Here is a 56,364-nt window from a genome sequence, read left to right as displayed (position 1 = left end):
CCCGGCCGGGTCGTCGGACCCTCGTCCCGGGCGGATGCCGCGGTTCATGTCGTCGTCGTGGGCTGCCACGGTCCTCACCTCCTCCAAGGGGAGCTGGACGCTTCCAGACCCTACCTGGGTGGGTGTCGATTGAAACCCCTAGATCACCAAGACTGTCAAGGTGTGTCGTCGGTCACCCGTTGCGTTCTTGCTCGTGCGGGGTGGATACCCACTCAACGCGATTCAGAAGCGGCGTGTTCCAGGCTCGGAGCGGTCAAAACCCTTCGTGACTGACCGGAGTTGTCCGATCCGATGCCGGTTCAGGTGTTGTGCCCCGGCGGGAGGTTCCTTACACAGAGCGACCGGACGGATGGGGTGGGTGATCGGAAACGAGGACGGTGGGTTGGCTCAACTCGATCGGTCGGGTGGCCGAGCGCCGCTCCCCGCGCGGCGGCGCACGCCGGGTGCGGGGCGCCGGTGGGGGTGGTGGGTACGGAGGTAGGGTCGAAGTCGTTCAACACCCGCCGGGGCGGGTCGGGGTGGTTCCCGGTCCCGCCGGCCGGCGCTTTTCGACGGCAGGAGAGATGACCGTGCAGCAGGAGGCCCCGGCCGGCGGCGAGGCGCTGGAGGTCTGGATCGACCAGGATCTGTGTACGGGTGACGGGATCTGTGCCCAGTACGCCCCCGAGGTGTTCGAGCTGGACATCGACGGCCTGGCCTACGTGAAGGGCCCGGACGAGGAGCTGCTGCAGGCGAAGGGCGCCACGGTGCCGGTGCCGCTGCCGCTGCTCACCGATGTGGTGGACTCGGCGAAGGAGTGCCCGGGCGAGTGCATTCACGTACGCCGGGTCGCGGACCGGGTCGAGGTGTTCGGGCCGGACGCGGAGTGACTTTCCGGCCACCCCGCGTGGCCCGGGCCGGCGCCGGGGCGGCCGTCAGACGTTGTCGCTGGCGGCGGGGGTGGAGCGGAGGAAGGCGTGACCGTTCCACCGCCACTTGGCGTCGGTCTTCACGTCCGGGCAGCAACTGGGCACGTCGTCCGTGGAGTAGCCGAGCAGCGTCGCGGTGACGGTCCTGGCGGCCACGGCGAAGTCGGTCACCGTGTACCGGTCCTTCGGGTCGACGAGGGTGGCGACGACGCGTGGCCGGGTGGTCCCGGCGGCCTGGGTGAGGACGTAGACGCCGTCGGGCGGGGTGCCCATGGCCGAGTCGCAGTGGACCACCGCCACGGTTTCCGGTCTGCCGTCGCCGTCGAGGTCGCCGGTGGCCTTCTTGACGACCACCTCCTTCACGGGGCCGCAGTCGAGGGGGAAGTCCACGCCGACGGTGCTGGGCGGCGCGGCGGCCGCGGCGGTGGGTCTCGGCTGGGTCGCCGGGGCGGGCTGGGCGGCTCTGGCCGAACCCGGCTGGAAGAGGGACGACAGGGCCACCACGCCGGCCACCGCGGCGGCGGTGGCGAGCCAGTGCATGGGGCGGGTGTCGGTGTGAGCGAGCTCCGGGACCACGGATTGCTGCACTAGGAGTGTCTCCTGTGAGGCCTGTGCCGGTGGGGGATGGCTCGCATGGTGCCACACGTCACAGTGGGTGGGAACGGCGGGGTGGGGTTCGTGGTCTCGCGGTCTCTGTCGCCGGGGCAATGCGTGAGCGCCGCCGCCGAGTTCCGGGGCGTTCCGGGGAACTCGGTGGCGGCGCTCGTGCGTTGACGGGTCAGCGGCCGGCGCCGCCGTCGGCGTTGGGGCCGTCGTAGTCCTCGCCGTAGGCACCCTTGGCGGGGCGGCGGCGGCGCATGGGCGGTTCGACGCCGTCGGCGAGGCGGCGGGCGGTGAGCAGGAAGCCGGTGTGGCCGATCATCCGGTGGTCCGGGCGGACGGCGAGGCCTTCCACGTGCCAGTTCCGGATCATGGTCTCCCAGGAGGTCGGCTCGTTGAAGCAGCCGATCTCGCGGATGGACTCGACGGTCCGGGCGAGCTGGGTGGTGGTGGCCACGTAGCAGCAGAGGATGCCGCCGGGGACGAGCGCCTTGGAGACGGCTTCGAGGCACTCCCAGGGGGCGAGCATGTCGAGGATGACGCGGTCGACGTCGGTGTCCGACAGGTTGTCCTGGAGGTCCCCGACGGTGAGCTGCCAGGCGGGGTGCGGGCCGCCGAAGTAGCGCTCCACGTTCTGCTGGGCGATCTCGGCGAAGTCCGCGCGGCGTTCGTAGCTGTGCAGCATGCCCTGGTCGCCGATGGCGCGCAGCAGGAAGCTGCTGAGCGATCCGGAGCCGACACCGGCTTCGACGACGCGGGCGCCGGGAAAGATGTCGGCGAAGGAGAGGATCTGCCCCGCGTCCTTCGGGTAGACGACGGCTGCCCCGCGGGGCATGGACAGGACGTAGTCGGGGAGCAGGGGGCGCAGCGCGAGGTAGGCGACGTTGCCGGTGGTGCGGACAACGCTGCCCTCGGGAGCGCCGATCAGTTCGTCGTGCGGGAAGGAGCCCTTGTGGGTGTGGAAGTTCTTCCCGGCTTCGAGCGTGAACGTGTAGTGGCGACCCTTGGGGTCGGTCAGCTGAACCTGGTCCCCGACCTTGAAGGGCCCGCGCCTGCGGGCGGCACCGGTCGGTTCGGACATGTGAACAGCGTACCGGGCCCCGCGGGCGGTGCGGACCAGCGGAGGGGGTCCTCGGTCAGGACGGCCGTGCCATGGCCTTGACGAAGGCGCGCTCGACGTCCGCCGCCGACAGGACGCCGTAGATCTCGCCGGTCTCCTCCACCACCAGGTACTCGGTGGCCGGGGTGGCGCGCAGGACGTCGAGGAGGTCCTCGCCGGCCAGTTCCGCGGAGACGCGCATGCCGTCGGTGAGTTCCTGGGCCACGCCGCTGACCGCGACCCAGGGGCGGCGGTGTTCGGGCACGCCGACGATGGCGGCCTCGCGGACCAGGGACAGGGGGGTGCCGTCGGCGTCGACGACCACCAGGGCGCGGGCGCCGGCGGCGTTGGCGCGGCGCAGGGCCTCGGAGAGGGGGGTGTCGGTCTCGACGGGTACGGCGCGCCGGGTGAGGGTGCGGGCGCGCAGTTCCGGGAGGTGTTCGCGCAGCCGGGCCATGCGCAGGCTGTTGCCGGCGCCGGTCCAGATGATGGCGGCGAGGATGGCGGCGAGCAGGGCGTCGGTGAGGGAGTCCATGCCGCCGGCGTCCTCGCCGCCGCCTCCGAAGGCGCCGAAGTAGTTGAGCAGGGGGAGGCCGATGAGGACGGAGACGGCGAGGGCGCGGCCGACCCAGGCGGCGGCGACGGTGCCGCTCATGGGCCTGCCGGTGATCTTCCAGACGACGGCGCGGAGCATCCGGCCGCCGTCCAGGGGCAGGCCGGGCAGCAGGTTGAAGGCGGCGACGATGAGGTTGGAGACCATGAGGCCGGCCAGCAGGACGCCGGGGACGGTGCCGGGTTCGACGGGCTGCATGGCGAGGTAGAAGACGCCGGCGAGGACGAGGGAGAGCAACGGGCCGACGAAGGCGAGCACGAACTCGCGCCCGGGGGTCTCGGCTTCCTTCTCGATCTCGGAGACCCCGCCGAAGAACTGGAGCTGGATGCGGCGGACGGGGAGTTTGAAGCGGATCGCGGCGACGGTGTGGGCGAGTTCGTGGATCAGGACGGAGGCGTAGAAGGCGACGGCGAAGAAGAGGGAGACGAGGTACCGGGCGGCGCCGAGTTCAGGCAGGACGCGGTCGAGCTGGCCGCCGAAGACCCAGGTGATCAGGGCGGCGACGAGGAACCAGCTGGGGGCGACGTAGACCGGGACACCGAAGGGGCGGCCCATGAGGAGCCCGCCGCCGGGTTCCTTGGGGCGCCGGGGTGGCCGCCCGTGGGCTGCCGGGCCGGAGTGCGCGAGGCTTCGCTCGTCGGACTCGTCGTCGGACTTCTCGCCGGTCTCCTCACCGGGCTGCTCGCCCGCCCGCCGGCCGGTGTGACCGGGGTCGCCGCCGGGAGAGTCCGCGCGGATCTCGGGGGCCGGGGCGGGCCGGGCGGCCGGTGCCGGACGGGACTCGGGGGCCTCGGGGGCCTCAGGACCGTCGGAGGCGGGCGAGGCGGGTTCGTCGGTGCCGGCGACGGGGGGCTCGGCGGCGGGCCGGGGAGCCCTCTCCTCGCTGCCGTCCGCTCTTTCGTCCGCGCTCTCGGACGCTGCCCGGCCGGTGGGCGGTTCGGCCCCGGTGGGGATCGTGGGGGCGTCGGTGGGGGCCGGGCCTCCGTCGTTGGTCGGGGCCGTAGGGCCTGCGGGGTGCTCGGCCGGTTCGGCGTCGTCCGACCGGGGCTGCCCGCTCCCGCCGCTCACGTCCACGGTGTCCCCTCGTTAGATGCGGTCCGTCTCAGGCTCGATGGTATGCGGCCGTCGTGACGCGTTCCGCCCCGGCACCCCCTGTGTTGGCCCGGCCGTCGCGCGGGTTGGGTGACTGTCAGTGGCGGGCCGTATGGTCTGTGGTCATGGACAGCAGCATGGAGGACGCCGCGCGGGCACGGGGCGGGGACGTGACGCGGGGGGAAGAGCCGGTCTCGGCGGCCGAGGTGACGGTCGCGGAGGTGCCGGGTGCCGAGGAGCCGGTCGCGGAGGTGCCGGTCGCGGCCCCGCCCGCCTCGCTCTCGCCGTCGCGGGCCAGTGACTTCATGCAGTGCCCGTTGCTGTACCGGTTCCGGGTGATCGACCGGCTGCCGGAGAAGCCGAGCGAGGCGGCGACCCGGGGGACCCTGGTGCACGCGGTCCTGGAACGGCTCTTCGACGCGCCGGCGGCCGAGCGGACGGCGCCGCGGGCCAAGTCGCTGATCCCCGGGCAGTGGGACCGGCTGCGGGAGAGCCGTCCGGAGGTGGGTGAGCTGTTCGCGGAGGATCCGGAGGGCGAGCGGCTGGCGCGCTGGCTGGGTGAGGCGGAGCGGCTCGTGGAGCGCTGGTTCACGCTGGAGGACCCGTCCCGGCTGGAGCCGGTGGAGCGGGAGCTGTTCGTGGAGACCGAGCTGGAGTCGGGGCTGCGGCTGCGCGGGATCATCGACCGGGTCGATGTGGCGGCGACGGGCGAGGTGCGGATCGTCGACTACAAGACCGGCAAGGCGCCCAGGCCGGAGTACGCGGAGGGCGCGCTGTTCCAGATGAAGTTCTACGCGCTGGTGGTGTGGCGGCTGAAGAACGTGGTGCCGAGGCGGCTCCAGCTGGTCTATCTGGGCAGCGGTGACGTGCTGACGTACGACCCGGTCCGCGCCGATCTGGAGCGGGTCGAGCGCAAGCTGCTGGCGTTGTGGGAGGCGATCCGGCAGGCGACGGAGTCGGGTGAGTGGCGGCCGCGGCCGACGAAGCTGTGCGGCTGGTGCGACCACCAGGCGCACTGCCCGGAGTTCGGGGGCACTCCCCCGCCGTATCCGCTGCCGGTGAGGTCGGCGGGATCCGGGGACGCGGCGCAGGGCAGAATGGGCGCGGACTAGCAGAAGGAGACTCACCGTGGCCATCCGTGTCCTACTGGTCGACGACCAGCCGCTGCTGCGTACCGGGTTCCGGATGATCCTGGAGGCGGAGCAGGACATCGCGGTCGTGGGCGAGGCCGGGGACGGCCTGCAGGCTCTCGACCAGGTGCGGGCCCTCCAGCCGGACGTCGTGCTGATGGACATCCGGATGCCGCGGATGGACGGGGTGGAGGCGACCCGGCAGATCACCGGGCCGGGGCGGGACGGTCCGGCGAAGGTGCTGGTGCTGACCACGTTCGATCTGGACGAGTACGTGGTGGAGGCGCTGCGCGCGGGCGCCAGTGGCTTCCTGCTGAAGGACGCCCCGGCGAACGAGCTGGTGCAGGCGATCCGGGTGGTGGCCAACGGTGAGGCGATGCTGGCGCCGAGCATCACGCGCCGGCTGCTGGACAAGTACGCGACGCATCTGCCGTCCGGTGAGGAGCCGGTGCCGGACACCCTGCACACGCTCACCGACCGTGAGGTGGAGGTGCTGAAGCTGGTGGCGCGGGGGTTGTCGAACGCGGAGATCGCCGCGGACCTGTTCGTCAGCGAGACGACGGTGAAGACGCATGTGGGGCATGTGCTGACCAAGCTGGGGCTGCGGGACCGGGTGCAGGCCGCGGTGTACGCGTACGAGAGCGGGCTGGTGCGTCCCGGCGCTCAGTAGCAGCGGCAGCGGGCGTACGACGCGAAGGGCGCCCCTCTCCGAGTGGAGAGGGGCGCCCTTCGCGTCGTACCGGGCCCGGGGTCAGCTGCTGGAGCCGCGGCCGAGCTCCCACAGCTGGAGGCTGGCGGAGGAGTTGAGGGCGTAGGCGACGCCCGTGATGTCGCCACGGGCGGCGACGTACTGCTTGCCCTGCCACAGCGGGAGCAGCGGGACGTCCTCGGCGACGGCGTCCTGGATCTGGGTCAGGCTGCCGGCGGCGCTGGCCCGGTCGGCCTCGCGGCGGGACTCGGGGAGCAGCGTCTTGATGATCTTGTTGTTGACGTACGGCGACTGGAGGAAGTTGTCCTTGTCGAGGAACGGCGCCAGGAAGTTGTCGGCGTCCGGGAAGTCGGGGAACCAGCCCATGCCGTAGACGTCGTACTCGCCCTTGCGCTCGGCGACCTGGTACGTCTTCCAGAGGGTGCCCTGGATGCTGACGTCGAACAGGCCGCTGTCGTTGAGCTGCTTCTGGAGGACCTCGAACTCCTGCTTGGTGGCCGAGCCGTAGTGGTCGGTCGTGTAGTGCAGGGTGAGCTTCACCGGGGTGGTGATGTTCGCGGCGGCGAGCGTGTTCCTGGCCTTGGAGACGCTGGGGTCGCCGTACTTGTTGAAGAAGGAGTTCGAGTGCCCGGTCACGGAGGCCGGGACCAGCGAGTACAGCGGTTCGGCCTGGGAGCCGTAGACCTTGGCGACGAGGGAGGCGCGGTCGATGATCTGGGCCATCGCCTCGCGGACGGCCTTGGACTTGACCGTGGGGGCGTCGGTGTTGAAGCCGAGGTAGCGGATCTCCAGGCCGGGCATCTCGACGAGGTCGACGTTGGCGTCGTCGCCGGCGTCGAGCTTGTTGATCTGCGCGGGCGACATGGTGCGGGTCATCACGTCGATGTCGCCCTTGTCGATCGCCTTGCCCATGGCGTCGGCGTCGTCGTAGGAGCGCAGGACGACCTGCTGGTTGTTGACCTTCACGCTGCCCTTGTAGTTGGGGTTCTTGGTGAAGGTGGCGGAGACGATCGCGTCGTCCTTGACGTCGGCCTTGAAGGTGTACGGGCCGGAGCCGTCGATGTCGAAGCCGTCGCGGAGCTTGTTCTCGTCGTAGTCCTTCGGGTTCACGATGCCCGCGACCGGGGTGGACAGCTTGTACGGGAAGGTGGCGTCGGCCGACCTGAGGTGGAAGACGACCTCGCGGTCACCCTGGGTCTCGATGGTGTCGATGTTCGTGAGCAGTCCGTAGGGACCACCGACGGCCTTGATGCGCAGGGCCCGTTCGATGGACCACTTGACGTCCTTGGCGGTGACGGAGGTGCCGTCGGAGAACTTCAGGCCCTCGCGCAGCTTGCAGGCGTAGCGCTCGCTCTGGCTGTCGGTGAAGGAGCAGCTCTCGGCCGCGTCGGGGACCGGCTCGCCCTCGCCCTTGGGCTGGGACATGAGGGTCTGCACGGTCTGCCGCAGGATGTTCCAGCCGCCGACGTCGTAGGAGTAGGCGGGGTCCAGGGGCGCCGGGGCGTCCTTCGTGGCGGTGAACCTGTCCGTGGTGCCGACGACGATCGCGTCGCCACTATTGCTCCCACTGCCGGATCCCCCGCACGCGGCGAGAACCGGAGTGAGCAGGCCGACCACGGCCGGCAGCACCAAAGTCTTGCGGTTCATGCTCGAAGTTCTCCAGAGCTGTTCGTGTCCGTGTATCCGGCATCCATGGGGTGTCGACGCAAGATCACGGGGATAGCGGCGATGTTCTCGCGACGAGGTTAGTCGGCGACCGCAGGGGGGTTGGCAGGAGCGTGAGTTGAGGCCTCATCACGCAGTGGAACCGGGCGCGGACAGACCGAAAACCCGACAGCGGCAGGATTAGTGCAGCCTCTCCCCAATCGGGACACAAGGTCACCGGTTTTCCCCCCGTTCGGGGGTGGACGGCACACGTCGGCAACGTTGTCGACCCTCGTGCACGTGGGGAACGTCACACATGAAACGGGGCGGCCGGGTATCGGAATTCAGCCCGTCGAACAGGTGCGAATTCCGTTGAGTGATCTCCGCGGAGTTTTCCGCAATGGTCATTGCACGCTGGGTGAACGGCTAGGGCAGATGCGTCATCAGTCCGTGCAGAAATGCCAGGTCGACCTCTTCCAGGGAAGTGACCACGGTGCGTCGTTCGGCGGGGGTGATCGGGGCGACGGACGGTACGGCGACCACCTGGCAGCCGGCGGCCTCGGCGGCGGCGACGCCGGTCGCGGTGTCCTCGACGACCGCGCACCTGGCGGGATCCGCCCCGAGGCCGGCGGCGGCGAGGAGGTAGGGGTCCGGGTAGGGCTTGGTGCGCGAGACCTCGTCTCCGGCGATGGACAGGGTGAAGTGCTGGGGGCCGAGGACCGTCAGGACGCGGTCGATGATGCGCCGGTGCGAGGCGGAGACCAGGGCGGTCGGGATCTGCTGTTCGTACAGCTCGGCGAGGAGTCGCCGGGCGCCCGGCATCAGCGGCAGCGCGGCACCGATGCGCTCCTCGAAGCCGTCGTTGAGCAGCACGCTGAGCTCGGCGAGCGTGATGGCCGCGCCGGTGGCCTCGATGAGGAACCCGGCACTGCGGGTCATGGGACCGCCGACCACGACATGGCGCCAGGAGTCGTCGAGGGCGTGACCGAGGCGGGCGAAGACCTCCACCTCGACGTCCCACCAGAAGCCCTCGGTGTCCACCAGGGTGCCGTCCATGTCGAGGAGGACCGCTTGCAAGGCCGATCCTTCGGCCGTACGGGTTCCGAGCGCGGGGACCGTGCTGGTCATCCGGGCGCACCTCCTTGAGGGACGAGCAGGCCGGTTCCCGCGCGGGGAACCGGCCTGCTGTGGACCGACCAGTGTACGACTTATCCGATCAGTGTGCTGTGTGTGACACGTCTCGGTCTCCGTGTACCGCTCAGCGTGCGTTGAAGTACTTCGCCTCCGGGTGGTGGATCACGATCGCGTCCGTGGACTGCTCGGGGTGCAGCTGGAACTCCTCGGACAGGTGGACACCGATGCGCTCCGGCTGGAGCAGGTCGGCGATCTTGGCGCGGTCCTCCAGGTCGGGGCAGGCGCCGTAGCCGAGGGAGAAGCGGGCACCCCGGTACTTCAGGGCGAACATGTCCTCGACGTCGGCCGGGTCCTCGCCGGCGAAGCCGAGTTCGGAGCGCACGCGCGCGTGCCAGTACTCGGCGAGGGCCTCGGCGAGCTGGACGGACAGGCCGTGCAGCTCGAGGTAGTCGCGGTAGGCGTTGGCCTCGAACAGCTTGGCGGTCTGCTCGCCGATGCGGGAGCCGACGGTGACGACCTGGAGGCCGACCACGTCCGTCTCCCCCGACTCCTCCGGGCGGAAGAAGTCGGCGAGGCACAGGCGGCGGCCGCGGCGCTGGCGGGGGAAGGTGAACCGGGTGCGTTCGTTGCCGCGGTCGTCCAGGATGATCAGGTCGTCGTCCTTGGAGACGCACGGGAAGTAGCCGTAGACCACGGCCGCCTCCAGCAGGTTCTCGGTCTGGAGCCGGTCGAGGAGCCCGCGCAGCCGGGGCCGCCCTTCCGTCTCGACGAGTTCCTCGTACGACGGTCCCTCGCCGGTGCGGGCCTGCTTGAGGCCCCACTGGCCCTTGAACAGGGCGCCCTCGTCGAGCCAGCCGGCGTACTCCTTGAGCTGGATGCCCTTGATGACGCGGCTGTCCCAGAACGGCGGGGTGGGCACCGGGTTGTCGACGGCGACGTCGGAGCGGACATGGCCCTCCTCGGGCCGCTCCTCGACCTCGACGGTGGCGGCCTGCCGGACCCGGCGCTGCTTCAGCTCCGGCAGGACGGCGCCGGGCACGCCGCGCTTGACGCCGATGAGGGCGTCCATCAGGCGCAGGCCCTCGAAGGCGTCGCGGGCGTAGCGGACCTCGCCCTCGTAGAGCTCGTGCAGGTCCTGTTCGACGTAGGCGCGGGTGAGGGCGGCGCCGCCGAGGATGACCGGGTAGGTGGCGGCGAGGCCGCGCTGGTTGAGCTCCTCCAGGTTCTCCTTCATGATCACCGTGGACTTGACCAGCAGGCCGGACATGCCGATGACGTCGGCGCGGTGCTCGTCGGCGGCCTCCAGGATCGCGGAGACGGGCTGCTTGATGCCGAGGTTGACGACGTTGTAGCCGTTGTTGGAGAGGATGATGTCGACGAGGTTCTTGCCGATGTCGTGGACGTCACCGCGGACGGTGGCCAGCACGATGGTGCCCTTGCCCTCGGTGTCCGACTTCTCCATGTGCGGTTCGAGGTGGGCGACGGCGGCCTTCATGACCTCGGCGGACTGCAGGACGAACGGCAGCTGCATCTGGCCGGAGCCGAACAGCTCGCCGACGACCTTCATGCCGTCGAGCAGGGTCTCGTTGACGATGTCGAGGGCGGCGCGGGTCTCCAGGGCCTCGTCGAGGTCGGCCTCCAGGCCGTTGCGCTCGCCGTCGATGATGCGGCGCTTGAGGCGCTCCTCCAGCGGGAGGGCGGCCAGTTCCTCGGCCTTGCCCGCCTTGAGGGACTTGGCGGTGGCGCCCTCGAAGAGCTGCATCAGCTTCTGCAGGGGGTCGTAGCCCTCGGTGCGGCGGTCGTGGATGAGGTCGAGGGCGGTCCCCACCTCCTCCTCGCTGAAGCGGGCGATCGGGAGGATCTTGCTGGCGTGCACGATCGCCGAGTCCAGGCCCGCCTTGACGCACTCGTCGAGGAAGACGGAGTTCAGCAGGATGCGGGCGGCCGGGTTGAGGCCGAAGGAGATGTTGGACAGGCCCAGGGTGGTCTGGACGTCGGGGTGGCGGCGCTTGAGTTCGCGGATCGCCTCGATGGTGGCGATGCCGTCCTTGCGGGACTCCTCCTGACCGGTACAGATGGTGAAGGTCAGGGTGTCGATGAGGATGTCGGACTCGTGGATGCCCCAGTTCCCGGTGAGGTCCTCGATCAGCCGTTCGGCGATCTCGACCTTCTTCTCGGGGGTGCGGGCCTGGCCCTCCTCGTCGATGGTCAGCGCGATCAGGGCGGCGCCGTGCTCGCGGGCGAGCCTGGTGACCTTCGCGAACCGGGAGTCGGGGCCGTCGCCGTCCTCGTAGTTGACGGAGTTGATGACCGCGCGGCCGCCGAGCTTCTCCAGGCCGGCCTGGATGACGTCGACCTCGGTGGAGTCGAGGACGATGGGGAGGGTGGAGGCGGTGGCGAAGCGGCCGGCCAGTTCCTCCATGTCGGCGACGCCGTCACGGCCGACGTAGTCCACGCAGAGGTCCAGCATGTGGGCGCCCTCGCGGATCTGCTCGCGTGCCATCTCCACGCAGTCGTCCCAGCGGGCCGCGAGCATGGCCTCGCGGAACTTCTTGGAGCCGTTGGCGTTGGTGCGCTCGCCGATGGCCAGGTAGGAGGTGTCCTGGCGGAACGGCACGGTCTGGTACAGGGAGGCGGCGCCGGGCTCGGGGCGCGGGCTGCGCTCGGGCGGGGTGACGCCCCGGACGCGTTCGACGACCTGGCGCAGGTGCTCGGGGGTGGTGCCGCAGCAGCCGCCGATGAGCGAGAGGCCGTAGTCGCGGACGAAGTTCTCCTGGGCGTCGGCCAGGCCCTCGGGGCCGAGCGGGAAGTGCGCGCCGTCCTTGGTGAGGACCGGCAGACCGGCGTTCGGCATGCACAGCAGCGGGATGCGGGAGTGCCGGGTGAGGTAGCGCAGGTGTTCGCTCATCTCGGCGGGGCCGGTCGAGCAGTTCAGGCCGATCATGTCGATGCCGAGCGGCTCCAGCGCGGTCAGCGCGGCGCCGATCTCGGAGCCGAGCAGCATGGTGCCGGTGGTCTCGAAGGCCATGGAGACCAGGAGCGGGACCTCCACACCGAGCGCGTCCATGGCACGGCGGGCGCCGAGCACGGAGGACTTGGTCTGCAGCAGGTCCTGGGTGGTCTCGACGATCAGCGCGTCGGCGCCGCCGGTGAGCAGGCCCTCGGCGTTCTGCTGGAAGCCGTCGCGGAGGGTGACGTAGGGGACGTGGCCGAGGGTGGGCAGCTTGGTGCCGGGGCCGATGGAGCCGAGGACCCAGCGCGGCCGGCCGTCCCGGGCGGTGAAGTCGTCGGCGGTCTCGCGGGCGATGCGGGCACCGGCCTCGGACAGCTCGTGGACGCGCTCGGGGATGTCGTACTCGGCCATGGCCGAGTGGTTGGCCCCGAAGGTGTTGGTCTCGACGCAGTCGACGCCCACGGAGAAGTACGCCTCGTGGACCGAGCGGACGATGTCGGGGCGGGTCAGGTTCAGGATCTCGTTGCAGCCTTCGAGCTGCTGGAAGTCCTCGAGGGTGGGGTCCTGCGCCTGGAGCATGGTGCCCATGGCGCCGTCGGCGACCACCACACGGCTGGCGAGTGCCTCTCGGAGCGCGGACACCCGGGTCCGGCTGTCGGCGGAAGGGGACGGTGGCGACGAGGCCATGAAGGGGCTCCCTTGGATGCGACGGCTGTCGGCTATGCGGTTTCCCCGGGCTCACCCGGGCACGGACGCACGGCGCCAGCGTAACCGGGAGTGGGCCTGGATGGGCAGGGCGTCCATGTGGCGGACGAGTGAGGCGAGGGCCGATCAGGGACGTATGGCCTGGTGATGGCGGATCATGCGACGGTCCGGGCGATCTGCCCGGACCCGTCACGGAGTGGTCACGGGTGCCCGGCCGAGGTGGCCGGTCCGTCACCTGTGATGTAACAGGTGTCGACCGACCATTGGCGGGGAGTCGGCATGGACCGGTAGTGTTCGACATTGCCGAACACCGGTTTACGGCGGTCGTGACGGAGAGTTCCACAGGGGACGGAGGCAGGACGGCGATGGCACGGAACATCCAGTCGCTCGAACGGGCGGCCGCGATGCTGCGGCTGCTCGCGGGCGGCGAGCGGCGGCTCGGCCTGTCGGACATCGCCTCGTCCCTGGGTCTCGCCAAGGGCACCGCCCACGGGATACTGCGCACCCTCCAGCTGGAGGGGTTCGTGGAGCAGGACGAGGCGTCGGGGCGCTACCAGCTGGGCGCGGAACTGCTCCGGCTCGGCACCACCTACCTGGACGTGCACGAGTTGCGGGCGCGGGCGCTGGTGTGGACGGACGACCTGGCCCGCTCCAGCGGGGAGAGCGTCTATCTGGGCGTTCTCCACCAGCAGGGCGTGCTGATCGTGCACCACGTGTTCCGGCCGGACGACAGCCGGCAGGTGCTGGAGATCGGGGCGATGCAGCCGCTGCACTCCACGGCCCTGGGCAAGGTGCTGTCGGCCTACGACCCGGTCGCGCACAGCGAGGCCCTGGAGGCCGACCGCAAACCCTTCACGGACCGTACGACGTGCGAGCTGGACGCGTTCGAGCACATCCTCGACATCACGCGCGCGCGTGGGTACGCGGCCGACGTGGAGGAGACCTGGGAGGGCGTGGCGTCGGTGGCGGCGCCGATCCACGACCGGCGGCGGATGCCGGTGGGGGCGGTGGGCATCACGGGGGCGGTGGAAAGACTGTGCCGGGACGGGGAGTTGTCACCGGAGCTGATCGCCGCGGTGCGGGACTGCGCCCGCGCGGTGTCGCGGGACCTGGGGGCGGGGCGGTTCTGACCGTCCGCCACTGATCGTCGTTCGAGGCCGGTTCGCCTGTCGGTGGACCGGCCTCGGTCGTACCCTGAAGTGGACAAAGCAGGGCATAACCGCAGTTCAGTGAGCCGTTTAGAGCATTTCCGGCCCCGTCAGCCCGACAAAGATCGACAACTCACAGCAATCAATAACGATCGTGCTTTCGATAACAGAACTCTTGACGCACATGTGACGCCGGGGCGAGACTCCCGTCCATCGGTCGGCATTGTCGAACACCTACCGGCAATACGCGCTAGAGTGTGACAACGCCAAGGGCCGGATTCGCTCTCACCCCCGAGGGCGCCAACACCCCGAAGGGACTCGGGGTTCGGCTTCCCTGGACGAAGGACAAAGGAGTCGCGGGTGTCCAGCTCCGACATCTTCATCGGCGAGACCATCGGTACCGCCATACTCATCCTGCTCGGCGGTGGCGTGTGCGCCGCCGTCACGCTCAAGGCCTCCAAGGCCCGTAACGCCGGCTGGCTCGCCATCGCCTTCGGTTGGGGCTTCGCCGTCCTCACGGCGGTCTACATCTCCGGACCGCTGTCCGGTGCCCACCTCAACCCGGCCGTCACGGTCGCTCTCGCGATCAAGAACAGCGACTGGAGCAACGTCCCGGTCTACTTCGCCGGACAGCTGCTCGGCGCGATGATCGGCGCGGCCCTGGTGTGGGTCGCCTACTACGGCCAGTTCCAGGCGCACCTCACCGACAAGGAGATCGTCGGCGGTCCGGGCGCGCAGGCCACCTCGGCCAAGGCCGTCGAGGCCCAGGAGAAGGGCGCGGGACCGGTCCTCGGCATCTTCTCCACCGGTCCCGAGATCCGGAACGCGGTGCAGAACCTCGCCACGGAGATCATCGGCACCGTGGTGCTCATCCTCGCGGTCCTCACCCAGGGCCTCAACGACAAGGGCAACGGCCTCGGTGTGCTGGGCGGCCTGATCACCGCCCTGGTGGTCGTCTCGATCGGCCTGTCGCTCGGCGGCCCGACGGGGTACGCCATCAACCCCGCCCGTGACCTCGGCCCGCGCATCGTGCACGCGCTCCTCCCGCTGCCCAACAAGGGCGGTTCCGACTGGAGCTACGCCTGGATCCCGGTGGTCGGTCCGCTGATCGGCGGAGCCATCGCGGCAGGCATCTACAACGTCGCCTTCGCTTAAGACACAGGCTCGCGCCGTACCGCCAGTCCACCACGGATCTTCGAGGAGCACACAGTGACCGACGCCCACACCGCAGGCCCTTTCATCGCCGCGATCGACCAGGGCACGACCTCCAGCCGCTGCATCGTCTTCGACAAGGACGGCCGTATCGTCTCGGTCGACCAGAAGGAGCACGAGCAGATCTTCCCCAAGCCGGGCTGGGTCGAACACAACGCCAACGAAATCTGGACCAACGTCCAGGAAGTCGTCGCCGGGGCCATCCAGAAGGCCGGCATCACCCGCGACGACATCAAGGCCATCGGCATCACCAACCAGCGCGAGACCACCGTGCTGTGGGACAAGAACACCGGTGAGCCCGTCCACAACGCCATCGTCTGGCAGGACACCCGCACCGACGCCCTCTGCCGCGAGCTGGGCCGCAACGTCGGCCAGGACCGCTTCCGCCGCGAGACCGGCCTCCCGCTGGCGTCCTACTTCGCCGGCCCGAAGGCCCGCTGGCTGCTCGACCACGTCGACGGCCTCAAGGAGCGCGCCGAGGCGGGCGACATCCTCTTCGGCACCATGGACACCTGGGTCATCTGGAACCTGACCGGTGGTGTCAACGGCGGCAAGCACGTCACCGACGTGACCAACGCCTCCCGCACCCTTCTCATGAACCTGCACACCACGCAGTGGGACGAGAAGATCGCCGAATCCATCGGCGTGCCGCTGCAGATCCTCCCCGAGATCCGCTCTTCCGCCGAGGTCTACGGCGAGGTGACCGGCGGCAAGCTCGGCGACCTGCTCGGCGGCATCCCGGTCGCCTCCGCGCTCGGCGACCAGCAGGCGGCCCTGTTCGGCCAGACCTGCTTCTCCGAGGGCGAGACCAAGTCCACCTACGGCACCGGCACCTTCATGGTGATGAACACCGGCGACAAGATCATCAACTCCTACGCGGGCCTGCTGACCACGGTCGGCTACAAGATCGGCGACCAGCCGACCGTGTACGCGCTGGAGGGCTCGATCGCCGTCACCGGCTCGCTGGTGCAGTGGATGCGCGACCAGATGGGCCTGATCTCCACCGCGGCCGAGATCGAGACGCTGGCGCTCTCGGTCGAGGACAACGGCGGTGCCTACTTCGTACCGGCCTTCTCCGGTCTGTTCGCCCCGCACTGGCGTTCCGACGCCCGCGGTGTGATCGCCGGCCTGACCCGGTACGTCACCAAGGCGCACCTGGCCCGTGCGGTCCTGGAGGCCACCGCCTGGCAGACCCGCGAGATCGCGGACGCCATGACCAAGGACTCCGGCGACGAGCTGGTGACCCTGAAGGTCGACGGTGGCATGACCGCCAACAACCTGCTGATGCAGCAGCTCGCCGACGTCCTGGACGCGCCCGTGGTGCGCCCGATGGTCGCGGAGACCACCTGCCTCGGCGCCGCCTACGCCGCCGGCCTCGCCGTCGGCTTCTGGTCCAGCACCGACGAACTGCGCGCCAACTGGCGCCGGGCCGCCGAATGGACCCCCCGCATGGACGCGGCGACCCGCGACCGTGAGTACAAGAACTGGCTCAAGGCCGTCGACCGGACCATGGGCTGGATCGACGACGACGAGAGCTGAGCCGACGAGAGCCCACCAGCTCTGACGAGGAGTAAGAACCCGACATGACCAGTCAGTCCACCCTGCAGTCCGTGCCTGCCCTGGGGACGCACCCGGCCTCCGGCTCGCTTCCGAGCCGGGCCGAGACCAGGGAGCAGCTCTCCAAGGCGTCGTACGACCTTCTTGTGATCGGCGGCGGCATCCTGGGCATCTCCACCGCCTGGCACGCCGCGCAGTCCGGGCTCAGGGTGGCACTGGTCGACGCCGGCGACTTCGCCGGCGCCACCTCCTCCGCCTCCTCCAAGCTCCTCCACGGCGGTCTGCGCTACCTGCAGACCGGCGCGGTGAAGCTGGTCGCGGAGAACCACTTCGAACGCCGTGCGGTCTCCCGCCAGGTGGCCCCCCACCTGGCGAACCCGCTCACGTTCTACCTCCCCGTGTACAAGGGCGGTCCGCACGGCGCGGCGAAGCTCGGGGCGGGCGTCTTCGCCTACTCCGCGCTCTCCGCCTTCGGCGACGGCGTCGGCCACCTGCTCTCCCCCGCCCGGGCCCAGCAGGACGTGCCGGAGCTGCGCACCGAGAACCTCAAGGCCGTGGCCGTGTACGGCGACGACCAGATGAACGACGCCCGCATGGCGCTGATGACGGTCCGCGCGGCCGTCGAGGCGGGCGCGGTCGTCCTCAACCACGCCCAGGTCACCGGCCTGCGCTTCACCAAGGGCCGGGTCACGGGCGCCGACCTCAGGGACGCCGTCTCCGGCGAGGAGTTCGGCGTCAACGCCCGCCTGGTGCTGAACGCGACCGGCCCCTGGGTCGACCACCTGCGCCGGATGGAGGACCCGAACGCGGCCCCGTCCATCCGTCTGTCCAAGGGCGCGCACCTGGTGCTGAAGCGGACCTCCCCCTGGAAGGCCGCGCTCGCCACCCCCATCGACAAGTACCGGATCACCTTCGCCCTCCCCTGGGAGGACATGCTGCTGCTCGGCACCACCGACGAGGAGTACGAGGGCGACCCGGCGGACGTCGCCGTCACCGAGAAGGACATAGCCCAGATCCTGGACGAGGCCGCGTTCTCGGTCCGGGACCAGCAGTTGCGGCGTGACCTGATCACCTACTCCTTCGCCGGTCTGCGGGTGCTGCCCGGCGGCCCCGGCAGCACCGCGAAGGCCAAGCGCGAGACCGTGGTCACCGAGGGCAGGGGCGGCATGCTGTCCGTCGCGGGCGGCAAGTGGACCACCTTCCGGCACATCGGCCGCACCGTGATGCAGAAGCTGGAGGCGCTGCCGGGCCACCCGCTCGGCGACGACTTCGAGCCGATCTCCTCGCTGCCGAAGAAGCTGCCGCTGCCCGGTGTCGCCAACCCCCGCGCCGTCGCCCACCGGCTCCTGGTGGACCACCCGGCGCCCGGTCCGCGGATGGCCGCCGACACGGCCAAGCACCTGGCCACCCACTACGGTTCGCTGGCCTTCGACATCGCCCGCATCGCCAACGAGCACCCGGAGCTGGCCGAGCGCGTCCACCCGGACGCGCCGGAGATCTGGGCGCAGGTCGTCTGGGCCCGCGACCACGAGTGGGCCGAGACCGCCGACGACGTGCTGCGCCGCCGCACCACCCTGACGATCCGCGGCCTGGCCACGGACGACGTCAGGGCCAAGGTCCAGGACCTGCTCGACAAGAAGTAGCCGGTCCTCGGCAGCGGCCGGTCCTCCGCAGGGCGGCTCCCCTCCCCTGGGAGCCGCCCTTTCGCGTACCCGCCGCCGGAGCACCGGGCCCTGACCGGCCTGGGCGTGCACACCTGGCCGGACCGCATAATGTGGCCAGAGACATCGGATGTCTGGACTACAGGGAGGCCGGTATGGCAGTCACCGATGAGGCGATCGAGAAGATCAAGGACATGATCGTCTCCGGTGCGCTGCGCCCCGGTGACCGGTTGCCCAAGGAGAGCGAACTCGCCGCCGAGCTCGGCCTGTCCCGCAACTCGCTCCGGGAGGCGGTGCGCGCCCTGTCGCTGATCCGGATCCTCGACGTGCGGCAGGGCGACGGCACCTACGTCACCAGCCTCGACCCGCAGTTGCTCCTGGAGGCGATGAGCTTCGTCGTCGACTTCCACCGCGACGACACGGTCCTGGAGTTCCTCGCGGTGCGCCGGATCCTGGAGCCGGCCGCGACCGCGATGGCCGCCTCCCGGATCAGCGAGCAGCAACTGGACGCGCTGGCGTCCCGGTTGGACGCGCTCGGCGGCGCGCCCTCGGTGGAGGAGCTGGTCGCCAGCGACCTGGAGTTCCACCGGGGCATCGTGCAGAGCTCGGGAAACTCGGTGCTCTGCTCGCTTCTTGACGGCCTGTCCGGGCCGACCACCAGGGCGCGGATCTGGCGCGGGCTGACCCAGGAGGACGCGGTGGCGCGCACCCTGCACGAGCACCGGGCGATCCTGGCCGCGCTGCGCGACCGGGACGCGGAGGCGGCCCGTTCCTGGGCGACCGTGCACATCGCGAGCGTGGAGCAGTGGCTGCGCAGCAGCCTGTGAAGCGCTTGCTGTCCATGGCCGGTTGCTCGCCGAAACGAAGTGTTCGAGGCGGGCGAACGGGGCAGTGATCCGTTCACTCCCCCGTGCAAGGGGGCTGCGGGCGCCCCCGCTCGACGCCGTAAGGTTGGGGCGTACGCGAGGGCACGTCGGAAGGAGGCACTGGGTGATCGAGCTGGAGGGGGTTCCCGAGCTGATCGACCCAGTCATGGTGGCCGCGTTCGAAGGCTGGAACGATGCCGGTGACGCCGCCTCCACCGCGGTCGCGCACCTGGAGCGGGAGTGGAAGGGCGAGGTGTTCGCGGCGCTGGACGCCGAGGACTACTACGACTTCCAGGTGAACCGCCCCACGGTGTGGATGGACGCCGGCGTGCGCAAGATCACCTGGCCGACGACGCGGTTGTCGGTGGTCCGGGTCGGCGGGGACAAGCCGCGGGACCTGGTGCTGGTCAGAGGCATCGAGCCGTCCATGCGCTGGCGGTCGTTCTGCAACGAGCTGCTCGGTTTCGCCCACGAGCTGGGCGTGGAGCTGGTGGTCGTGCTGGGCGCGCTGCTCGGCGACACCCCGCACACACGTCCGGTGCCGGTCAGCGGGGTCACGTCCGACTCCGACCTGGCCCAGCGGATGGACCTGGAGGAGACCAAGTACGAGGGTCCGACGGGCATCGTCGGGGTTCTCCAGGAGGCCTGCACGCACGCGGGCGTCCCGGCGGTCTCGCTGTGGGCGGCGGTGCCGCACTACGTCTCCCAGCCGCCCAACCCGAAGGCCACCCTGGCCCTCCTGAACCGTCTGGAGGACCTGCTCGACCTTCGGATCCCGCTGGGCGAGCTGGCCGAGGACGCGCGCGCGTGGCAGGTGGGCGTGGACCAGCTGGCCGCGGAGGACAGCGAGGTCGCCGAGTACGTGCAGACGCTGGAGGAGGCCCGGGACACCGCGGAGCTGCCGGAGGCGTCCGGTGAGGCGATCGCCCGGGAGTTCGAGCGCTATCTGAGGCGCCGGGACGTGAGCCCGCCCGGCGGCCACGCCACGGCGGACGGCACCGACAGCGGGTCGTACCTGCGGGACAGCCCGGGGGGTCCGGGCGGCAAGGGGCGGCCGCCCCGGGCACCGAAGCCCGACGCGCCCGGGAACGCCGGGGACGGCGGGGACGCCGGCGGCGATGCCGGGCCGGACGGCGAGGATTCTTCCGAGGACTGAGCGCGCCCACGCGGCGCAGCCGCGTGGTGCGACAGCCCCGCTCCCCCTCAGGGCGCGGGGCTGTCGGCGTCGGCTTTACAGGGCCACGCCCAGCAGGGCGTCGACCGCTCGGGACACGACACCCGGTGCACCCGCGTCCGTACCGCCCTGCTCCTGCTGGAGTGCCGCCCAGCGGTCCACCGCCGCCAGTGCGGCGGGCGCGTCCAGGTCGTTGCTGAGGGCCTCGCGGATCTCCTCCACCAGGGCCTCGGCGGGCGGGCCGTCGGGGCGGGAGACCGCCGCGCGCCAGCGGGCGAGGCGTTCCTCGGCGTCCCGCAGCACCTGGTCGGTCCACTCCCAGTCGGCGCGGTAGTGGTGCGAGTGCAGCGCCAGCCGGATCGCGGCCGGGTCGACGCCGTCCTGGCGGAGCCGGGAGACGAAGACCAGGTTGCCCTTGGACTTGGACATCTTCTCGCCGTCGAGCCCGACCATGCCGGCGTGCACGTAGGCCTTGGCCATCGGGAACTCGCCGGTGAGCACCTGGGCGTGCGAGGCACCCATCTCGTGGTGCGGGAAGGCCAGGTCGGAGCCGCCGCCCTGGACGTCGAAGGTCATGCCGAGGTGGTCGAGGGCGATGGCCACGCACTCGATGTGCCAGCCCGGTCGGCCACGACCGAGGGAGCCGCCGTCCCAGCTGGGTTCGCCCTCGCGGGCGGCCATCCACAGCATCGGGTCGAGGGGGTTCTTCTTGCCGGGGCGGTCCGGGTCGCCGCCGCGCTCGGCGGACAGCAGCCGCATCGCGGCCGCGTCGAGGCCGGAGACCTTGCCGAAGTGGGGGTCGGAGCCGACCGAGAAGTAGATGTCGCCTTCGAGTTCGTAGGCGGCGCCGAGGTCGCGCAGTCGCTCGACGAGCGGCACGATGCCGGGTATCGCCTCGACCGCGCCTATGTAGTGCTGCGGCGGCAGCATCCTGAGGGCGGTCATGTCCTCGCGGAAGAGGGCCGTCTCCTGCTCGGCGAGGGCGACCCAGTCGACACCGTCGCGCTGCGCGCGCTCCAGCAGCGGGTCGTCGACGTCCGTCACGTTCTGGACGTAGTGCACCTGCCGCTTGGTGTCCAGCCACACGCGCTGGACCAGGTCGAACGCGTTGTAGGTCGCCGCGTGCCCCATGTGGGTCGCGTCGTACGGCGTGATGCCGCAGACGTAGATACGGGCGACAGGACCGGGGTCGAGGGTGACCGAACCGCCGGTCGCGGTGTCGTGGATCCTCAGGTCGCGGCCCTGACCAGGCAGGGCGGGGACCTCGGAAGCGGGCCAGGCATGCATGTACATGAGCGTAACCGGACCCGAGTTCGGTATACGAACCGGACCGGGCCGGATGACGAAGAAGGCACTCTTGATCTTGCGGCCGGGATGTGCTGTCCGGGCGCGGGGCGTGCGGGCGTGGCATTCCTACACGGGCGGCCAGGGGATGGCGGGCCACTCGCCGCTGGGCTCCGGGTGCGTCCCGGCGCTGAGCAGCGCGTCGACACGCGCGCGTGTGGCGTCGAGTTCGGCGGCGGTGATCAGCTCGGCCAGCCGGGCCCCCAGGGCCCCGTCGAGGGCCTCCCGGAGCGTCGTGAGGGCCTCGACGGCCTCACCGGTGAGGGGCTCGCCCGCCCAGCCCCACAGCAGGGTGCGCAGTTTGTTGTCGACGTTGAAGGTGACGCCGTGGTCGATTCCGTAGAGCCGACCGTCGGCGGTGGGCAGCAGGTGGCCGCCCTTGCGGTCGGCGTTGTTGATCACGGCGTCGAGGACGGCGAGCCGGCGCAACCGGGCGTCGTCGGCGTGCACCAGCAGCGCGGTCTTCCCGTCGCCGACCTCGGCGAGCCCGATGGCCTTCCAGCCCGGCTCCGGCTCCTCGGCGTCCACCAGGGCCAGCAGTTCGGCCCCTTCCGGGTCGACGTCGATCCACAGCTGGCACATGCCCTCGCCGTACGGCCCGTCGCGCAGCACGGTCGGCGGGACCAGGTCCCAGCCCAGCGCCTCGGAGACCTCGTAGGCGGCCACCTCGCGCTGGGCGAGGGTGCCGTCGGGGAAGTCCCACAGCGGGCGTTCACCGGCGACCGGCTTGTAGACGCAGGACGTCTCCTCACCGTCGTGCGCGACCGTGCAGAACAGCGCCGCGTTGGAGGCGTCGCGGATCCGGCCGCGCACCTTCAGCTCACCGTGGACGAGCAGGCCGGCGGCGGTCACGCTCCGCGGCGGTATCCGTTCTGGCGCGGACATACGTGTCCTTCCGGGTCGAGCGGGAGGCTGCACAGCGGGCACGGCGGCCGACCGGCGTTGACGACGTCCAGGGCGCGCTTGGCGAAGGCCCTGGCCTGCGCGCCGCTCAGCCGGACCCGCAGCATGGGGGGCCCGTTCTCCTCGTCCTGGAGGAGCCGCTCCTCGGCCTCGGCCAGGTCCTCCTCGGAGTCGGCGTCCAGCTCCACCAGGGCCTGCGCCTCGACGATCATGCGCTCTTCCTCGCCGTCCCAGGCGAGCGCCATGGTGCCGACGCGGAACTCCTCCTCGATGGGGGTGTCCAGCGGGGCGGTGTCGGTGATCTCGTTGGGTGCGACGGCGGGGACGGCCGCGCTGCCGCCGCTGCGGCGTACGACCTCGTCGAGGAGTTCTTCCATGCGCTCGGCGAGCGCGGCGACCTGGGTCTTCTCCAGGGCCACGCTGGTCGTCCGGGTGCCGGCCGTGGCCTGGAGGAAGAACGTACGGCGTCCGGGCAGTCCGACCGTGCCCGCGATGAAGCGGTCCGGCGGATCGTAGAGGAACACCTGACGGGACACGTCCTGTCTCCATGGGAATCGGGGGTGCGTGGGAACGGACGGCGGCTATGGGACCGCCTGCGTGGATCGCTTCACCCTACTGCGGTCGGCGATCACGGCGCGCCGGCACCGCCACCGACCGGTGCGTCTTCGCCGGGAGGTTCCTCGCGGGGGGCGAGGGAGGCGAAATCGCCGGTGTCCCCGAGACGAACGAGAAACGGCCTGAGGCGGGTGTAACGGATCGCCGTGATGGAACACGGTTCGACGGAGATCCGCTGGAAGAGGTCGAGATGAAGACCGAGTGCGTCCGCGACGAGGGATTTGATGATGTCACCGTGCGAGCACATGAGATAGACGGCGTCGGAGCCGTGGTCGCGCTCCACGCGCGCGTTCCACTCCCGCACCGCCTCGGCCGCGCGGGTCGCCATGGCCCGCATCGACTCGCCGCCGGGGAACGCGGCCGCCGACGGGTGCGCCTGCACGACGTCCATCAGCGGCTCGTCCTTGAGTTCGGTCAGTTTGCGGCCGGACCAGTCGCCGTAGTGGGCCTCCCCGATCCGCTCGTCCGTGTGGGCGGTGAGGTCGGGCCGGGCGTCGAGGAGCGGCCGGACCGTCTCCTGGCAGCGCTGCAGCGGGCTGGTGACGACCTCGGAGATCGGCAGGCCGACCAGTCGGCCGGGCAGTGCGGCGGCCTGGGCGGCGCCGCGCTCGTCGAGGGCGACACCGGGCGTCCAGCCGGCGAGCAGCCCGGAGGTGTTGGCGGTGGACCGTCCGTGCCTTACGAGGATCAGCGTGGGCATGCGGCCCAGGGTAGGCGCAAGCCGAAGTGCGCAGGCGGCTGGGCGACGGGAGAATACGCTCCGTGATCGTCGACTGCGCCATCTACCGGGGCGGGGAGCGCATGGAGACCCCGCAGGACTTCTCGGACGCACTCGCGGAGGCACGCGCGCGTGGCGACAGTTTTCTGTGGATCGGCCTGTACGAGCCCACCGAGCGCGAGTTCGCGCTGGTCACCGACGAGTTCGGGCTGCATCCGCTGGCCGTGGAGGACGCCCTGACCGCCCACCAGCGGCCCAAACTGGAGGTGTACGACGACTCGCTGTTCGTCGTCCTGAAGCCGGTGACGTACGAGACGAAGACCGACACGGTGACCTCCGGCGAGCTGATGATCTTCGTCGGGCACTCCTTCGTGGTCACCGTGCGCCACGGGACGCCGTCGCCGCTCGGGGACATCCGGCGGCATCTGGAGGAGCAGCACGAGCTGCTCAAGCACGGTCCCACGGGGGTGCTGTACTCGATCTCCGACGCGGTCGTCGACCACTACCTGGAGGTCGCGACCGAGTTGCAGAACGACCTGGAGGAGGTGGAGGCCGAGGTGTTCTCGCCGGGCGGCGGCGGTTCCCGGCACACCGCGTCCCGGATCTACTCCTTCAAGCGGCAGATCCTGGAGTTCCGCCGCGCGACCGTGCCGCTGGCGGCGCCGATGACGAAGCTGGCGGGGACGGGTCCGTACGGCGGCGGCTCGGTGCCGTTCGTGCACGAGGAGGCGCGACCGTTCTTCCGGGACGTCAACGACCATCTGATGCGGGTGAACGAGGGGGTGGAGGCCCTGGACCGGCTGGTGTCCGACGTCCTCAACGCCCACCTGGCGCAGATGAGCGTGCGGCAGAACGACGACATGCGGAAGATCTCCGCGTGGGCGGCCATGGCGGCGGTGCCCACGATGATCGCCGGTGTCTACGGCATGAACTTCGACCACATGCCCGAGCTGCACTGGTTCTGGTCGTATCCCGCGGTGATCATGATCATGGCGGTGCTGGAGACGGTGCTGTACCGGCTGTTCAAGCGGCGGGGATGGATGTGAGGGGGCCCCGGCACCGGGGCCGCGGACTCGGCCGAAAGAGGGAGCACCAGGGTCACTCCGGGGGCGTAACCGCGCGGGCGGCGGCGCGTTGTTCTCCGTGACGGCCGTGGCGGGGAAGACCCCCGAGCCCCCACCACGGCCGCTGAACTCTCCCGCCGCGTCGCTCACGCGAGCCCGGCACGCTCCAGGGCCTCGGCACCGGCCCGGAGCGAGGCGAGCCGCTCGTCCAGGGTGAAGCCGGCGGGGGCGAGTGACAGGGTGGTGACCCCGGCGGCCGCGTAGGCCTTCATCCGGTCGGCGATCCGCGCCACGGACCCGAGCAGCGTGGTTTGGTCGATCAGGTCGTGCGGCACGGCGGCCGCCGCGCCGTTCTTGTCCCCGGACAGGTACTTGTCCTGGATCTCGGCGGCCTCCTGCTCGTAGCCCATGCGCCGGGCGAGCTGGTTGTAGAAGTTCTGCTTGCGGCTGCCCATGCCGCCGACGTACAGCGCGGTGTACGGCCGGAAGGTGTCGGCGAGTGTGCTCACGTCGTTGTCGTCGCCGACGGCGAGGGGCAGCGTCGGGCAGACGTCGAACCCGTCGAGGGTCTTCCCGGCCTTCTCGCGGCCCGCACGCAGGTGCGCGACGGCCGTCTCCTCCAGGTGCTCGGCCGAGGGGAAGATCAGCAGGGCGCCGTCGGCGATCTCGCCGGTCTGCTCCAGGTTCTTCGGTCCGATGGCGGCGATGTAGACCGGGATGTGCTCGCGCTCGGGGTGCACGGTCAGCCTGATCGGCTTGCCGGGGCCGCCGGGCAGCGGCAGCGTCCAGTGCTCACCCTCGTACGACAGCCGCTCGCGGGTCATCGCCCTGCGCACGATCTCCACGTACTCACGGGTGCGGGAGAGCGGCTTGTCGAACTTGACGCCGTACCAGCCCTCGGAGACCTGCGGTCCCGAGACGCCGAGGCCGAGCCGGAAACGGCCGCCGGAGAGGGAGTCGAGGGTGGCGGCGGTCATCGCGGTCATCGCGGGCTGCCGGGCCGGGATCTGGAAGATGGCCGAGCCGACGTCTATGCGCTCGGTCTTGGCCGCGACCCAGCTGAGCACGGTGGCGGCGTCCGAGCCGTAGGCCTCGGCGGCCCAGCAGACGGCGTACCCGAGGCGCTCGGCCTCCTGCGCCACGGCCAGATTGTCCCCGTCCATCCCGGCGCCCCAGTAGCCGAGGTTGATCCCGAGCTGCATGGCCGATCCCCTTACCGATCAGTAACGTCGCTGTCGCGAGAGACCTTAGCGTGCGGCGCCCCGCGGCCGGCCACCCCTCCGCCGCTGGGAAACCGGTTATCCACAGGCAACCCAACGCACCAGCTCTGGCCAGTAATCTCGCGGACATGGAGCAGAGGCATCTCGGCCGTACCGGCCTGCGCGTGTCCAGAATCGGACTCGGCACCCTCACCTGGGGCCGGGACGTCGACGAGCACGACGCCGCGGACATGCTCAAGGCGTTCTGGGAGGCCGGCGGCACCCTCGTCGACACCGCGGACGTGTACGGCGACGGAGAGGCCGAGTACCTGCTCGGGCAGCTCATGGAAGGGCTGGTGCCCCGCCGGGACCTGGTCATCTCGACGAAGGCGGGCAGCGTCCCGGACCCGGACCGCCGCTTCGACGGCTCGCGCGGCCATCTGCTCGCCGCGCTGGACGCCTCCCTGGCCCGTCTCGGCACCGACCACGTCGACGTCTGGCACGTGCACGCCTACGATCCGGACACCCCCTTGGAGGAGACGCTGCAGGCCCTCGACCTGGCCGTCAGCAGCGGCCGGGCCCGCTACGCCGGGGTCTCCAACTTCTGCGGCTGGCAGCTGGCGAAGGCGGCCACCTGGCAGCTCGCGGCGCCCGGTACCCGCACCCGGCTGGCCAGCACCCAGCTGGAGTACTCGCTGCTCCAGCGGGGCGTGGAGCGCGAGGTGCTGCCTGCGGCGCTCGACCTGGGCATCGGCCTGCTGCCGTCCTCGCCGCTCGGCCGGGGCGTGCTGACCGCGAAGTACCGCAACGCCACTCCCCCGGACTCGCGGGGCGCCTCCGAGCATCTGGCGCCGTTCGTCGCGCCGTACCTCGACGACACCGCGACGCGGATCGTGGACGCGGTGCAGACCGCGGCCGACGGGCTGGCGGTGACGCCGCTCCAGGTGGCGCTGGCCTGGGTGCGGGACCGGCCGGGCGTGGCCGCGCCGGTCGTCGGCGCGCGCAACGCACAGCAGCTCACGGCGGCACTGTCAGTGGAGGCGCTTACGCTTCCTGACGAGATCTGCCGGGCGCTCGACGACGTGTCGGCGCCCGTGCACCGCTATCCCGATCACGACTGGAGCACGCTGTGAGCACGGAGCCGGGGCTGGGCGCCAAGCCCGAGGCCGACGACGAGGGGACGACGGCCGCGGGGACGACGGGGGACGCCGCGGGAGGCGGTGACGTGCCGACGGGAGACGGTGCGGGGCGCGGTGCCGGTTCGGGGGCGGAAGGGGCGGGACGCGGCGACGGTTCGCCGACCGGAGGGCCGGCCGGGGGCGGTGCGGCCGGTGGCGTGGACGACGACGGCGACTCGGCTGCGCAGGGCGCGGCCGGTGCAGTGGCGGAAGCCGCGGTCGGGGACGGTGGTGACGGTTCGGAGGTGGACGGGTCGGCCGCCGCGGCCGGTGCGGTGGCCGAGGGGGGTGGGGGGCAGGTTTCCGAGGCCGCGGCGGAGCTGGCCGCCCAGCGGGTCGAGCGGGAGCGGATCGCGCGGCGGAAGGCCGTGAAGAAGGGTCCGATCGAGAGCGGGAGCGGCCTCAGCGGTACGGCGGCCGATCTGCTGGCGGCGATCCGGGCGGTGGAGAGCGGGGAGAAGCGGGCGGCAACCGTCTTCGCCGGTCCGGAACCCGCCGCGCGCCCGGCACCCGTGGCCGAAGCGGCCGGTGGGCCGGAGCCGGCCCCTACCGCCGCGCCGCGCGAGAGGACCGCCGCACCGGCCGGACCCACCGCGGAGACGATCGCGGCGGTACGACGGGTCCTGGCCGACGGCGGTGCGCCGGAGTCGCTGGCACCCGCGGTCGCGGCCGCCCTCGGCGAGGGCGCGGACGCGCTGCTGCGCGACGACCCCTGGCAGCTGCTGCGGGTCGGCGGTGTACGCCCGGACCAGGCCGACGGCTTCGCGCGGGCGCTGCTCGGCGCGGAGTGCGGCCCGGACGACGAGCGGCGCGGCCGGGCGTTGACCGGGTGGCTCCTCGAACAGGCGGCCCTGGCCGGACACACCGCGCTGGAGATGCCGACCCTGACGGCGGCGCTGACCCAGCGGGCGGTGCCCGACCCGGAGGCCGCCGTGCAGAGCGCGCTCGCCGAGGGCGAGGCCCTGGTCTTCCAGGACGCCCTCGATCCGGGCGCCCCGGAACCCGAGGACGACGAGGAGGAGCGGCCGGTCCGGGTCCTGGTCGGCCTGGAGCGGTACGCGCTGGCCGAGGAGAGCCTCGCCGACGGGCTGGCCCGGCTGGTCAACTCCCCCGGCAAGGACGCCCCGGAGCCCTGGGAGGCGGCCGCGACGACGGCCTCCGGCGGCGCGGCGGAGCTGGCGAGGGCGGTCGCCGGACACGGACTCGTGCTGCACACGGGCGGCGAGGCCGCCCGGTCCGAACCGGCGGCACTGCTGGCCGCCGCCCGCGCGGCGGGGCTGCGTGCCTTCGCCGCCGCCCACACCCCCGACGGGCGCCGGCGAGTGGCGGCGGCGTCGGGGGACGGCGCGCATGCGGTCGGCACGGTCGCCGGTCTGCTCTCCGGTGCCCAGGGGCCCGGCCGGGACGCGGAGGGCGCCCTGGACCTCGACCTGCTGGTCGTGCTGGACGCGCCCCAGCTGGACGTGGAGAGCGCCGCGATGATCGTGGAGGCGCTGCCCGACGGGGCCCGGCTGGTGCTCAGCGGGGATCCGGCGGTGCTGTGGTCGGCGGGCCCGGGGCGGGTCTTCGCCGACCTGCTGGCGGCGCGCGTCTGCCCGGTGGTCGCCTCCCGCACGCCCGACCCCGGACCGCTCGGCGAACTGGTCTCCGGGATCGGCGTGGGCGAGCTCCTCCAGGTCGAGGCGCCCGGCAAGGAGGTCGTGATCGTGCCGGTGCGGGACGCGGGCGAGGCGGTGCACCGGACGGTGCAGTTGGTCGCCGACTCCGTGCCGCGCGCCATCGGCGTCCCCGCCGGGCAGACGGTGGTGATCACCCCGGGCCACGGTGGCGCGGCGGGCACCCGTGCCCTGAACGCCGCCCTGAAGGAGCGGCTCAATCCGGGCCCCGGCCGGTTCGGCGGCTTCGACCCCGGTGACCGGGTCGCCTACTCCCCCACTCCGGGCCGTACCGAGCCGGGGCAGGTGGTGAGTGCCGACGCCGAGGGGCTGCATCTGTCGTGCGTGGACGCTCAGGTCGTCGTGCCGAAGGAGCGGGTGGAGCAGTCGGTGCGGCACGGCTGGGCGGTCACCGCCCACCAGGCGGCGGGCGGCCGGTGGCCGGCGGCGGTCGTGGTGCTGCCCGGTGACGCGGCCGGGTCCCTCAGCCGCCCCTGGGTGTACACGGCGTTCAGTCGGGCGGAACGCCATCTTTCGGTGGTGCACGGCGTGGAGCAGGCCCTGCCGAAGGCGGTGGCCGAGATCCTGCCGAAGCCCAGGACGACCCGCCTGCCGCTGCTGCTCAGGACTCAGGTGCCGGCAGTCGGCTGAGCCACGGTCCTCGCAGCGACGCCGACCGGTGGTGCCCGACCGGCCCGGGAAGGCCGGAAGGGGACCACCGGTCGGGCCGGGTCAGCGTTCGGCGTCCAATGGCTCCAGGTCCTCGTCGAGGTCGAGGTCGTCCTCCACTTCCCCGGCCTCCTCGGCGTCCTCCGGGTCCTCGTCGTCGAACACCGCGCTGACGTCGAAGCGGCACACCACCAGCTGGGGATCGACGCCCTCGAACGGCGCGTCCAGCCACTCGCCGGGCTCGGCCGGGTCCTCCGCCGCGGTCACCCACAGCGTGGAGTCGCCCTCCTCCAGGCCGAACTCCTTGTGCCGGGAGGCGATCTCGTCCGGTTCGAACTCGCCGAACAGGACCCCGAGCGCCCCGTGGACGGTGCCGGCGGCCTCCTCGCCGACGGCGGGACCCTCGTCGTACTCCGCGGCCTGGACCCGCTGGGCCTGCGCCAGCAGCCGCTGTGGTTCCGCCACGGCGTAGTCGCGGCGGATCAGCACACTGATCGCGTTCGGTTCCTCGGGACCCGCGTACGGTGGCAGCGAGTCCTCGGTGCCGGGGATCTCGAACGGGGTGACTTCGTCGTAGCGGTCGTACAGGAGCTCGTCGTAGACCTCGGCGGCCGCGGCCAGCTGGTTGAACGCCTCGTAGACAGCCGGGTCGTCCTCCCCCGACCTGCGTTCGACCGCGGCCAGATGGCGGTCGAGCGCGGTCTTGACCGCCTCGGCGGCGGCGCGTACCTCGGCAGCGGTGGGCTGCGCAGCATCAGACATAGTGCAGACGCTATCCGTACCGGGCACCAGCCCGCACAATAGATGCGATGCCGGAATACGAATTTGTCGACGTGTACGTACCTCGCGGGGTGTCCCGCAAGGAGGCCACACGTCTGCTGACGGACCATGCCGAGTACGGACACTGGGAGTTGGACCGACTGAGCCTCATGCGCGACGGCAGCCGCAGGGTGCGGTTGCGCCGGCGGATCATCCGCCAGGTGCGTGCCACATGGTGAGACTGGCCGACTGACGGAAGGGGCCCCGCGTCGGCGGGGCCGCTTCCGTGTCACGCACCGCGGTGGTGCGTCACCGAGCGTGTGCTAGGCGCTGGCGCGCGCCTTGCGGTAGAGCACCGCGCCCGCGAGCAGCACGCCGGCGCCCGCCGGAAGCGCGAGGCCCACCGGGAGGTCACTGCCCGTGTGCGCGAGCTGCGCGGCGCCGCTGCCCGGCTGGGTCACCGAGCTGCTGCCCACCGGGCTGACGACGGAGGAACCGTGACCACCGCCCGGGACGGTACCGCCTCCGGGGTGACCGGGAGCGCCCGGGTGACCGGGGGTTCCGGGAGTGCCCGGGTGACCCGGAGTACCGGGGACTCCGGGAGTGCCGGGGACTCCGGGAGTGCCGGGGGCTCCGGGAGTGCCCGGCTGGCCCGGAGTGCCGGGATGACCGGGAGTACCGGGAGTGCCCGGCTGGCCCGGAGTGCCGGGATGACCGGGAGCACCGGGAGTGCCCGGAGTACCCGGCTGCCCTGGCGTACCGGGGTTGCCCGGGTGACCACCGTGCCCACCGTGACCTCCATGGCCCCCGTGGCCCCCATGACCACCGTGGCCCCCATGACCACCGTGGCCCCCGTGGCCACCGTGGCCCCCGTGGCCGCCGTGGCCGCCGTGGCCGCCATGACCCCCATGACCGCCGTGGCCGCCGTGGCCGCCCGAGCCGCCCTCGTCGCCGTAACCCCCGCCGTTGTCGCAGTCGTTGCCCACGGCCGTGTTGCCGATGCCGATCACGTTGACGCTGTTGCCGCACACGTTGACCGGTACGTCGATCGGTGCCTGCACCGTGTTGCCCGACCCGACCCCGGGCGAGCCGCCGGTGTGGCCGCCGGCGTGCGAACCGCCGTGGCCGCCCCCGTGCCCACCGCCGTAACCGCCCGAGTCGCCGTAGCCCCCCGTCGCGCCGCCCACGCCGCCATGGTTCGCGCACTTGTTGCCCATCGCCGGGTTGAGGACGCCGACGACGTTGACGGTGTTGCCGCAGACGTTCACCGGCACGTGCACCGGCGCCTGCACCGTGTTGCCGGACAGCACGCCCGGTGAGTCGCCGGCGGAGCCGACGGCCCCCGAGTCGGCGTGGGCGTAACCGCTCGCCGCGGCGATCACGCCGGTCGCCGCGGCCACTGTCATAAGGCCCTTGCGGGTACCCTGTCGCATTTCTGAATTCCCCCCTGCCTTGGATCCTGACCGTGCATTCCTCGCGGAAACAACCGCGGAAAACCGGTCGGCCCCGGAGCGCGTGGCGCGCGCTCCGGGGCCGACGGAAAGACGCCCCTCAGGGAGTCGGCGTCACTTGTTGATGCAGGTGTTGCCGAAGGCGGGGTTCAGCAGCCCGATCACGGAGATCGTGTTGCCGCAGACGTTCACCGGGACGTGCACGGGAACCTGGATCACGTTGCCGGAGATGACACCCGGGGAGCCCACGGCGGCACCCTGAGCACCCGAGTCGGCGACGGCCAGGCCCGCACCCGCGAGAACCAGACCACCAGTGGCAGCCGCAGCGGCGACGACCTTCTTGAGCATTTATTCCTCCTTGTTGGCAATGCGATCCCAAGTAGCGGATCGCATGATGTGTAACGAGGAGGAACTAATGGAGCTACGAGCTTATCGTCGCATTCACTCTTCTCAGTCGGACTCGCACAGTCGCCCGATTAGCCCGAGCCATTTCTTCACGAGGCGTCGATGAAGCGGTCGAGGACGCGCACGCCGAACTGGAGCCCGTCCACGGGCACCCGCTCGTCCACGCCGTGGAACATGCCGGCGAAGTCCAGCTCCGGCGGCAGCTTCAGCGGGGCGAAGCCGAAGCCGCGGATGCCGAGGTCGTCGAAGGACTTGGCGTCGGTGCCGCCGGAGAGCATGTACGGGACCGCCTTGGCCGTGGGGTCCTCGGCGAGCAGCGAGGACTGCATGGCCTCCACCAGGGCCCCGTCGAAGGACGTCTCCAGCGCCTTGTCGGAGTGCACGTCCGCGCGGACCACGTGCGGGCCGAGGAGCCGGTCGAGGTCGGCGAGGAACTCCTCCTCGTGGCCGGGCAGGAACCGTCCGTCCACGTGCGCGGTGGCCTCGCCCGGGATGACGTTGACCTTGTAACCGGCGTTGAGCTGGGTGGGGTTGGCGGTGTTGCTCAGCGTCGCGCCGATGAGCTTGGCGATGCCGCCGAGCCGGGCCAGCGTCGACTCCATGTCCTCCGGGTCCAGCTCCGTGCCGAGCGCGTCGCCCAGTTCGTCGAGGAAGGCCCGGGTGGTCTTGGTGACCCGCACCGGGAACCTGTGCCGCCCGACGCGTGCGACGGCCTCGGACAGCTCGGTGATCGCGTTGTCGCGGTGGATCATCGAGCCGTGTCCGGCGGTCCCCGCCACCTTGAGCTTCATCCAGTGCATGCCCTTCTCGGCCGTCTGGATCAGGTAGAGCCGCCGCTGGTCGTTCACCGTGAAGGAGAAGCCGCCCACCTCGCTGATCGCCTCGGTGACGCCCTCGAAGAGGTCCGGGTGGCGGTCGACCAGGAACCGGGCGCCGTAGGTGCCGCCGGCCTCCTCGTCGGCGAGGAAGGCCAGCACGATGTCCCGGGGCGGCTTCCGGCCGCTCCTGAGCCGGTCGCGGACGACCGCCAGGGTCATGGCGTCCATGTCCTTCATGTCGACGGCGCCCCGGCCCCACACGCAGCCGTCCGCGACCTCACCGGAGAAAGGGTGATGGGTCCAGTCGTCGGCGTTGGCCGGTACGACGTCGAGGTGTCCGTGGATCAACAGGGCGGGGCGGGACGGGTCCGCGCCCTCGATGCGGGCCACCGTGGAGGCGCGGCCCGGGTGCGACTCGAAGATCCTCGGCTCCAGCCCGACCTCGGCGAGCTTCTCCGCGACCCACTCGGCGGCCTTGCGCTCGCCCGGACCGGAGTGGTCGCCGTAGTTGCTGGTGTCGAACCGGATCAGCTCGCGGCAGAGGTCCACGACCTCGTCCTCGCCGGTGACGCCCCTGGCCGTGTCCGTCTCGCTCACGCTGATTCCTCCTGCTGTCACTGCCGGCCGGTCCCTGCCATCCTCTCTCCCTTCCGGCTCCGCCCCAAGGCCGGTCCCGGCCCGTCACACGCCGTTCACGCCCGGCCGCGCCGGGAACGGGGTGTGATCGGCCACCCCGGAAAGCCTGGTAGTGTTTCCTTCGTCGCCGCGGGGGAAACCCCGCACGACAGACACCTTGTCCGGGTGGCGGAATGGCAGACGCGCTAGCTTGAGGTGCTAGTGCCCTTTATCGGGCGTGGGGGTTCAAGTCCCCCCTCGGACACTGCGAGAAAACCAAGAAACCCCTGCTGAGCAGGGGTTTCTTGGTTTTCTGGGGTGTGCGGGTGACCACCTCCCGGTGGCTCCGGCCGCACCCGCTCGTGAGGTCCAGGGGGTCTGCTCAGCCGCGGCGGCCTATTCGGCCGTCGCCGAGGGCCAGCGCCGCGGTGAACGCGGAGAGTGCCGGCCGGCCGAGCAGCAGCGCGGGCCCGTACGGCCGCTTGCTGTCGCGGACGGCGACCGTCGCCTCGTCGACGATCCCGCATTCCACGCAGTCGGACTGTGATGCGGACGCCGAGGACTTCCACCAGGTCACCGGCAGAGTCGACGCGTCGTCAGCGTGCTTCATTCCTTATTCGTTCTTCCTTATCTGGGTGATCAGTTCCACCGACGCCTCGACGGACTCGGCGGCAGACGTGAGGCGTTGCCACGCGGCCCGGTGCGTGGAGACCCGATCACGTTCCTCGATGTACAGGGCGGAGGTCAGCCCTTCCTGGTGGACGACGTCCAGGTCCGTGTGCGGACCGAAGCCCAGGATGCTGAAGGTGCCGGTCAGCCCGGCGTGGAGGGGAGCGTCCGAGCGCAACACCTGGATGTTGATGTTCGGGCGCCGCCCCATCGTAAGCAGGCGCCCCAACTGCTCGTACATCAGGGCGGGATCCTCGGTGGTGGAGCGCAGGGCCTGTTCGGAGATGATCGCCCAGAGCGCCAGGGGGTCGCTGTCGCGGGTGAGGACGGCCTGGCGTGCGAGCCGTACCTCGACCAGCGCGTCGACCCGCGCCTCGACCGCCTCGGACATGGCGGTCGCGCGGATGATCTCGCGGGCGTACTCCGCGGTCTGGAGCAGTCCGGGGACCATGCCCAGCTGCCAGGTGGAGACCGTCTCCGCCTCGGCCTCCAGGCTGATGAGGTCCTCGTACACCGGGGTGAGGACACCCCGGTAGGAGTGCCACCAGCCGCGTCTGCCACCCTCCTTGGTGAGCGTGATCAGGGCCGCGCGCAGCTCGTCGCTGACGTCACGGCCGAGTTCGGCGTACAGGTCGAGCAACGCCTGGATGTCGGCCGCCTTGGGAGCGGTCTTGCCGGTCTCCATCCGGGACAGCTTCGAGGAGACGAACGCGCCGTCGGAGTGCTCCGCGACCTCGTCGAGGGTGAGTTCGCCGCGCAGGTCGCGCAACTTCGCACCGAGCCGACGCCGGCGCACCGTGGGCGTGCTCACAGGTTCCCCCTTCTCTGCGGTGAACTGCCCGACAGTCTGCCGTGCCGCCCCAACCCTCGCCACCGGCTGACGACTTGTGCCGCAACTCTCTCGACCCGGTGCGCAATTTTTCACATCCCGCGGTACGTATTGCGATCGACTGTGCCGGGAAGGCACCATGAATCCGGGAAATACGAAAGTGACCGCACTCGCATGGCGAACCACCGTGCCTGCGTTGGGACATGCCCGTGAGGGGATCCACATGATCGAACGCCAGCGGAGCACCACGACCGAACCCCGTGCACTGCAAGTCGCCCCGCCGCCGGTCCTGTTACTGGCGAGCGAACCCCAGTCGGCCGGGGCGGCACGGCGGTACGTGAGTGACTTCATCACGCACCACCTACCGGACGCCTCCCGTGACCACATCGACGCCGTCGCGCTGGTCACCTGCGAGCTGGTCACCAACTCCTTGCGCTACGAGACCGACCCGGACGATCCGGTGCGGCTCGTCATCGACAGCGACGGCTCCCGGACCCGGGTGGAGGTGCACGATCCGCTGGGCCGCCACCCGCGGCTGCGGCCCATCTCCGTGGAGCGGGACCGCGGGCGCGGTCTGCTCATCCTGGACGCGCTGTGCTCGGGCCGCTGGGGCGTGGGCAACCTGCCCTGGGGCAAGTCCATCTGGGCCGAGGTCAGCGCCGTGTGACCACCTGCCCGCCCCACGACGACGGCCGGTTCCGCGGCGATCCTCTCCCCTCCCCGCCACGGCACCGGCCGTCGCCGCACCCGCCGCCGGACACACGGAGTTGGCCCGCATCACGCTGTGTGGGCCATCTCTCGTCGCGGCCGGAGAACGCCTGGTCAGAGGTTTTCCAAGATTCAAGCGAGTGCCACGAACGGCCGCTCCCCGGTGGCCGCGACAGGACCGTGAGCCTAGCGTCGTACTAAAATTTCCGGCTTGTACCCAGCCGGAGCCGGACAACCCCAGGCAGACCTGAGGGCCCGCCGGCGCCCCGGAGGGTTCCGGGAACGAGACGCGAGGACCGGATGGCAGCGATAGACGAGAGCAGTGCTCTCGGCCTGCTCGACGAAGAGATCCGCGAGGAGTTCGGGAACACGGCACGGTTCTCGGCCGGGGCGGCGGCGTCGCCGCGCACGCTCGTGGACGTGTTCGAGGCAAGTGTACGGGCCCACCCCGACGAGCCCGCGCTGGACGACGGCACCGCCCAGCTCTCCTACCGCGCGCTCGCGGTGGAGGTGGAGCGGCTGCGGCGACGGCTGGCCGGGGCCGGGATCGGACTCGGCGACCGGGTGGGCGTGCGGGTGCCGTCGGGCACCAACGACCTGTATGTCGCCGTCCTCGGAGTTCTCGCGGCCGGTGCCGCCTATGTCCCCGTGGACGCCGAGGACCCGGACGAGCGGGCCGCCCTGGTGTTCGGCGAGGCGGAGGTCGCCGCCGTGCTCGGCGCGGGTCTGGAGATCGAGGTGCGCCGCGCGGACGCGCGTGCCGCCGGCCGCCCCGGCACCGAGCACGACGCCTGGATCATCTTCACCTCCGGCTCCACCGGCAGGCCCAAGGGCGTCGCCGTCACCCACCGCAGCGCCGCCGCCTTCGTGGACGCCGAGGCCGCGCTGTTCCTCACCGAGGAGCCGATCGGCCCCGGCGACCGGGTCATGGCGGGGCTGTCCGTGGCCTTCGACGCCTCCTGCGAGGAGATGTGGCTCGCCTGGCGCTACGGCGCCTGTCTGGTGCCCGTCCCGCGGTCCCAGGTCCGCAGCGGCGCCGACCTCGGGCCCTGGCTGGTCGAGCAGGAGATCACCGTCGTCTCGACCGTGCCGACGCTGGCCGCGCTCTGGGAGCCCGAGACGCTCAACGACGTCCGCCTGCTGATCTTCGGCGGCGAGGCCTGTCCGCCGGAGCTGGCGCAGCGGCTGGTCACCGAGGGCCGCGAGGTCTGGAACACCTACGGGCCCACCGAGGCCACCGTGGTCGCCTGTGCCGCCCTGATGACGGGTGCGGAGCCGATCCGCATCGGGCTGCCGCTGAACGGCTGGGAACTGGCCGTCGTGGACGACGCGGGCGAGCCGGTGGCGATGGGCGAGAGCGGCCAGCTGGTGATCGGCGGGGTCGGCCTGGCCCGGTACCTCGACGCCGAGAAGGACGCGGAGAAGTACGCGCCCCTGGAGTCGCTGGGCTGGCAGCGGGCGTACCGCAGCGGTGACCTGGTACGGGCCGACCGCGAAGGGCTGGTGTTCCTCGGGCGTGCCGACGAGCAGATCAAGCTGGGCGGCCGCCGGATCGAGCTCGGCGAGGTCGACGCGGCCCTCCAGGCGCTGCCCGGTGTCGCGGGGGCCGCGGCGGCCGTGCGGACCGCGCGCGGCGGCAACCCGCTGCTGGTCGGCTATGTCGTCACCCAGGACGGCTGGGACCGGGCGGCGGCCGTCGAGAAGCTGCGCGCCGAGCTGCCCGCGGCCCTGGTGCCGCTGCTCGCGCCCGTGACGGAGCTGCCCACCCGCACCTCGGGCAAGGTCGACCGCAACGCGCTGCCGTGGCCCCTGGAGGACCTGGAGAGCGGCGGCCCGGCCGAGCAGCTGTACGGCACCGAGGCGTGGCTCGCCGAGCAGTGGGCCGAGGTCCTCGGCGCCCCGGTGAGCAGCGCCTCGGACGACTTCTTCGCGATCGGCGGCGGCAGCCTGTCCGCCGCCCAGCTCACCACCCGGCTGCGCACCCGCTACCCGAGCGCGGCCGTCCTCGACATCTACCAGCAGCCGATGCTGCGCAAGCTGGCCCGCCGGCTGGAGGCGTCCGCGCAGGACGACGGCGCGCGGCGGACGATCGCGCCGGTGCCGCGCCGCGCCCAGTTCGTGCAGCTGATGGTGCTGCTGCCGCTGTTCACGCTGCTCGGGCTGCGCTGGACGCTGGTGCTGGCCGCGCTCGGCAACCTGCTGCCCGGCTACGGCTGGCTGCCCACCGCGCCCTGGTGGCTGGTCGGTGCCGGGGCCGTGACCCTGTTCACCCCGCCCGGCCGGATCGCGGTCGCGGCCGGTGGCGCGCGGCTGCTGCTGCGGGGCGTGCAGCCCGGCCGGTACCCGCGCGGCGGCTCGGTGCACCTGCGGCTGTGGACGGCCGAGCGGCTCGCCGAGTTCGCCGGGGCGACCACGCTGACCGGGTCCTGGCTGGAGCGGTACGCGCGGGCGCTGGGCGCCAGGATCGGCCCCGAGGTGGACCTGCACTCGCTGCCGCCGGTCACCGGGCTGCTCAAGGTGGGCCGCGGTGCGGCCGTGGAGTCCGAGGTGGACCTGTCCGGCTCCTGGCTGGACGGCGACCGGCTGGTGATCGGCGCGGTCCGGATCGGCGCCCACGCGGTCGTCGGGACGCGCAGCATGCTCTTCCCCGGCGCCCGGGTCGGCAAGCGCGCCGAGGTGGCCCCGGGTTCGGCGGTCACCGGGCAGGTCCCGACGGGCCAGCGCTGGGCCGGCGCCCCGGCGGTCAAGCTGGGCAAGGCCAAGCGGAACTGGCCGAAGCAGCGGCCGCGGCGCGGTACGCACTGGCGGGTGATGTACGGCCTGACCGGTCTCGGTCTGAGCGCGCTTCCGGTGCTGTCCGGCGCCGCCGCACTGCTGGTCGCCGGGCGTTTCGTGGCTCCCGGGGACGGTCTGGGCGAGGCCCTGCGGGGCGCGGCGGTCGCCCTGGTGCCGGCCACCCTCGCGTTCGGTCTTGCGTACGCCCTGCTGATCCTGGTCGCCGTCCGGCTGCTCAGCCTGGGGCTGCGCGTCGGTACGCACGCCACGCACAGCCGGATCGGCTGGCAGGCGTGGACGGTGTCCCAGCTGATGGACCGCTCCCGCGAGACGCTGTTCCCGCTGTACGCCGGTCTGGTCACCCCGGTGTGGCTGCGGCTGCTCGGGATGCGGATCGGCCGGGGTGCCGAGGTGTCGACCGTGCTCGCGCTGCCGAGCCTGACGACGGTCGGCGAGGGCGCGTTCCTGGCCGACGACACGCTGACCGCGCCGTACGAGCTCGGCGGTGGCTATGTGCGGATCGGCCGTGCGGAGATCGGCCGGCGGGCGTTCCTCGGGAACTCCGGGATGACCGCGCCGGGGCGCAGTGTGCCGGACGGCGGTCTGGTGGGCGTGCTGTCGGCGACGCCGAAGAAGGCCAAGAAGGGCACCTCGTACCTCGGGCTGCCGCCGGTGAAGCTGCCGCGCAGCGCGGCCGACGGCGACCAGAGCCGCACCTACGAGCCGCCGGCGCGGCTGCTGTGGGCGCGGGCGCTGGTGGAGGCGTGCCGGATCGTGCCGGTGCTGTGCTCGGTGGCGCTGGCGGGGCTGACGGTGGCCGCGCTGTGCGCGTTGGGCGGGTGGGCGCCGCTGCTGTCGGGGCTGGTGCTCCTGGGTGCCGGTGCGGTGGCGGGCCTGGTCTCCGTGGTGGCCAAGTGGGCGCTGGTCGGGCGGCACCGCAGCGGGGAGCACCCGCTGTGGAGTGCGTTCGTGTGGCGCAACGAGCTGGCGGACACCTTCGTGGAGGTGCTGGCGGTGCCGTGGCTGGCCGGCTCGGTTCCGGGTACTCCGGTGATGACGGCCTGGCTGCGCGGGCTCGGTGCGCGCATCGGCGAGGGTGTCTGGGTGGAGAGTTACTGGCTGCCGGAGACCGATCTGGTGACCCTGGAGGACGCGGCCACCGTGAACCGTGGTTGTGTCCTGCAGACTCACCTCTTCCACGACCGGATCTTGCGGACGGATACTGTGGTTCTCCGTGAGGGCGCCACGCTGGGCCCTGGCGGGATCGTGCTGCCCGGCAGCACGATCGGGGCCCGTACCACCCTGGGTCCCGCGTCGCTCGTCATGGCGGCGGAGTCGGTCCCCGACGACACCCGCTGGCTCGGCAACCCGATCGAGGCATGGCGTCCCTGAGCGCGGGCCGTCCGACGGTGGCCGCGGGCGTCGGCGCGCCGAGAGACGGTTCGAGCACAGCGCAGGGAGCGAACGCGGAAGTGGCAGTGCAGCAGTCGGCGGGTCCGGACCCGTACTTCCCGGACAACGGCGATCCCCGGTACCGGGTGCATCGCTATGAGCTCACGCTGGACTACCGGCCCGGACCCAACCGCCTGTCCGGCATGGCCCGGATCAACGCGATCGCGGGCCGTGCCGCGCTGCCCGAGTTCCAGCTGAACCTGGCCGACTTCAAGATCGGCCGGATCCGGGTGGACGGCCGCCAGCCGCACTGGACGCACCGGGGCGGCAAGCTGCGGATCAAGCCCGCGAAGCCGCCGCGCGCCGGTGCCGCCTTCACCGTGGAGATCCACTGGTCGGGCAACCCGCGGCCGGTGAACAGCCCCTGGGGCGGGATCGGCTGGGAGGAGCTGACGGACGGCGCGCTGGTGGCGAGCCAGCCGGTCGGCGCGCCCTCCTGGTTCCCGTGCAACGACCGGCCGGCCGACAAGGCGTCCTACCTGATCTCGGTCACCTGCCCGTCGGCGTACTCGGTGGTGGCCGGCGGCCGACTGCTCACCCGGACCACCAAGGCGTCCACGACGACCTGGGTGTACGAGCAGGCCGCGCCGACGTCGAGCTATCTGGTGAGCCTCGCGATCGGCAAGTTCCAGACCGTCCTGCTCGGGGACCCGGGGTTCGGCGGGGTGCCGATGCACGGGCACATACCGGCCCAGCTGCTGCCCCAGTTCTCCCGGGACTTCGCCCGCCAGCCCGCGATGATGGATCTGTTCCAGCGGCTGTTCGGGCCGTACCCCTTCGACGAGTACGCGGTGCTCGTCGCCGACGAGGAGTTCGACGTCCCCGTCGAGGCGCAGGGGTTGTCGCTGTTCGGCGCCAACCACGTGGACGGGGCGCGGAGTTCGGAGCGGCTGGTGGCGCACGAGCTGGCGCACCAGTGGTTCGGCAACAGCGTGTCCATCGCGGACTGGCGGCACATCTGGCTGAACGAGGGGCTCGCGAAGTACGCGGAGTGGCTGTGGTCGGAGCGCTCCGGCGGCCGTAGCGCCCAGCAACTGGCGGCCGTCGCCCACCGGTTGCTGTCCGGGCTGCCCCAGGACATCCGGATCGCCGCCCCCGGCAAGAAGGCCATGTTCGACGACCGGCTCTACGAGCGCGGCGGGGTCACCGTCCACGCGATCCGCTGCGCGCTCGGCGACGACCGGTTCTTCCACATGCTGCGGGCCTGGACGGGACTGCACCGGGGCGGGGCGGTGACGACGGCGACGTTCACGGCGCACGTGAACCGCTTCGCGGACGAGCCGCTCGACGGGCTGTTCGACGCCTGGGTGCACCGCACGGCGCTGCCCGCGCTGCCGACCCAGCCGGTCCCGGCGCGTCCCGCGCAGCCGCCCACCAATGCCGAGTCGGCGTAGGCGACCATAGGTCCATGGCCCGACGCACCCCGCAGCCCCGGCGGCAGCCCGCCCCCGCACCGGCTCACGGCACCCCCTGTCCCTGCGGCCTCCCGGAGCCGTACGAGCGGTGCTGCGGCCGCTTCCACCGGGGCGAGGCGGCGGCGCCCACGGCGGAGCGGCTGATGCGCTCGCGGTACAGCGCCTTCGTCGAGCGGGACGCGGCTTACCTGCTGCGGACCTGGCATCCGCGGACGCGTCCGCCGGGGCTGGACCTCGACCCGGCGATGCGCTGGACGGGTCTCGAGATCCTCGGGACGACCGACGGCTCGGCCTTCCACACCACCGGCACGGTGACCTTCCGCGCGTCCTACCGGGGCGGTTCGCTGCTGGAGCGCAGCCGGTTCGAGCGGGTGGACGGGGCGTGGGTGTACGTGGACGGCGACTTCCCGGACGAGTAGTCCCGCTCAGGGCGCGAGGATGTCCAGTTCCTCCAGGGCGCCCACCGTGATCTCGCGGGTCAGCCGTTCCGCGCGGTCCGCGTCGCCCTCCCGTACCGCCTCCGCGAGTTGCACGTGGAGGGTGACGGCGCCCGGGGCCGGGTCCTCGAACATCACCTCGTGGTGGGTGCGGCCCGCGAGGACCTCGGCCACGACGTCGCCGAGCCGGGCGAACATCTCGTTGCCGGACGCGGTGAGGATCACCCGGTGGAACGCCATGTCGTGGACGAGGTACTGCTCCAGGCGGTGGCCGCGGGAGTTGGCCACCATGCCGAGGGCGCACTCGGTGAGTGCGGCGCACTGCTCGGCCGTGGCGTGCCGCGCGGCCAGGCGGGCGGCCACCGGCTCGATCGCGGAGCGCAGCACGGTGAGCGAGCGCAGCTGGTGCGGGCGGTCGGCGCCGGCCAGCCGCCAGCGGATCACCTGCGGGTCGTAGACGTTCCACTCGGCCTTGGGCCGGACGGTGACGCCTACCCGGCGGCGGGACTCGACCAGGTGCATGGACTCCAGGACCCGGACCGCCTCGCGCATCACCGACCGCGACACCTCGAAGTGCTGGGCCAGTTCGTCCGTGCGCAGGACGCTGCCCGGCGGGTACCCGCCCGCGGTGATCTCGGGGCCGAGGGTGTCCAGTACGCGGCCGTGCAGCCCCCTGCCCGGTGTGCTCATGCACTCAGCGTACAGAGTGGATCACAGGACTAAAAAGTCAGACTTATATGTCACACACTCTTGAATTCGTCGTACCTAATGGGTTTCAGTGAGGCCGGCACCGGATGTCGTCTGCCGGTGTCCCATGTCGAGGAGGACAGCGAGGCAGTGATGCGGACCCCCCACGTCGTCGTGGTGATGGGCGTCGCCGGCACGGGCAAGACCACGATCGGTCCTCTGCTCGCGGCCCGGCTCGGCGTCCCGTACGCCGAGGGCGACGACTTCCACCCGCCGGCCAACATCGCCAAGATGTCGGCCGGACACCCTCTGGAGGACGCCGACCGGTGGCCGTGGCTGGACGCCATCGGCGCCTGGGCGCACGGGCGGGAGGGGCTCGGCGGGGTGGTCAGCAGCTCCGCGCTGAAGCGGTCGTACCGCGACCGGCTGCGCGCGGCCGCCCCCGCGGTGGTGTTCGTGCACCTCACCGGGGACCGGAAGCTCATCGCGGACCGGATGTCGCACCGGCAGGGTCACTTCATGCCGACCGCGCTGCTGGACTCCCAGTTCGCCACGCTCGAACCGCTGGCGGCGGACGAGCCGGGTGTCGCGGTGGACGTCTCGGGCACACCCGAGGAGATCACCGCCCGGGCCGTCCGCGCGCTGGACACGCTTCCCGACCTGACCGCGCGGTAACCCGCGTCACCACCCCAGTCGGCCACCCGACCACTCGGCCACACAAACACAAGGAACCCCCCGTGACCAGACTCAGCGTCGAGATGCTGGCAGCGGACACCGTCGCGCCCATCACCTCGGCCGGCCACGCCCGCCTGGGCATCGCCGTGCTCGTGGGCATCGCTGTCATCGTCCTGCTCATCACCAAGTTCAAGCTCCACGCCTTCCTGGCGCTGACCATCGGCTCGCTCGCGCTGGGCGCGTTCGCCGGGGCACCGCTGGACAAGGTGATCACCAGTTTCACCACCGGGCTCGGTACCACCGTCGCCGGAGTGGGTGTCCTGATCGCGCTCGGGGCGATCCTGGGCAAGCTGCTCGCCGACTCCGGTGGCGCGGACCAGATCGTCGACACGATCCTCGCGAAGGCTTCCGGGCGGGCGATGCCGTGGGCGATGGTGCTGATCGCCTCCGTGATCGGGCTGCCGCTCTTCTTCGAGGTCGGCATCGTGCTGCTGATCCCGGTGGTGCTGATGGTGGCCAAGCGCGGCCACTACTCCCTGATGCGCATCGGCATCCCGGCCCTCGCGGGTCTGTCCGTGATGCACGGCCTGGTGCCGCCGCATCCCGGCCCGCTGGTCGCGATCGACGCGGTGCACGCGAACCTGGGCGTGACCCTGGCCCTCGGCGTCCTGGTCGCCGTCCCGACCGTGATCGTCGCCGGTCCGCTCTTCTCGAAGGTCGCCGCCCGCTGGGTGGACGTGCCGGTGCCCGACCGCATGATCGCCGCCCGTCCCTCGGAGGAGCTGGAGCGGCGCCCCGGCTTCGGCGCCACGCTCGCCACGATCCTGCTCCCGGTCGTGCTGATGCTGTCCAAGGCCCTGGTGGACGTCGTCGTCGACGACCCGGCGCACACCGTCCAGCGCGTCTTCGACGTGGTCGGCTCCCCGCTGATCGCCCTGCTCGCGGCGGTGATCGTGGGCATCTTCACGCTGGGCCGCGCCGCCGGGTTCACCAGGGAACGGATCTCGGCGACCGTCGAGAAGGGCCTGATGCCCATCGCGGGCATCCTCCTCATCGTCGGCGCGGGCGGCGGCTTCAAGCAGACGCTGATCGACTGCGGTGTGGGCCAGATGGTCCTGGAGATATCCAAGGACTGGTCGATACCGGCGCTGCTGCTGGCCTGGCTGATCGCGGTGGCGATCCGGCTCGCGACGGGCTCGGCGACGGTGGCCACGGTCTCGGCGGCCGGCCTGGTGGCCCCGCTGGCGGCCGACATGTCGACCGCCCACACGGCGCTCCTGGTGCTGGCCGTCGGCGCGGGTTCGCTGTTCTTCAGCCATGTCAACGACGCCGGGTTCTGGCTGGTGAAGGAGTACTTCGGCCTGAGCGTCGGCCAGACGATCAAGACCTGGTCGGTGATGGAGACGATCATCTCCGTGGTGGCGGGCGCCCTGGTCCTGCTGCTGTCCCTGGTGATCTAGGGGCTGTCCGGCGGTGGCGGCGGGCCTTCCGCTACGGCCGCCACAGCGGATGCTCGCGTGCGGCCCACTCGCGGCTCACCGACCCGGTGCGCAGACCCCGTCTCGCCTCCGGGTCGGCGAGGGCCATCCCGATGTGGCCGCCCAGGACGACGCCGATCGTCAGGGCCAGCCAGTCGTGGACGAACGTGGCCGAGGTGCGCCACATGAGCGGGGTGAGATGGGTGAACCACATCATCAGGCCGGTGACGAGCATGACCAGGCTCGCACCGGCGATCCAGTTCGCGTAGATCTTCTGCCCGGCGTTGAACTTGCCCGCCGGGCGGGAGGACGGCCGGCGGTCGCGGGCCAGGGCGGCGTGCAGCCAGAGCCGGTCGTGGGGGCCGAAGCGGTTCAGGAAGCCGAGGTCCCTGCGGAAGGCGCGGGAGGCGAGGCCGAGGAGGACCGGGACCGGGAGCGCGAGGCCCGCGCACTCGTGGATCCGGACCACCAGTTCGCGGCGGCCGACGAGGACCGCGAGCTGCGGGATGTAGAGGCAGGCGGCCGTCACCACGCAGACGCCCATCAGGGCGGCCGTCGTGCGGTGCACCCAACGCTCGGCGGCGGTGAAGCGGTGCAGCCGGTCCGCGGCCGGCGGCGCCTCAGCTCGTAGGCTCATCGTCGCGTCCGTTCGACTTGCCGACCCAGGCGTCGACGTCGTAGCCCAGCTTCTCCCAGTAGCCCGGTTCCACCGTGTCGGTGACGGTGATGCCGGAGAGCCACTTGGCGGACTTGTAGAAGTACATCGGGGCGACGTAGAGGCGGACCGGGCCGCCGTGGTCGTGGCCGATGGGCTTGTCCTGCATGCGCAGCGCGACCAGGACGTCCGCCCGGCGCGCCTGGTCGAGGGTGAGGCTCTCGGTGTACGCGCCGTCGAAGCAGGTGAAGTGGACCGCCCTGGCGGTGTCCTTGACACCGGCCAGGTCGAGGAGGTGGGAGAGGCGCACGCCCTCGAAGGGCGTGTCGGGCACCCGCCAGCCGGTCACGCACTGCACGTCCTTGACCAGCCGGGTCTGCGGCAGGGCCCGCAGGTCGGCGAGGCTGTAGGTGCGCGGCTCGTCGACCAGGCCGCCGATCCGCAACCGGTAGTTCGCGGCGTTCTTGTCCGGCACCGAACCGGTCACCGAGTAGTAGCGGAATCCGCCGCCGTTCGGGAGCAGCCCGGTCAGGCCGGTGGGGTCCTTGCCGGAGAAGGTGCCGAGTACCGACTCGGTGATCCGTTGCAGCACGGGCGCGGTCACCACGCCGAGCGCGCCGAGACCGAGAGTGCCGAGGAACACCCGGCGGCCGACCGGGCTGCCCTCCTCGGTGTGCCGCGGCTCGCCGGACAGTTCAGAGTTCACGTCCTCATTCGAACACCGTCGGGGCGGCGATGGTCCCGGAAACCGGCGGCCGTAAGAAATCCACAACCTCTTCTCATGAAGCTCCGTGCGCGCGGGCCCGGGCCGCCCGGAACGCCTCGCAGGGGTCGCGGTCCGGGTACGACCAGGGCACCTCGGTGTGGTGCCGGCCGATGCGCTGGAAGAGGGCGGCGGCCTCGGCGTACCGGCCGGCGCCCGAGGTGGCGTGGGCGAGGTGGTTGAGGTCGATGTGGCGGCGGGGGTGCTCCTCGATGCCCCACTCCAGCCACCAGTCGAAGGCCGCGTTCAGGGCGCGCCGGGCGGACGGCTCGGCCCAGTGCCCGGCGGCGGCCGGATCTGCGGGCGCCCCGCCGGTGGCGGCCAGCACCCGGTGCCGTTCGTTGTACGCGACGACCGGGAGGACGGCGAGCGGCGAGTCCGCCGGCGCCTCGGCGGCCGAGCGCTCGGCGAAGGCGCACAGCTCGTACGACCCCTGCGACTCGGTCTCCGCGATCCGGGCGGCCATCAGGTGGTGGGCGTGATGGTGCTCGGGGTGGCGGCGGCGCACCTCGGCGAAGGCGCTCCGGACCTCCTCGTCGGTGCCGAGGTGCCGGGCCAGCAGGAGCAGGCCGAGCCACGGGGTGGGGTCGGCGGGGGCGAGCGCGGCCGCGCTGCCGCAGGCCTCGCGGGCCCGCTCGGGCGGCTCCTTGCCGCGCAGCGCCCGCCGGACCAGGGTCAGCGCGTACAGGGTGGCGGCGTCGGCCGTGCCGGGCTCGGCCAGCAGCCACTCGCGGGACCAGGCGACGGCGTAGGGCTCGCGGGCGAGGACGGCGACCCGGTGGCCCCGGCGGTCCCAGTCCTCACCCGTGTGGAGCAACAGGGAGCGGGCGGACTGCCAGCGGCCCTGGGCCAACGCGGCCCGCGCGGAGATGAGTTCGGCGTCGTCGAGGGCGTCGTCCGGACAGTGGGCGCATCCGGGGCGCGCGGTCGCGCGGGGACCTTCGGCGACGGCCCGGCCTGGGCCTACGAGGGGCGGGGTTGGGGGCACCGCGGAACTTCCTGGTTGTCGGGCTGCCATCGGCCGATCACGCACAGCAAACCCCCCGCCAAGACTTTGCGTCAAGCCGAGCGATACTGGTCCTGTGTTCAACTACCCTGGAACGGCGGGAACTTGACGCGAACGGGTCCCCGGTTGGCGTACCGTGACCGCAGGGCTTCGGGTGCCGGCTGTGGCGTACGCCATGGCGCGGGCCGCCCGGGCGTCGGACCATGGCAGTACGGTCCGGCACCCAGCGCCACCCTCCGCGATCGACCCGGGCACCGTGACCGTGTCCGTCGCCCGGTTCCGGGTACTCCCGGAGCACCACCCATCCGGCAGCGCTACAGTCGGCCACTACGCCCCCCGTAGCCCGGCCGCATGATCGAGGTACGCAGCGTGTCCGTACTGGTTCTGGTTCTCGCCGTGAGCGCGGCCTGTTGCCTGGGCTTCGGGTTCGTGCTCCAGCAGAACGTCGCGCAGCAGGCTCCGCTCAGCGACTTCCTCTCGCCCCGGCTGCTGCTGGACCTGATGAGGGTGCCGCGCTGGCTGGGCGGGATCGGCCTGATGGTGGCCGGGATGGTCCTCGGGGCGGTCGCCCTCGGCAAGGGCGAGATCTCCCTCGTCGAGCCGCTGCTCGCCACGAACCTGCTGTTCGCCCTCGCGCTCTCCAGACACCAGACCAAGCACCCCCTCAGCCACCAGGGCTGGGCGGGTCTGCTGCTGCTCGCCGGCGGTGTCACCGCGTTCATCCTGGCGGGCGAGCCGCGCGGCGGTCACGCGATCGCCGACCCGCTGCGCCACTGGCTGATCATCGGCGTGGTCGTGGGCATCGCCCTGGCGCTCACCACCTGCGCCAAGCGGTCGAGGCTCAGCGCCGGACCCACCCTGCTCGCCCTCGCCGCCGGTCTGCTCTACGGCGTCCAGGACGCGCTGACCCGGGTCACCAGCACCCGCTTCTCCGAGGGCGGCATCATGGAGGTGCTGACCGGCTGGCAGCCCTACGGCGTCCTGGTGCTCGGGGTGACCGGGCTGATCCTCGTGCAGAGCGCGTTCGAGACGGCGGAGCTGCGCATGTCGCTGCCGGCGCTCACCGCGGCCCAGCCGCTCACCGGGATCCTGTGCGGGGTGGGCTTCCTCGGGGACCGGCTGCGTACCGACACCGGGGCGCTGGCCTGGGAGGCGGCGGGGCTCGCGGCGGTCGTGGCGGGCATCGTGCTGCTCGGGCTGCATCCGGCCATGCCGCGGGGTGCGGCGCCGCGGGAGCCGTCCCTCGACCTCCAGCCGCGCTGACGCCCTCCGCCACGGGCCTGCTTGGATGGCGGCATGAACGCTGCTGACGAAATCCTCGACATCGTCGACGAGAACGACCGGGTGACCGGGCAGGCCCCGCGCGGCGAGGCGTACGCCCGGGGCCTGCGGCACCGCTGCGTCTTCATCCAGGCCAAGGACGCGTCCGGCCGGATCTTCGTCCACCGCCGCACCGCCACCAAGCTGGTCTTCCCCTCCCTGTACGACATGTTCGTCGGGGGTGTGGTGGGCGCGGGCGAGTCCTACGACGACGCGGCGCTGCGGGAGGCCGAGGAGGAACTGGGCGTGACCGGTCTGCCCCGGCCGGCGTTCCTGTTCAAGTTCCTGTACGAGAACGGGGCCGGGCAGAGCTGGTGGTCGGCGGTGTACGAGGTCCGCTGCGAGCTGCCGGTGCGGCCGCAGGTGGAGGAGGTGGCGTGGCACGACTTCCTCAGCGAGGAGGAACTGGCGTCCCGGCTCGGCGAGTGGGAGTGGGTACCGGACGGGTTGGCGGCGTGGGAGCGGCTACGGGTACATCGGGGCTGAGGCGCCCCGTAGGGGGCGCGGGGAACTGCGCGGTCACCCCCCCACGGAGCCGCAGCCGAACGACCACGGCGCCGCACCCCCGGGTAGTCTTGCTACACGTGATCGAATTCGCGCGGAACGTCCGTTTGTGGTTCGCCCCCGAGGTGGTACGGCAGGAGGGCACGACCCCGGACTACCGTTTCTCCCTCGCCAACGAGCGGACGTTCCTGGCCTGGCTGCGCACCGCCCTCGCGCTCATCGGCGGCGGCTTCGCCGTGGACCAGTTCCTGCCGGACCTCCGCTGGGGCTGGCGCGTCGGCCTCGCGCTCGCTCTGCTCGCCTCGGGCGTGCTGTGCTCCCTGCGCGCCGTGAACCACTGGATGCGCTGCGAGCGGGCCATGCGGCGCGGCGAGGACCTCCCGGTGTCCCGGTTCCCGGCCCTGCTGAGCGTGGTCGTCGCCGTGGTCGCCGTGGCGATGGTGCTCGTCGTGCTCGTGGGGTGGGAGGGGTGACCGAGCCCGCCCGGGACCCCGGACTCCAGCCGGAGCGGACCCGGCTGGCCTGGCGCCGTACGACGCTCTCCGCCACGGTGGCCGCGACACTCGCCGCGAAGGCCGCGCTGCACGACAGCACCTCGGCCGTCGGGGTCGTGGCCTGCGCGGCCGTCTGCCTGCTGTGGCTGGGGTTCCTGCTCGTCGCCAACCGCCGCATCCGCGCCCTGGCGGCCGACGATCGCCCTCCTGCGCTGGCCCCGCGGCAGGCGACCGCCGCGGTGCTGTGCACGGTGGCCGTCGCGGTCTGCGCCACGGCACTGGTCGTATAGGACGCCCGGGGTACTCGGGCGCCACGCAACCGGAATGACCGGATATGCGTCCTGCGCGTGGCAGCCTGTCCGTCGGCGTACCGCCGCATCCCCGACTTCCGGACCCCTGAAGGCGAGCACCATGACCACCCTTCACCAGGAACACACCGCGCACGGTCACAGCCACGGACCGGGCTGCGGGCACGACCAGGTGCCGCACGGCGACCACGTCGACTACGCGCACAACGGGCACCTGCACCGCGAGCACGGCGGCCACTGGGACGAGTGCGAGCCCGAGACGCACGTCACCCACGACGGCCACGAGCACCGGCACGGCGACGGCTGCGGGCACACCGGGGTCCTGCACGGCGACCACGTCGACTATCTTCACGACGGCCACCGGCACGCCGAGCACGAAGGTCACTGGGACGACCACTGATCCGGCCGGCCCCGATCGGCGGCTCCCCGTCCTGCGCGCACGGGGAGCCGCCTCGTCCCGGCCGGGCCACAGGGTGGTCCCGGTCACGTTTGGCTCACGCACTGGACGGCATACCGACCGGTCGGCATCATGAGTCGGGTCCTGTTCGTTCGTTCGTAGGAGCGATGCATGAGCCCCGACCACCCGCCCGGACTGGATCTCGACCGGCTGCGCGGCCTGCTCGAACGCGAGCGGCCCGGCCTGGTCGCCGGGCCGCTGACCGGAAGGCTGATCGAGGGCGGACGGTCGAACCTCACCTACGCGGTCTCCGACGGCGCCGCCACCTGGGTGGTGCGGCGGCCGCCGCTCGGTCACGTCCTGGCCACCGCGCACGACATGAGGCGCGAGCACCGGGTGATCAGCGCGCTGCACCCGACCGAGGTGCCGGTGCCGCGGCCGGTGCTGCTGTGCGAGGACGAGGAGGTCCTCGGCGCGCCGTTCTACGTGATGGAGTTCGTCGAGGGCACCCCGTACCGCACCGCCGGTCAGCTCGCCCCGCTCGGCGCGGAGCGCACCCGCAACGCGGTGCTCTCCCTCGTCGACACGCTGGTGGACCTGCACGCCGTGGACCCCGCGGAGGTGGGCCTCGCCGACTTCGGGCGGCCCGAGGGCTTCCTCGACCGGCAGCTGCGGCGCTGGGGCAAACAGCTGGACGCCTCCCGCAACCGGGAACTGGCCGGCATCGACGAGCTGCACGCCACCCTGGGCCGCCGGCTGCCCGACTCCCCCGCGCCCGCCGTCATCCACGGCGACTACCGCCTGGACAACGTGCTGATCGGCGACGACGACACGATCAAGGCCATCCTCGACTGGGAGATGTCCACACTCGGCGACCCGCTGACCGACCTGGGCCTGCTGGTGATGTACAGCCGGCCGCTGGGCGCGCCGGACTCGCCGGTGTCGACGACCGCCGAGGCGCCGGGCCATCCGGAGCCGCGGGAACTGGTCGAGCGGTACGCCGCCCGCTCGGGGCGGGACGTCTCGAACATCTCCTGGTACACGGCGTTCGCCTGGTTCAAGCTCGCCGTGATCCTGGAGGGCATCCACTACCGGTACACGCAGGGCCAGACGCTCGGGCGGGGCTTCGACCGGATCGGCGAGCTCGTGCCCGTCTTCATCGACCACGGACTGACCACTCTTCAGGAAGGCTGACCGGCCATGGACTTCGCGTTCGACGCGCGCACCGAGGAACTGCGCGCCAAGCTGCTCGCCTTCATGGACGAGTACGTCTACCCGGCGGAGGCGGTGGCCGAGGAGCAGCGGGCCGCGCTCGCCTCGCCGTGGGACACCCCGGCCGTGGTCGAGGAGCTGAAGGCCGAGGCCCGCAGGCAGGGCCTGTGGAACCTCTTCCTGCCCGACGCCGAGTACGGCGCCGGTCTCACCAACCTCCAGTACGCGCCGCTCGCCGAGATCACCGGCCGCTCCCCGCACCTGGCGCCCACCGCGCTGAACTGCGCGGCCCCGGACACCGGCAACATGGAGGTGCTGGCCCAGTTCGCCGACGAGGCGCAGCGCAAGCAGTGGCTGGAGCCGCTGCTCGCCGGCGAGATCCGTTCGGCGTTCGCCATGACCGAGCCGGAGGTGGCCTCCTCCGACGCCACCAACATCACCACCCACATCGAGCGGGACGGCGACGACTACGTCATCACCGGCCGCAAGTGGTACATCTCCGGGGCGATGAACCCGGACTGCAAGATCTTCATCGTGATGGGGAAGACCGACCCGGACGGCCCGGACATCCGGCGCCAGCAGTCCATGGTGCTGGTCCCGCGGGACACCCCGGGGGTCACCGTCAAGCGGGCGATGCAGGTCTTCGGGTACGAGGACCACTCGCACGGCGGCCATGCCGAGGTCGTCTTCGACCACGCGCGCGTGCCGGTGTCGAACCTGGTGGGAGAGGAAGGCGGTGGCTTCGCCATCGCCCAGGCGCGGCTCGGTCCGGGCCGGATCCACCACTGCATGCGGCTGATCGGCATGGCCGAGCGGGCCATCGAGCTGATGTGCCGGCGGGCCGTCTCCCGGACCGCCTTCGGCAAGGCGCTGGCGCAGCAGGGTGTGGTGCACAACTGGATCGCGGACGCCCGGGTGACGGTCGAGCAGCTGCGGCTGCTGGTGCTGAAGACCGCCTGGCTGATGGACACCGTCGGCAACCGCGGCGCCCACAGCGAGATCCAGGCCATCAAGATCGCCACGCCGCGCGCGGTCGTGGACATCATCGACCGCGCCATCCAGCTGCACGGCGCGGGCGGGGTCAGCCAGGACTTCCCGCTGGCCGAGCTGTACGCGAGCGCCCGGACGCTGATGATCGCCGACGGCCCCGACGAGGTGCACCAGCGGTCGCTGGCCCGCCGGGAGCTGAAGAAGTACCTGTAGGCGGCGCCCGCGGGGACAGAAGGACCGGCGGCCCCGTGGGCGGGGCCGCCCGGTCCTGTGCGGTTCAGGGGCGCAGTGCGCGCAGCAGCAGGTCGGCGAGGTGGTCGGCGACGTCCTGGGGGGTCATGGGGCCGTCCGGGCGGTACCAGGTCGACAGGTGGTGGACCGAACCGAAGTGGTAGTCCACGACCAGGTCGGCCGGGGTCGCGGTGGAGAAGACGCCCGCGCGCTGGCCCTCCTCGACCAGCGCGCGGAAGCGTTCGTGGTAGCGCCGGCGTTCCGCGCGCACCTGCTTGTTCTTCTCCGGGCTCAGATGGTGCATGGACCGGAAGAAGATCATCGCGTCGTCGAGGTTCTCGATGGTCGTGACGACCACGTCCGCGGCCGCGCCCCGCAGCCGCTTCTCGATCGGCTCGTCCGCGTTCGCGAAGGCGTCGAGCCGCTCCTGCTGGACGCGCAGCACGCGCGCGTACACCTCGTGCAGCAGGTCGTCCTTGGAGCCGAAGTAGTGGTACAGCGCCCCCTTGGTGACGCCGGCCGCCTCCACGATCTCCTGCACGGAGGTGCGGTCGTAGCCCTGCTCCGCGAAGAGCCGGGTGGCGGCGGCGAGAAGCCGCTGCGGAACGGGAGTCCCGTCCCCGTCCGTCGTCCTGGGCACTGCCGCCACCTGCCTTTCTCCTGGGTCCACTAACCCTGTTGCGGTCGGGAACGCAGTTCCCGTCGGAGGATCTTCCCACTTGCCGTCTTCGGCAGGTCGGGCAGGATCTCCACCTGGCGCGGATATTTGTAGGCCGCCAGTCTCTCCTTGCAATAGAGGGCGAGATCGTCCGGTTCGGTTGCGGCACCCGGGCGCAGACTGATGTAGGCCTTGACGGTCTCCCCGCGGTACCCGTCCGGGACCCCGACGACGGCGGCCTCGCGTACCGCCGGATGGGTGTACAGCACGTCCTCGACCTCGCGCGGCCAGACCTTGAAGCCGGACGCGTTGATCATGTCCTTCTTGCGGTCGACGACGTACAGCCACCCCTGCGGGTCCATGAAGCCGATGTCACCGGTGCGCAGTTCGCCGTCCGGGAAGGTCTCGGCGGTGGCCTCGGGCCGCCGCCAGTACCCGGGCACCACCTGCGGCCCGCGGACGGCGATCTCGCCCTGCTCGCCGAAGGGCACCTCCGCACCCTGGTCGTCGAGGACACGTACGACGGTGTCGGGTCCCGGCAGCCCGACGGCGAGGGTCCCGGAGACCGGGTCGACCGGCGCCTCCAGGCCCGGCGGCACGGAGGCGCAGGGCGCGGTGCACTCGGTCAGCCCGTAGCCGTTCCTGATGTACGGCCCGAACCCGGCGCGGAACTTCTCCACCAGGGCCGGCGGCAGCGGCGCGCCACCGGAGGAGATGTTGACGAAGGAGGCGAAGTGCTCCGGGGTGACGTCGGGATGGGCGGCCAGGGCCATGAAGGCGGTGGAGGGGCCCACCGTGTACTGCGGGCGGTGCTCGGCGAACGCCTCCAGGACCACACCCGGCTCGAAGCGGTAGGTCAGCACGAGCGTGCCGACGCTGGTGACGCAGGCGGCGAGCTGGCAGACCATGCCGGTGATGTGGAAGAGGGGCGCGAGGGCGTAGTAGACCGGCGCGTCGGGCAGCGCGAGTCCGGTGCGCTGCCGCTCCGCGTTGTACATGATGTTGCCGTGCAGGTTGGTGGCGCCCTTGGGGGCACCGCTCGTCCCCGAGGTGTAGCTGATCAGGGCGATGTCGGCGGACGCCGGGTCCCGCCCTTCGGGGGTCTCGCCGCCCCTGCGGGCGACCTCCACCAGGTCCTCGGCGTCGGCGGCCTGCGGCAGCCGTGCGAAGGTCAGCACGCGGGAGTCGTCGCGGGTCTGGAAGTCCAGCTCGCTCGCGGTGAGCACGATCCGCACCGGTGAGCCGGCGGCCGTCTCGCGCAGGTACGACTCCCAGGCCCGCTGCGAGCAGACCAGCGCGGCCACCTCGGCGTCCCGCAGGACGTGCGAGACCTCCCCCGACTTGTACATGGGGTTGACCGGCACCACGGTCGCCCCCGCCTTCCAGGCGCCGAACAGCGCGAGCACGAAGTGCGGGGAGTTCTGCAGGACCACGGCGACGCGGTCGCCGCGGGCCAGGCCGCGCTCGACGAGGTGGGCCGCGACGGAGTCGCTCAGCTCGTCGACCTCGCGGAAGCTGAGGCGGGCGTCGAAGTAGGCGAGACAGGTGCGGTCGGGTGCCTCGGCGACGGCGGCCCGCAGGGCGTGCACCAGCGAGGCCGGCGGGTCGACCGGGCCCCGCTGGGCCTCGTTCAGCAGGGCCACCCAGGGACGGGCGGAGTAGCGGGACTCTGCGTGCGGCTGGGTCACCGGGTGGCCTCCCACTTCTGCTGGATGTGGTTCATGCTGGTCAGCCAGCGGTCCGGGTCGGCGGCCCGGGCCTGGTAGTACCCGGCGACCTCGGGGTGCGGCAGGATCAGGAACCGGTCCTCCGCCATCCCCTTGAACAGCGCGTCCGCGACGGCCTCCGGCTCGATGGCGGTCGGCTGGAGCACGATGTCGCCCGCGCTGCCGGTGGCGGCGAGCATGTCGGTACGGACGCCCTGCGGGCAGATGGCGTGCACCTTCAGGCCCCGGTGCCGGTACGTCAGCGACAGCCACTCGGCGAAGGCGTACGCGCCGTGCTTGGTCACGCTGTAGGGCGCCGCACCGATCATGGTGAGCAGCCCGGCGGCGGACACGGTGGACACGAACCGTCCTGCGCCCCGCTCCAGCCAGTGCGGCACCAGTTCCTGGGCGGCCCGCACATGCGCCATGACGTTGACGTCCCAGGCCGCGGCCCACACCGTCGGGTCGGCCGCCTCGGACCCGCCGGAGGCGAGCCCGGCGTTGGCGCAGTAGACGTCGACGGTCCCGCCGAGCGCGTCCCGGGCCGGGCCGACGATGCCGGACGCGTCCCCCGGAAGCGCGATCCCGCCGATCTCCTCGGCGACGGCGGCGGCTCTGTCCCCGTCCAGGTCGTTCACCACGACCCGGGCCCCCTCGGCGGCGAACCGCCGGGCGAGGGCGGCCCCGATGCCGCCTCCCGCCCCGGTGACGACGACTCCGGCATCCTGCACGGCTCCCACCATCGGTCTCCTTCGACACGACGCGACCAGACTCGGCTCAGCAACGACACACTAACCGGTCGGTATGTTTGAGAAAAGGGTGACCGTCACACGCCCTAGGGGTGCGCCCCGAAGGGGCGCGGGGAACTGCGCGACCAGCCACGCAGGACCCGCACCCGGACGACGACGGAGGCCCCCCACATGCGCCCGTCCAGACGAAGTCTGCTCACCGCGGCCACGGCAGCGGCCGTGACAGCCCTACCCACAGCAGCGACAGCCGACGCCCACGGCACCCTCAGGACCGGTTTCGACCGCCTCTCCGCCGACGGCTACTCCCTTCTCGACGGCCAGAAGGTCGGCATCGTCACCAACCCCACCGGCGTCACCCAGGACGTCCGCCACATCGTCGACGTCATGCACGCCGACCCCCGCGTCGCACTGACCGCGGTCTTCGGCCCCGAGCACGGCTTCCGCGGCACCGCCCAGGCCGGCGGCTCCGAGGGCCGCCACGACGACCCGGCGACCGGCCTGCCCGTCTACGACACCTACCTCAAGAGCGGACAGCCCCTCGCCGACGTCTTCACCGCCTCCGGCGTGGACACGGTCGTCTTCGACATCCAGGACGTCGGCGCCCGCTTCTACACGTACGTCTGGACACTGTACGACTGCATGGCGGCG

52 protein-coding genes and 1 tRNA gene (2 of these 53 cut by a window edge) are annotated in these 56,364 nt (G+C 71.7%); 28 read left to right on the top strand and 25 right to left on the bottom strand.

The window, feature by feature from the left end; all coding sequences use genetic code 11:
* Positions 1–69, bottom strand: the start of a protein-coding gene (gene arc, locus ACZ3KP_RS20015; protein ID WP_358977569.1) for a proteasome ATPase. 1,698 nt of this gene lie to the left of the window's left edge; the window shows 69 of its 1,767 coding nt (coding positions 1–69); it begins with the start codon at positions 67–69; its stop codon lies beyond the left edge, outside the window.
* A gap of 494 nt (positions 70–563) precedes the next feature.
* On the opposite strand from arc, the gene ACZ3KP_RS20010 reads away from it, so the two are divergent.
* The gene (locus ACZ3KP_RS20010) at positions 564–869 is read left to right on the top strand and encodes a ferredoxin (protein WP_467501088.1); all 306 of its coding nucleotides are present in this window, start codon (positions 564–566) and stop codon (positions 867–869) included.
* A 45-nt stretch (positions 870–914) separates the two neighbouring features.
* Here ACZ3KP_RS20010 and ACZ3KP_RS20005 read toward each other — a convergent pair whose 3' ends face one another.
* The 3 genes from ACZ3KP_RS20005 to ACZ3KP_RS19995 all read right to left on the bottom strand — a co-directional run bounded on the left by ACZ3KP_RS20005 (position 915) and on the right by ACZ3KP_RS19995 (position 4,294).
* A complete protein-coding gene (locus ACZ3KP_RS20005; RefSeq protein WP_467501087.1) occupies positions 915–1,496 on the bottom strand; it encodes a hypothetical protein in 582 nt (193 codons plus the stop codon).
* A gap of 190 nt (positions 1,497–1,686) precedes the next feature.
* Entirely contained in the window at positions 1,687–2,589 is a 903-nt protein-coding gene (locus tag ACZ3KP_RS20000) for a tRNA (adenine-N1)-methyltransferase (protein WP_089103073.1), read from the bottom strand.
* 55 nt (positions 2,590–2,644) lie between these two features.
* The gene (locus ACZ3KP_RS19995; protein ID WP_467501086.1) at positions 2,645–4,294 is read right to left on the bottom strand and encodes a site-2 protease family protein; all 1,650 of its coding nucleotides are present in this window, start codon (positions 4,292–4,294) and stop codon (positions 2,645–2,647) included.
* Between the two features lie 143 nt (positions 4,295–4,437).
* Here ACZ3KP_RS19995 and ACZ3KP_RS19990 point away from each other — a divergent pair, with 143 nt between their 5' ends.
* Both ACZ3KP_RS19990 and ACZ3KP_RS19985 read left to right on the top strand, forming a co-directional pair.
* Positions 4,438–5,424 (top strand): RecB family exonuclease, encoded by a 987-nt coding sequence (locus tag ACZ3KP_RS19990; RefSeq protein ID WP_467501085.1) that lies wholly within the window; start codon positions 4,438–4,440, stop codon positions 5,422–5,424.
* Between the two features lie 16 nt (positions 5,425–5,440).
* A complete protein-coding gene (locus tag ACZ3KP_RS19985; protein ID WP_030608351.1) occupies positions 5,441–6,112 on the top strand; it encodes a response regulator in 672 nt (223 codons plus the stop codon).
* Between the two features lie 81 nt (positions 6,113–6,193).
* Here the strand turns inward: ACZ3KP_RS19985 and ACZ3KP_RS19980 are convergent, their stop codons facing one another.
* The 3 genes from ACZ3KP_RS19980 to metH form a co-directional block, all read right to left on the bottom strand.
* Positions 6,194–7,798, bottom strand: a complete 1,605-nt coding sequence (locus ACZ3KP_RS19980; RefSeq protein WP_467501084.1) for an ABC transporter substrate-binding protein — start codon at positions 7,796–7,798, stop codon at positions 6,194–6,196.
* Positions 7,799–8,221: 423 nt separating this feature from the next.
* Positions 8,222–8,923, bottom strand: a complete 702-nt coding sequence (locus ACZ3KP_RS19975) for an HAD family hydrolase (RefSeq protein ID WP_467501083.1) — start codon at positions 8,921–8,923, stop codon at positions 8,222–8,224.
* 130 nt (positions 8,924–9,053) lie between these two features.
* A complete protein-coding gene (gene metH / locus ACZ3KP_RS19970) occupies positions 9,054–12,569 on the bottom strand; it encodes a methionine synthase (RefSeq protein ID WP_361332528.1) in 3,516 nt (1,171 codons plus the stop codon).
* Between the two features lie 383 nt (positions 12,570–12,952).
* Here metH and ACZ3KP_RS19965 point away from each other — a divergent pair, with 383 nt between their 5' ends.
* The 6 genes from ACZ3KP_RS19965 to ACZ3KP_RS19940 all read left to right on the top strand — a co-directional run bounded on the left by ACZ3KP_RS19965 (position 12,953) and on the right by ACZ3KP_RS19940 (position 20,187).
* Complete coding sequence (locus ACZ3KP_RS19965) at positions 12,953–13,717, top strand: IclR family transcriptional regulator (protein WP_358977553.1); 765 nt, start codon at positions 12,953–12,955, stop codon at positions 13,715–13,717.
* A 378-nt stretch (positions 13,718–14,095) separates the two neighbouring features.
* Positions 14,096–14,890, top strand: coding sequence for an MIP/aquaporin family protein (locus tag ACZ3KP_RS19960; RefSeq protein WP_358977552.1), 795 nt, complete (start codon positions 14,096–14,098; stop codon positions 14,888–14,890).
* A gap of 54 nt (positions 14,891–14,944) precedes the next feature.
* Positions 14,945–16,486 carry a glycerol kinase GlpK gene (gene glpK, locus ACZ3KP_RS19955; RefSeq protein WP_132889117.1) on the top strand — a complete coding sequence of 514 codons (1,542 nt, stop codon included), beginning with the start codon at positions 14,945–14,947 and terminating at the stop codon, positions 16,484–16,486.
* A gap of 44 nt (positions 16,487–16,530) precedes the next feature.
* Positions 16,531–18,147 (top strand): glycerol-3-phosphate dehydrogenase/oxidase, encoded by a 1,617-nt coding sequence (locus ACZ3KP_RS19950; protein ID WP_358977550.1) that lies wholly within the window; start codon positions 16,531–16,533, stop codon positions 18,145–18,147.
* Positions 18,148–18,320: 173 nt separating this feature from the next.
* Positions 18,321–18,992 carry a FadR/GntR family transcriptional regulator gene (locus tag ACZ3KP_RS19945; RefSeq protein WP_358977549.1) on the top strand — a complete coding sequence of 224 codons (672 nt, stop codon included), beginning with the start codon at positions 18,321–18,323 and terminating at the stop codon, positions 18,990–18,992.
* A gap of 163 nt (positions 18,993–19,155) precedes the next feature.
* Positions 19,156–20,187, top strand: coding sequence for a PAC2 family protein (locus ACZ3KP_RS19940; protein WP_467501082.1), 1,032 nt, complete (start codon positions 19,156–19,158; stop codon positions 20,185–20,187).
* A gap of 75 nt (positions 20,188–20,262) precedes the next feature.
* Here ACZ3KP_RS19940 and mshC read toward each other — a convergent pair whose 3' ends face one another.
* The 4 genes from mshC to ACZ3KP_RS19920 form a co-directional block, all read right to left on the bottom strand.
* Positions 20,263–21,492 (bottom strand): cysteine--1-D-myo-inosityl 2-amino-2-deoxy-alpha-D-glucopyranoside ligase, encoded by a 1,230-nt coding sequence (gene mshC / locus ACZ3KP_RS19935; protein ID WP_467501081.1) that lies wholly within the window; start codon positions 21,490–21,492, stop codon positions 20,263–20,265.
* A 126-nt stretch (positions 21,493–21,618) separates the two neighbouring features.
* Positions 21,619–22,434 carry an SCO1664 family protein gene (locus tag ACZ3KP_RS19930; RefSeq protein ID WP_467501080.1) on the bottom strand — a complete coding sequence of 272 codons (816 nt, stop codon included), beginning with the start codon at positions 22,432–22,434 and terminating at the stop codon, positions 21,619–21,621.
* Positions 22,398–22,988 (bottom strand): DUF3090 domain-containing protein, encoded by a 591-nt coding sequence (locus ACZ3KP_RS19925; protein ID WP_358977543.1) that lies wholly within the window; start codon positions 22,986–22,988, stop codon positions 22,398–22,400. Before ACZ3KP_RS19925 ends, ACZ3KP_RS19930 begins: the two co-directional genes overlap by 37 nt.
* 92 nt (positions 22,989–23,080) lie before the next feature.
* Positions 23,081–23,767, bottom strand: a complete 687-nt coding sequence (locus ACZ3KP_RS19920) for a histidine phosphatase family protein (RefSeq protein WP_467501079.1) — start codon at positions 23,765–23,767, stop codon at positions 23,081–23,083.
* Positions 23,768–23,829: 62 nt separating this feature from the next.
* Between ACZ3KP_RS19920 and corA the strand changes: the two genes are divergently transcribed.
* On the top strand, positions 23,830–24,831 hold the full coding sequence (gene corA, locus ACZ3KP_RS19915) for a magnesium/cobalt transporter CorA (protein ID WP_467501078.1): 1,002 nt from the start codon (positions 23,830–23,832) through the stop codon (positions 24,829–24,831).
* Between the two features lie 164 nt (positions 24,832–24,995).
* Here the strand turns inward: corA and ACZ3KP_RS19910 are convergent, their stop codons facing one another.
* On the bottom strand, positions 24,996–26,051 hold the full coding sequence (locus tag ACZ3KP_RS19910; protein ID WP_467501077.1) for an LLM class F420-dependent oxidoreductase: 1,056 nt from the start codon (positions 26,049–26,051) through the stop codon (positions 24,996–24,998).
* A gap of 146 nt (positions 26,052–26,197) precedes the next feature.
* Here ACZ3KP_RS19910 and ACZ3KP_RS19905 point away from each other — a divergent pair, with 146 nt between their 5' ends.
* Together ACZ3KP_RS19905 and ACZ3KP_RS19900 are read left to right on the top strand one after the other, a co-directional pair.
* Complete coding sequence (locus ACZ3KP_RS19905; RefSeq protein WP_358977535.1) at positions 26,198–27,181, top strand: aldo/keto reductase; 984 nt, start codon at positions 26,198–26,200, stop codon at positions 27,179–27,181.
* On the top strand, positions 27,178–29,532 hold the full coding sequence (locus ACZ3KP_RS19900) for a helix-hairpin-helix domain-containing protein (RefSeq protein WP_467501076.1): 2,355 nt from the start codon (positions 27,178–27,180) through the stop codon (positions 29,530–29,532). The genes ACZ3KP_RS19905 and ACZ3KP_RS19900 overlap by 4 nt, the downstream gene beginning before the upstream one ends.
* A gap of 81 nt (positions 29,533–29,613) precedes the next feature.
* Here the strand turns inward: ACZ3KP_RS19900 and ACZ3KP_RS19895 are convergent, their stop codons facing one another.
* A complete protein-coding gene (locus ACZ3KP_RS19895) occupies positions 29,614–30,312 on the bottom strand; it encodes a hypothetical protein (RefSeq protein ID WP_467501075.1) in 699 nt (232 codons plus the stop codon).
* A gap of 47 nt (positions 30,313–30,359) precedes the next feature.
* On the opposite strand from ACZ3KP_RS19895, the gene ACZ3KP_RS19890 reads away from it, so the two are divergent.
* Positions 30,360–30,548: a DUF5703 family protein gene (locus ACZ3KP_RS19890; RefSeq protein WP_046732800.1), complete on the top strand. Its 189-nt coding sequence runs from the start codon at positions 30,360–30,362 to the stop codon at positions 30,546–30,548.
* Positions 30,549–30,632: 84 nt separating this feature from the next.
* Here ACZ3KP_RS19890 and ACZ3KP_RS19885 read toward each other — a convergent pair whose 3' ends face one another.
* The 3 genes from ACZ3KP_RS19885 to ACZ3KP_RS19875 all read right to left on the bottom strand — a co-directional run bounded on the left by ACZ3KP_RS19885 (position 30,633) and on the right by ACZ3KP_RS19875 (position 33,580).
* A complete protein-coding gene (locus ACZ3KP_RS19885) occupies positions 30,633–31,742 on the bottom strand; it encodes a chaplin family protein (protein ID WP_467501074.1) in 1,110 nt (369 codons plus the stop codon).
* Between the two features lie 132 nt (positions 31,743–31,874).
* Entirely contained in the window at positions 31,875–32,108 is a 234-nt protein-coding gene (chpH, locus tag ACZ3KP_RS19880; RefSeq protein WP_046732802.1) for a chaplin ChpH, read from the bottom strand.
* Between the two features lie 146 nt (positions 32,109–32,254).
* Positions 32,255–33,580: a M20/M25/M40 family metallo-hydrolase gene (locus tag ACZ3KP_RS19875; RefSeq protein WP_366890489.1), complete on the bottom strand. Its 1,326-nt coding sequence runs from the start codon at positions 33,578–33,580 to the stop codon at positions 32,255–32,257.
* Positions 33,581–33,778: 198 nt separating this feature from the next.
* Here ACZ3KP_RS19875 and ACZ3KP_RS19870 point away from each other — a divergent pair.
* Positions 33,779–33,863: transfer RNA gene (locus tag ACZ3KP_RS19870), tRNA-Leu, on the top strand.
* 117 nt (positions 33,864–33,980) lie between these two features.
* Here ACZ3KP_RS19870 and ACZ3KP_RS19865 read toward each other — a convergent pair.
* Both ACZ3KP_RS19865 and ACZ3KP_RS19860 read right to left on the bottom strand, forming a co-directional pair.
* Positions 33,981–34,208 (bottom strand): DUF397 domain-containing protein, encoded by a 228-nt coding sequence (locus tag ACZ3KP_RS19865; RefSeq protein WP_467501073.1) that lies wholly within the window; start codon positions 34,206–34,208, stop codon positions 33,981–33,983.
* A gap of 3 nt (positions 34,209–34,211) precedes the next feature.
* On the bottom strand, positions 34,212–35,078 hold the full coding sequence (locus ACZ3KP_RS19860) for a helix-turn-helix domain-containing protein (RefSeq protein WP_358977527.1): 867 nt from the start codon (positions 35,076–35,078) through the stop codon (positions 34,212–34,214).
* Between the two features lie 241 nt (positions 35,079–35,319).
* On the opposite strand from ACZ3KP_RS19860, the gene ACZ3KP_RS19855 reads away from it, so the two are divergent.
* The 4 genes from ACZ3KP_RS19855 to ACZ3KP_RS19840 all read left to right on the top strand — a co-directional run bounded on the left by ACZ3KP_RS19855 (position 35,320) and on the right by ACZ3KP_RS19840 (position 41,865).
* Positions 35,320–35,763 (top strand): ATP-binding protein, encoded by a 444-nt coding sequence (locus tag ACZ3KP_RS19855; RefSeq protein ID WP_132889101.1) that lies wholly within the window; start codon positions 35,320–35,322, stop codon positions 35,761–35,763.
* A 341-nt stretch (positions 35,764–36,104) separates the two neighbouring features.
* Positions 36,105–39,971, top strand: a complete 3,867-nt coding sequence (locus tag ACZ3KP_RS19850) for a Pls/PosA family non-ribosomal peptide synthetase (RefSeq protein ID WP_467501072.1) — start codon at positions 36,105–36,107, stop codon at positions 39,969–39,971.
* An 80-nt stretch (positions 39,972–40,051) separates the two neighbouring features.
* Positions 40,052–41,425 (top strand): M1 family metallopeptidase, encoded by a 1,374-nt coding sequence (locus ACZ3KP_RS19845; protein ID WP_467501071.1) that lies wholly within the window; start codon positions 40,052–40,054, stop codon positions 41,423–41,425.
* Between the two features lie 14 nt (positions 41,426–41,439).
* A complete protein-coding gene (locus ACZ3KP_RS19840; protein ID WP_467501070.1) occupies positions 41,440–41,865 on the top strand; it encodes a YchJ family protein in 426 nt (141 codons plus the stop codon).
* Positions 41,866–41,871: 6 nt separating this feature from the next.
* Here ACZ3KP_RS19840 and ACZ3KP_RS19835 read toward each other — a convergent pair whose 3' ends face one another.
* Entirely contained in the window at positions 41,872–42,573 is a 702-nt protein-coding gene (locus ACZ3KP_RS19835; protein WP_467501069.1) for a FadR/GntR family transcriptional regulator, read from the bottom strand.
* A gap of 150 nt (positions 42,574–42,723) precedes the next feature.
* Between ACZ3KP_RS19835 and ACZ3KP_RS19830 the strand changes: the two genes are divergently transcribed.
* Both ACZ3KP_RS19830 and ACZ3KP_RS19825 read left to right on the top strand, forming a co-directional pair.
* Positions 42,724–43,245, top strand: a complete 522-nt coding sequence (locus ACZ3KP_RS19830) for a gluconokinase (RefSeq protein WP_467501279.1) — start codon at positions 42,724–42,726, stop codon at positions 43,243–43,245.
* Between the two features lie 62 nt (positions 43,246–43,307).
* Positions 43,308–44,705, top strand: a complete 1,398-nt coding sequence (locus ACZ3KP_RS19825; protein WP_467501068.1) for a GntT/GntP/DsdX family permease — start codon at positions 43,308–43,310, stop codon at positions 44,703–44,705.
* A gap of 31 nt (positions 44,706–44,736) precedes the next feature.
* Here ACZ3KP_RS19825 and ACZ3KP_RS19820 read toward each other — a convergent pair whose 3' ends face one another.
* The 3 genes from ACZ3KP_RS19820 to ACZ3KP_RS19810 all read right to left on the bottom strand — a co-directional run bounded on the left by ACZ3KP_RS19820 (position 44,737) and on the right by ACZ3KP_RS19810 (position 47,129).
* Positions 44,737–45,360 (bottom strand): cytochrome b/b6 domain-containing protein, encoded by a 624-nt coding sequence (locus tag ACZ3KP_RS19820; protein WP_467501067.1) that lies wholly within the window; start codon positions 45,358–45,360, stop codon positions 44,737–44,739.
* Positions 45,344–46,084 carry a molybdopterin-dependent oxidoreductase gene (locus tag ACZ3KP_RS19815; protein WP_467501066.1) on the bottom strand — a complete coding sequence of 247 codons (741 nt, stop codon included), beginning with the start codon at positions 46,082–46,084 and terminating at the stop codon, positions 45,344–45,346. The genes ACZ3KP_RS19820 and ACZ3KP_RS19815 overlap by 17 nt, the downstream gene beginning before the upstream one ends.
* 73 nt (positions 46,085–46,157) lie before the next feature.
* Positions 46,158–47,129 carry a hypothetical protein gene (locus ACZ3KP_RS19810; protein WP_467501065.1) on the bottom strand — a complete coding sequence of 324 codons (972 nt, stop codon included), beginning with the start codon at positions 47,127–47,129 and terminating at the stop codon, positions 46,158–46,160.
* A gap of 387 nt (positions 47,130–47,516) precedes the next feature.
* Between ACZ3KP_RS19810 and ACZ3KP_RS19805 the strand changes: the two genes are divergently transcribed.
* The 7 genes from ACZ3KP_RS19805 to ACZ3KP_RS19775 all read left to right on the top strand — a co-directional run bounded on the left by ACZ3KP_RS19805 (position 47,517) and on the right by ACZ3KP_RS19775 (position 52,585).
* Complete coding sequence (locus tag ACZ3KP_RS19805; protein WP_467501064.1) at positions 47,517–48,410, top strand: DMT family transporter; 894 nt, start codon at positions 47,517–47,519, stop codon at positions 48,408–48,410.
* 33 nt (positions 48,411–48,443) lie between these two features.
* Complete coding sequence (locus ACZ3KP_RS19800; protein ID WP_467501063.1) at positions 48,444–48,953, top strand: NUDIX hydrolase; 510 nt, start codon at positions 48,444–48,446, stop codon at positions 48,951–48,953.
* Between the two features lie 98 nt (positions 48,954–49,051).
* Complete coding sequence (locus tag ACZ3KP_RS19795; protein ID WP_132889092.1) at positions 49,052–49,444, top strand: YidH family protein; 393 nt, start codon at positions 49,052–49,054, stop codon at positions 49,442–49,444.
* A complete protein-coding gene (locus tag ACZ3KP_RS19790; protein ID WP_467501062.1) occupies positions 49,432–49,755 on the top strand; it encodes a DUF202 domain-containing protein in 324 nt (107 codons plus the stop codon). The genes ACZ3KP_RS19795 and ACZ3KP_RS19790 overlap by 13 nt, the downstream gene beginning before the upstream one ends.
* Positions 49,756–49,876: 121 nt before the next feature.
* The gene (locus tag ACZ3KP_RS19785) at positions 49,877–50,173 is read left to right on the top strand and encodes a hypothetical protein (protein ID WP_467501061.1); all 297 of its coding nucleotides are present in this window, start codon (positions 49,877–49,879) and stop codon (positions 50,171–50,173) included.
* Positions 50,174–50,341: 168 nt separating this feature from the next.
* On the top strand, positions 50,342–51,364 hold the full coding sequence (locus tag ACZ3KP_RS19780; RefSeq protein ID WP_467501060.1) for a phosphotransferase family protein: 1,023 nt from the start codon (positions 50,342–50,344) through the stop codon (positions 51,362–51,364).
* A 6-nt stretch (positions 51,365–51,370) separates the two neighbouring features.
* On the top strand, positions 51,371–52,585 hold the full coding sequence (locus ACZ3KP_RS19775) for an acyl-CoA dehydrogenase family protein (RefSeq protein WP_358977497.1): 1,215 nt from the start codon (positions 51,371–51,373) through the stop codon (positions 52,583–52,585).
* A gap of 64 nt (positions 52,586–52,649) precedes the next feature.
* On the opposite strand, the gene ACZ3KP_RS19770 is transcribed toward ACZ3KP_RS19775, so the two are convergent.
* From ACZ3KP_RS19770 to ACZ3KP_RS19760, 3 genes are read right to left on the bottom strand one after another with little or no spacing between them, the layout of a single operon-like run.
* Entirely contained in the window at positions 52,650–53,243 is a 594-nt protein-coding gene (locus ACZ3KP_RS19770) for a TetR/AcrR family transcriptional regulator (protein WP_467501059.1), read from the bottom strand.
* Positions 53,244–53,272: 29 nt separating this feature from the next.
* Entirely contained in the window at positions 53,273–54,949 is a 1,677-nt protein-coding gene (locus tag ACZ3KP_RS19765) for a class I adenylate-forming enzyme family protein (RefSeq protein WP_467501058.1), read from the bottom strand.
* Entirely contained in the window at positions 54,946–55,710 is a 765-nt protein-coding gene (locus ACZ3KP_RS19760) for an SDR family oxidoreductase (protein WP_467501057.1), read from the bottom strand. Before ACZ3KP_RS19760 ends, ACZ3KP_RS19765 begins: the two co-directional genes overlap by 4 nt.
* 177 nt (positions 55,711–55,887) lie before the next feature.
* Here ACZ3KP_RS19760 and ACZ3KP_RS19755 point away from each other — a divergent pair, with 177 nt between their 5' ends.
* On the top strand, positions 55,888–56,364 hold the start of the coding sequence (locus ACZ3KP_RS19755; protein WP_467501056.1) for an exo-beta-N-acetylmuramidase NamZ family protein. 759 nt of this gene lie beyond the right edge of the window; the window shows 477 of its 1,236 coding nt (coding positions 1–477); it begins with the start codon at positions 55,888–55,890; the stop codon falls past the right edge of the window.

It is taken from the genome of Streptomyces sp. NPDC020958, assembly GCF_055562175.1.
The sequence above is the reverse complement of the archived record's forward strand: the minus strand, read 5'-3'. Positions and strand labels throughout refer to the sequence as shown.

Coding starts and splice junctions, on each gene's coding strand:
- ACZ3KP_RS20010 (WP_467501088.1), top strand. CDS start 564: ATGACCGTGCAGCAGGAGGCCCCGGCCGGCGGCGAGGCGCTGGAGGTC.
- ACZ3KP_RS20000 (WP_089103073.1), bottom strand. CDS start 2,589: ATGTCCGAACCGACCGGTGCCGCCCGCAGGCGCGGGCCCTTCAAGGTC.
- ACZ3KP_RS19990 (WP_467501085.1), top strand. CDS start 4,438: ATGGACAGCAGCATGGAGGACGCCGCGCGGGCACGGGGCGGGGACGTG.
- ACZ3KP_RS19980 (WP_467501084.1), bottom strand. CDS start 7,798: ATGAACCGCAAGACTTTGGTGCTGCCGGCCGTGGTCGGCCTGCTCACT.
- ACZ3KP_RS19975 (WP_467501083.1), bottom strand. CDS start 8,923: ATGACCAGCACGGTCCCCGCGCTCGGAACCCGTACGGCCGAAGGATCG.
- metH (WP_361332528.1), bottom strand. CDS start 12,569: ATGGCCTCGTCGCCACCGTCCCCTTCCGCCGACAGCCGGACCCGGGTG.
- ACZ3KP_RS19965 (WP_358977553.1), top strand. CDS start 12,953: ATGGCACGGAACATCCAGTCGCTCGAACGGGCGGCCGCGATGCTGCGG.
- ACZ3KP_RS19950 (WP_358977550.1), top strand. CDS start 16,531: ATGACCAGTCAGTCCACCCTGCAGTCCGTGCCTGCCCTGGGGACGCAC.
- ACZ3KP_RS19945 (WP_358977549.1), top strand. CDS start 18,321: ATGGCAGTCACCGATGAGGCGATCGAGAAGATCAAGGACATGATCGTC.
- mshC (WP_467501081.1), bottom strand. CDS start 21,492: ATGCATGCCTGGCCCGCTTCCGAGGTCCCCGCCCTGCCTGGTCAGGGC.
- ACZ3KP_RS19930 (WP_467501080.1), bottom strand. CDS start 22,434: ATGTCCGCGCCAGAACGGATACCGCCGCGGAGCGTGACCGCCGCCGGC.
- ACZ3KP_RS19920 (WP_467501079.1), bottom strand. CDS start 23,767: ATGCCCACGCTGATCCTCGTAAGGCACGGACGGTCCACCGCCAACACC.
- ACZ3KP_RS19910 (WP_467501077.1), bottom strand. CDS start 26,051: ATGCAGCTCGGGATCAACCTCGGCTACTGGGGCGCCGGGATGGACGGG.
- ACZ3KP_RS19905 (WP_358977535.1), top strand. CDS start 26,198: ATGGAGCAGAGGCATCTCGGCCGTACCGGCCTGCGCGTGTCCAGAATC.
- ACZ3KP_RS19895 (WP_467501075.1), bottom strand. CDS start 30,312: ATGTCTGATGCTGCGCAGCCCACCGCTGCCGAGGTACGCGCCGCCGCC.
- ACZ3KP_RS19890 (WP_046732800.1), top strand. CDS start 30,360: ATGCCGGAATACGAATTTGTCGACGTGTACGTACCTCGCGGGGTGTCC.
- ACZ3KP_RS19885 (WP_467501074.1), bottom strand. CDS start 31,742: ATGCGACAGGGTACCCGCAAGGGCCTTATGACAGTGGCCGCGGCGACC.
- chpH (WP_046732802.1), bottom strand. CDS start 32,108: ATGCTCAAGAAGGTCGTCGCCGCTGCGGCTGCCACTGGTGGTCTGGTT.
- ACZ3KP_RS19865 (WP_467501073.1), bottom strand. CDS start 34,208: ATGAAGCACGCTGACGACGCGTCGACTCTGCCGGTGACCTGGTGGAAG.
- ACZ3KP_RS19855 (WP_132889101.1), top strand. CDS start 35,320: ATGATCGAACGCCAGCGGAGCACCACGACCGAACCCCGTGCACTGCAA.
- ACZ3KP_RS19850 (WP_467501072.1), top strand. CDS start 36,105: ATGGCAGCGATAGACGAGAGCAGTGCTCTCGGCCTGCTCGACGAAGAG.
- ACZ3KP_RS19840 (WP_467501070.1), top strand. CDS start 41,440: ATGGCCCGACGCACCCCGCAGCCCCGGCGGCAGCCCGCCCCCGCACCG.
- ACZ3KP_RS19835 (WP_467501069.1), bottom strand. CDS start 42,573: ATGAGCACACCGGGCAGGGGGCTGCACGGCCGCGTACTGGACACCCTC.
- ACZ3KP_RS19830 (WP_467501279.1), top strand. CDS start 42,724: ATGCGGACCCCCCACGTCGTCGTGGTGATGGGCGTCGCCGGCACGGGC.
- ACZ3KP_RS19820 (WP_467501067.1), bottom strand. CDS start 45,360: ATGAGCCTACGAGCTGAGGCGCCGCCGGCCGCGGACCGGCTGCACCGC.
- ACZ3KP_RS19800 (WP_467501063.1), top strand. CDS start 48,444: ATGAACGCTGCTGACGAAATCCTCGACATCGTCGACGAGAACGACCGG.
- ACZ3KP_RS19785 (WP_467501061.1), top strand. CDS start 49,877: ATGACCACCCTTCACCAGGAACACACCGCGCACGGTCACAGCCACGGA.
- ACZ3KP_RS19780 (WP_467501060.1), top strand. CDS start 50,342: ATGAGCCCCGACCACCCGCCCGGACTGGATCTCGACCGGCTGCGCGGC.
- ACZ3KP_RS19775 (WP_358977497.1), top strand. CDS start 51,371: ATGGACTTCGCGTTCGACGCGCGCACCGAGGAACTGCGCGCCAAGCTG.
- ACZ3KP_RS19760 (WP_467501057.1), bottom strand. CDS start 55,710: ATGGTGGGAGCCGTGCAGGATGCCGGAGTCGTCGTCACCGGGGCGGGA.